The following is a 56,862-nucleotide window of genomic DNA, read 5'->3' on the forward strand; positions in this document are numbered from 1 at the left end:
AACTGATCGTGATGGCAGCGGCCAATCCGGTTTCAGCCACAGGGAGGCGATTGGCAGAGTTAAGGGCAGGTGTTGGGGGAATGTTTCTGGATCACCGCCCAAGGCCTTCGAGGCCAAGGACGGTGAAAATTTCAAAAACCCGGTTTCCGGTGGACCGTAAGGCTGCTCCGCTTAAGTGAACAGCATTACGAACCAACCGGGGCTTCTTCATTCTCAGCCTTGCATCAGACTTCGACACCACAACCGATCATCAAAAGATATTGATCGGGTAATCCACGAACACACGCACTTCGTTGCCGCTGACGTTGTACTCGCTCGATTTCTGCGACACGCGCAGGACCGAGCTGCGCAGTTTCACGCTGAGGTCTTTGGCCGGGCCGCTTTGGACGACGTATTTGATCTGGTTGAAGATCTCGCGCTCGGTGCCGCCTTCGCTGGTGGAAGTGGTGATGTTGTCGCCGCGCACGTAGGCCACGTTGTAGCTCAGGCCCGGTACACCGAAGGTGCTGAAGTCCAGGCCGTAGCCCACCTGCCAGCTGCGTTCGTCTTCGGCGTTGAAGTCGGACCAGTAGGAGTTCGCCAGGTAGATGGTGTTGCCACCGTCGCCGACGCGACCCTGGTCTTTCTGGTAGCCGCCGTAGGCGTAGCCCAGGTTGCTGTCGCCGGTGCTGCGCTGATGCGCGAGGGTGAACGAGTGCGGGCCGGTGATGAAGGTGGCCGCCAGGCTCCAGATCTTGTTGTCGTCGCCGGTGATACCGTTTTCGCGAACGTAGGAATCGTCCAGCTTGGTGCGGTAGCCGTTGAAGTCCAGGGTCAGGGACTGATTCTTGTCGATCGGGAACACGTAGTTGGCGTTCACGTATTGTTTCTTCAGCACGTCTTCGACGTCGGAAGCGTACAGCGCGGCCTTGAATTGCTCGGTGAACTGGTAGCTACCGCCCAATACGTTGATCGACTTCAAGCCACCGCTGTCACGGCCTTCAGCGCTTTTACGCGATTCGGCGGTGAAGCGACCGGCGTCCAGTTGCAGGCCTTTGATCTCTTTGGAGGTGATCAAGGTGCCGGTGTAGCTTTCCGGCAGCAGGCGCGAGTTGTCGTAGTTCAGCACCGGCAGGGCCGGCATCTGGTCGCCGTAGGTCAGGGTGGTGCTGGACAGGCGGAACTTGATCGCTGCGCCGCCCTTGGACAGGTCGTCAGCCGGCTGGCCGCTGTCGCCCTTTTTGAAGAAGTCGATGCCTTGCGCGCCGCTACGGTCTTCGCTGCGTTCCAGGTTCAGTGCGTACAGCCCGAAAGCGTCCACACCCACACCCACGGTGCCTTGGGTGAAGCCGGACGAGAACGTGCCGATAGCCGCCTGGCCCCACTCGGATTTATCCGGGTTGCCGTCTTTGAAGTCACGGTTCATGTAGGCGTTGCGCAGCAGCACTTTGAGGCTGCTGTCTTCAACAAAACCCTTGGATTCGGCCTGGTCGTTCGCCGTGGCTTGTGTAGCGCTCAACATCCCCAGGACGATCAGGCTGATTCGCTTGTTCAACATCGTGTTCTTTTCCTTATTTCCGGTTGATACGCGCTGTGTCGAACTCCCGAAACGGCGCTATCGCGCTCTTTTTTCATGACGAAAACAAAAAGGCCCGCCCACGATTTCTCGCGGCGGGCCTTTTTATAATTTTTGATCGTGGCGGTCGGCCACAGGCGTTGGGCCGAATCGTAGCTGCGCCCTCAACGATGTGTCAATTTCATGAATCTTCTAAAAACAGGTGAAAACCGTCTAATAAATGCCTTTACGCGGCAGGAATATTCAATCACTGCAGCCATCGAGGCCACAGGCTGCTATGGAAATGGATGATCCCTGATCGGGTAGCGACTGACTCAACCACTGCGCAAATGCCTGGGGTTTGCCCAGCCATGGCCCGATATCGATCAGGGTGAATTGGTCATTGTGCTCAAGCGCCAGGGTCGGAAAGCCCTGCCCGCCGACCTTGGCCAAAAGAGCCCGGCTCATCCTGATATGGCCTTCGGTGTCAGCCGCCCTGAAGGTTTTTTCGAAGGCTTCGCGGTCCAGCCCCATGCCGTGGGCAAGTTCAAACAGTACCGACTCATCGGCGATGCGACGCCCCTCCACGTAGTGAGCACTTTGCAAACGCCCCAACAACTCCAGCCCGCGACCTCCCATTTGCTCGGCCGCCAGCACCGCAGCGATGGGTGGAGCCGAGTCGAACACAGCGCTGTGATCACGCAGCAATCCTTCGAAATAGGCTTCACCGAACGGCTGCCCGCTGTATTCGGCGATACGCCGGTCATGGGGTATGACGTAACTGCGCAGTTGTGGCGAAACCTTTTGCCGATTGGCCCCCGTCATCATGCCGCCGCCGTGGGCAATCACGGGCAGCACAGCCTGGGCGGCCTGCACCAGCGGTTTGGCGCCGTAGCACCAACCGCACAACGGGTCGTAGATGTAGTGGAGGATCATGGGAAAGCTCCGACAGAAATTCAGGAAAATTCGATGTCGGCAGGTTAGTGCCGCAGCGGTTCCGGAAAAACGCCGGATTGGCTTTCAGTCTGTTGCTTGAATCGGTCGAATGGTTGCGCCACAAAACCCTGTGGGAGTTCGCGATAGCGGTGGGTCGGTCGACATTTACAGTGACTGGCCGGGCGCCATCGCGAGCAAGCTCGCTCCCACAGGGGATTGTGGTGTTTGCATGAATCTGCGCAAAAAAAAAGCGCTGCCATCCCGGCAGCGCTTTTTCTTGTTCAATCCGTTGTTGTTCTTCTTATCCTTCCATTACATCCCACAACGCATCCAGTTCCGCCTCGCTGAATAAACCAGCAGGGTAACGCTCGATCATCGTCCGGCGCGGATCAGCTTCACTGATCTGACGCATTCCATTGGACTTGAACCAGTGCGCCAGGATCTGGAGCGATTCGCTGTTTACTGCCAGGGGATGCAACGCCTTTTCGCCCATAACATTCACTTCGGCGTTCATTTCAGCGCTCTCTCCCGGTTTGTGAGCGGCTAACTTATCCAAGGTTTATGACAGAACATCGAAGTCCTCCCCACCCCGAGTACAACAGCAGGGATACAAGAGCTGTGCCAAGGTTTCTGAAGTGTGGCCAAGCGGATACAAAAAAGCCCGCAGGCCTGTAGGGCCGCGGGCTCCGTGCAACGCTGGTGGCTAATCGACAGCCTGAGGGATTTCGCAATCAACTCAAGCTGTTACGACCTCACTCACTCCTTGTGCGGTGCGGGTTGTTGCTGGGTAAGGCAGTGAATATTCCCGCCCCCCAGTAACAGTTCGCGACCAGGCACCATCACCACTTCATGCTGTGGGAACAGGTTCTGCAAGATTTCCTTTGCCGGGCCATCCTGCGGGTCGTCAAAGCTCGGCGCGATGATGCCGCCGTTGACGATCAGGAAGTTCACGTAGGAACCGGCCAGACGAACCGTCGGGTTACGCTCCTGAGTACCGTCCACTGGATCGACACCGGCGCACTCTTCCTCGGTCGCAAACAGCGGACCCGGGATCGGCATTTTGTGCACCGTGAACGGGCGACCCTTGGCGTCGGTGCTGCTTTGCAGCACTTTCATCGCCGCCTGGCAGCGCGGGTAGTTAGGGTCCTGTGGATCATCGGTCCAGGCCAACAGCACTTCACCCGGACGCACGTAGCAGCAGAAGTTATCCACATGGCCGTCGGTTTCGTCGTTGAACAAGCCATCCGGTAGCCAGATGATTTTATCCACAGCCAGGTTCGCACTCAGGACCGCTTCGACTTCCGCGCGATTCATGTGCGGGTTGCGATTGCGGTTGAGCAGGCATTCTTCGGTGGTGATCAGCGTGCCTTCACCGTCGACGTGAATCGAGCCGCCTTCCAGCACGAAGCCTTCGGTGCGGTAACGCGGGCTGCGCTCGATCTCGAGGATCTTGCCGCCGACCTGCGAGTCGCGGTTCCACGGCGAATACAAGCCGCCGTCAAAGCCGCCCCAGGCATTGAAGTCCCAGTTCACGCCACGGACTTCGCCACTGTTGTTGATGACGAAGGTCGGACCGGAGTCGCGTACCCAGGCGTCGTCGCTGGACATTTCCACCACACGAATATTCGGCACGTCCAGACGGGCACGGGCGTTTTCGTACTGGCCGGCGGAAACCGCCACGGTCACCGGTTCGAAACGGGCGATGGCCTTGGCCACTGCCACATGCGCGGATTGTGCCGGTTTGCCGCCCAGGCGCCAGTTGTCCGGGCGCTCGGGCCAGATCATCCAGGTCTGGGTTTGGGGTGCCCATTCGGCTGGCATGTAGAAGCCGTCGGCGCGAGGGGTGCTGTTCAACGTGGTCATGGCTCAGGACTCCGGAGTGGCATTGATGCCTGACAGAAATGGAAGCGCATTGGTACACGCCGTGGACTGCGCTACTTTATATCCGATAAATATCGGCTTTTAAAGCAACTTACATCCATAGTTACAAAAACAATCGATAAAAAGCCGATATCAATCGAACTACCACAGCAGTGCCCTGTAGGAGTGAGCCTGCTCGCGATTAGGCCATATCAGTCACCATTTTTTTGACCGGAAGACCGCTATCGCGAGCAGGCTCGCTCCTACAGGGGATGTGTTTACAGGCCTTCTTCGAGCACCTTCGACAGCATGTCCACGAAGAAATCCACGCTCTGGCGCGAAGTGACCATCGGCGGCTTGATCTTGAGGATGTTCAGGTAATCGCCGGTCGGCTGCATGAAGATCCCCAGTTCACGCAAGCGATCGCACAGCGCGGTGGTTTCTTCGGTGGCCGGCTCCAGGGTTTCGCGATTGCGGATCAACTCGACGCCCAGGTAGAAACCGGAACCGTGCACCGCGCCCACTAACGGATGAATATCGATCAACGCTTCGAGGCGCTTCTTGAAGTGCCCGCCGACGACCTGGGCGTTTTCCCAGAGTTTTTCCTCTTCCATTACATCCAGCACCGCCATGCCGACCTGGCAACTGACCGGGCTGCCGCCAGCAGAGGAGAAGAAGTAACCCTCGGCCTCCAGCGCTTCGGCGATTTCCCGACGGGTGATGACCGCGCCCAGTGGCTGACCGTTGCCCATGCCCTTGGCCATGGTGATGATATCCGGCACCACGCCCTGTTCTTCAAAGCCCCAGAAGAAATCGCCCATGCGCCCGTAGCCCACCTGCACTTCGTCGGCGATGCACACGCCGCCCCGCGCCCGGACCATGGCATAGACTTGTTTCAAATAGTCCGGTGGCAGCGAGATGCCGCCGGCATTGCCATACACCGGCTCGCAAATGAAACCGGCCAATTGGCGATTCTGCTCGGCGATTTTCGCCAGGTTGTGTTCGACGCTACGCACATAATCCGGCGCGCTGTCGGGGCCACGGAATTCACCGCGATAGGTGTTTGGCGCGGTCACCGGGTGCACCCAGTCCGGGCGACTGCTCAAGGCCTTGGGGTTGTCGGCGATCGAGGTCGACACCGAGTCGGCCCCCACCGTCCAGCCGTGATAAGCCTCCAGCACGCTGAGCATGTCGCGGCCGCCGCTGTAGGCCCACGCCAGTCGAATCGCCAGGTCGTTGGCCTCGCTACCGCTGTTGACCAGGAACACGCGGTCCATGCCGTCAGGGGACAGCTTCAGCAAACGTTCGGAGAACTCGGCCACGGCCGCGTAGTTGAAGCGCGAGTTGGTGTTGAGCAACGACCACTGGCGACTGGCAACCGCCGCCATGCGCGGGTGACCGTGGCCCAATACCGCAACGTTGTTGAGCATGTCGAGGTAGGAACGACCCTGCATGTCAATCAAATGGTTGCGCCAGCCGCGCTCGATGCGCGGCGGGTCGACGTAATAATGTTTTTGCGTACGGGCGAAACTGGCGTCGCGCCGGGCCAGCAACGTCGCTCCGTCGAGCTCAGCTTCGGCGTCACACGCCAGCCCCAGCAACGCTGCCGGTGATGGACACAACGCTTGCCAGGCTGCCGCGCGCGAAGGCGTACAGAACAGCGGCGCATTGATCGACGCGCCACGGCACAACTGCACGATCAATGGCCCGCTGACCGAGCCCAGTACCTGGCCTTTGACCAGTGCTGCGCCGCTGTGCAGCGACGGCGTGACGCCCCAAAGCCGCACACTCAATTGCGGGCCGTCCAGTTGCAGCACGCCCGCCGATGGGTGATGCACTACCCCGGCAAACGGCGCTTCGACCGCCGTGCCCAGAGGCACACGCAACTCGACGTGCAACGGGCAAGTGTCCGGTTCAGCGGCGCTGTCCGGGCGGGTGTGGGACAAGCGGTATTGTCCGTAGCGACTGGCCGCCAGGCCATGTGCCGCAGCGGCTTCATCCAGCAGGCGCTGATCGACACGCTCCTGCTCCCAGTTCCCGGCCTCGAAATGCGGGCTGAGCACACCCAGGTCGATCAGCGCGAACTCACGCCCCACCAGGCTTGGCAACAGCGGCGCGAAGCCTTCGCTGCCGATGGTGGGCAGGTTCTGGCCGACGGCGGTGAGGATCGCCGCTTCCATCAACGCCAATGGTACCGACGTGGCCACACGGAAGATTTCCCATTCATGGACCAGGTTATCGCGGCTGTAGGCATTGCCCGGATCGATGCTGACCTGCTGTTCGCCGCTGAGCACCAACACCGCCGCGCGGGCGACGATCAGCGGCCACAGCGCCAGCAATTCTTCGTGTTGCAACGGATTGACCGCGTGATAGGCCTGTACCGCCGGCAAAATGCAGAGCGGATCGCCCTCGCCATGATGCAGCAGCGCGGCGCAGGTCACCGACAGATCGGTAATGCGCCAGGTGCGCACCAGGTCGCCGAAATCGATCACGCCCTGCAGCTGCCAATGGCGCTGCGCATCGCGCTGCCACACCACGTTGTCGTCGGTGATATCCATGTGAATGGCCTGCACCGGCAGCTTGTCTTGCAGTGGCTGCAAATGCCGCTCGGCTTGCCCGGACGCTTCGACGATCAGTTTGCGCTGGGCCTCATCCTTGATCACCGGCAGCAAATGCGCGATCAGGGCGTGAGCATGGCGGGCGTCCCATTGCAGGGTTCGCACCAGCCCCGGATGGTCGAAATCCGCCAGGGCCAGGTCCATTTCACCGCACAGGCGACCGAAGCCGGACACCACCGTCGGGTTGAAATGGCCGAGGCTCGTCAGCGGCTGGCCTTCGATGTAATCGAGCAGGCGAACGTGGACCGCCTGGCCACCCATGTCCAGAGACAGAAGTTCTGCACCGTTTTTCGCCGGGATAACACGCGGCACATGCACATCGGGGTGCTCCCCCAAGTGCCCGAGCCCGGCGTGCTGTGCTTGAAGCTCAATTACCGAATAGTCGCCACGGCAGATTTTCAGGACGAAACGTCCCTGCTCGCTGTCGACGCGGTAGTTCAGGTCTTGCTGGCTGCCAAGGGCCTGCAACCTGCCGCTGAACCCGTAATGTTCTTCCAGCAGCGCTCGCGCTTGATCCGCAGACACCTGCGGGCTGGGCAAACTGGCGCGATGAATCAACGTGGCGAGCGGCATACAACGACCCCTGAAATTTTATTAGGCGCCTATATCGCCACTGGTTCGGGCGATACGCAACCCCCCGGAAGCGGCATGGGGGCATTTGTGGGAGCGGGCTTTGTTCTGGTACTCGCCTCGGTCGGCGCTTTGCGCAAGAATGGCGGCCATTCAACACACACTGCTGGAGAGCCACCATGAATGTAGTGACCACTGATCTGCCCGGTGTTCTGATCCTCGAACCCAAGGTCTTTGGCGACGAACGTGGTTTCTTCTACGAGAGTTTCAACGCCCGGGCCTTCAAAGAGGCCACCGGACTGGACACTGAATTCGTTCAAGACAATCACTCCCGTTCGCAGAAGGGCGTGCTGCGCGGTCTGCATTACCAACTGGAAAATACCCAGGGAAAACTGGTTCGCGTCACGGTCGGTGAAGTGCTGGACGTCGCCGTAGACATCCGTCGCAGCTCACCGCACTTCGGCAAATGGGTCGCAGTGCGACTGTCTTCCGACAACCATCGTCAGCTCTGGGTCCCGGAAGGTTTCGCCCACGGGTTCGTCGTATTGAGCGAGTTTGCCGAGTTCCTTTACAAAACCACCGATTACTACACGCCCTCCGCCGAGCGCAGCATTCGCTGGGACGACCCGGACCTGGCCATCGACTGGCAACTGCAAGGCACGCCGCAGTTGTCGGCGAAAGATCTGGCCGGGGTATTTTTCAAGGACGCTGACGTCTTTGCCTGAAAGGCCGGCTGAAGCTCGCCTATCAAGATGCACCTGACCCAAGGCGGGCAAGCCTAGGCATAATGCGCCTGTACCCACAGGCGCATGCTGCTCATGAAACCGACTCTCCCTCCCAGACCCCGTTGGCGCAGCCTGGCCCTGCTGGCACTGTGCCTGGCGCCGTTGCTGTGGCCGCTGGAACATCTCGCCGAGCGTTACTACCGTAGCGAGCTGGCCAGTCAGAATCGTCAGACCCTCGATCTCTACGTCGCCAACCTGCTGGGTACCCTGCATCGCTATGAAGTGTTGCCACAGATCCTCGGCGACCTGCCGGCCTTGCGCGCCGTGCTCGGTGCGCCGGACGATGGCGTCACCCAAGGCAACGCCAACCACCTGCTGAAAAATATTGCCACCCAGACCGGCGCCGAAGTCATGTACCTGATGGACGCCAATGGCAAGACCCTGGCCGCCTCCAACTGGGACAAGCACGACAGTTTCGTCGGGCGCAATTTTTCCTTCCGGCCGTATTTCAGCGAAGCCATGGCCGGGCGGCTCGGGCGCTTTTTCGGCCTGGGCACCACCTCCGCCAAGCGCGGTTACTTCTTCGCCGCTGGCGTGCGTGATGGCGATAAAATCGTCGGCGTGCTGGTGGTCAAGGTCGACCTCGACCACACCGAAAGCCTCTGGGGCAAAACCCCGGAACAACTGCTGCTGACCGACCACAATGGCGTGGTCATTCTCACCTCGCGACCGGAGTGGCGATTCCGCTCGACCCGCCCGTTGAACGAGGAAGAAAGCAAAGCCATCACTGCGATCCAGCCCTATCCAACCCGCGATCCAAAACCGCTGAAGCTCAATCCCAATGCCTGGCTGACCCAGACCCAGCAGATCGCCGAAACCGGCTGGGACGTCAGCATCCTCGCCCCGCGCACCTTGATCGACCGTCCGGTGCGCACGGTGGTGGCCATCGGTGGTGCAACCTTGCTGGTGTTGATGTTGCTGCTCGGCCTGATGATGCAGCGCCGCCGCCATTACCTCGAACGCATCGCTTTCGAAGCCAAGGCCCGGCACGAGCTGGAAGGTCGGGTCGCCGAGCGCACCAGCGATCTCGAAGGCCTGAACCGGCGCCTGAAACAGGAAGTGCTGGAGCGCGAACAGGCCCAGCAGGAGCTGGTACGCGCCCAGGATGATCTGGTACAGGCCGGCAAATTGTCGGCACTGGGCACCATGTCGGCGAGCATCAGCCACGAACTCAATCAGCCGCTGGCAGCGATTCGCAGCTACGCGGAAAACGCCGAAGTATTACTCGATCACCAGCGCACCGACGATGCCCGCGGCAACCTCAAGCTGATCAGTGAATTGACCGGCCGCATGGCCTCGATCATCGCCCACTTGCGCGCCTTTGCCCGGCGCGACCGGCATGCYCCGGAAAGCGTCGCCCTGCAACCGGCGCTGGACGATGCCCTGGCCTTGTTGGCCAAGCGTCGACGCAGCATGGAAGTCGAGCTGATCCGTGACTTGCCGGCCGCCACCCTGTGGGTTGAGGCCGGGGAAACCCGCCTGCGCCAGGTACTCGGCAATCTGCTGGCCAACGCCCTGGATGCCCTGACGGAAAAAGGCCCGCCACGTAAACTCTGGCTAAGTGCCCAATCCACGGCCGATGGCGTCAACCTGTACATTCGCGACAACGGCCCCGGCTTTTGCATGGAAGCCCTTGGGCGCGCCAGCGAGCCGTTCTACACCACCAAGACCCGAACCCAGGGCCTCGGTTTGGGGCTGGCGATTTGCGAAACCCTGATGCGCGCCTTCGGCGGTGAACTGTCGTTCGCCAATCACAAGGAGGGCGGCGCCCTGATTACCCTGAAGCTGCGCGCAGGCGCACCGGGCGTGAGCCTGCAACCGTCCGAGGACCGAAGTGCATGACCATCGACAACCGCATTCAGGTCGTGTTGATCGACGACGATCCCCACTTGCGCCAGGCCCTGAGCCAAACGCTGGATCTGGCGGGCCTGAAAATCCTGCCGCTGGCCGAAGCCAAGGGCCTGGCCGCGCAACTGGAGCGCGACTGGCCGGGTGTGGTGGTCAGTGATATCCGCATGCCCGGCATGGACGGTCTCGAACTGCTGACCGAACTGCACGCCCAGGACCCTGAGCTACCGGTGCTGCTGATCACCGGCCACGGCGATGTGCCGCTGGCCGTGCAGGCCATGCGCGCCGGGGCCTATGACTTTCTGGAAAAGCCCTTCGCCAGCGACGCCCTGCTCGACAGTGTGCGCCGGGCGCTGGCCCTGCGTCGGCTGGTGCTGGACAACCGCAGCCTGCGGCTGGCCTTGAGCGACCGCAACGAGCTGAGCGCCCGCCTGGTTGGCCACTCACCTTCGATGCTGCGCCTGCGCGAGCAGATCGGTGCATTGGCAGCGACCAAGGCCGATGTACTGATCCTCGGCGAAACCGGCGCTGGCAAAGAAGTCGTGGCCCGGGCGCTGCACGATTTATCAAGCCGTCGCAACGGTCCGTTCGTGGCGATCAACGCCGGTGCCCTGGCCGAATCAGTGGTCGAAAGCGAGCTGTTCGGCCACGAGCCCGGTGCCTTCACTGGTGCGCAGAAACGTCGCATCGGCAAGTTCGAGTTCGCCAATGGCGGCACGTTGTTCCTCGATGAAATCGAAAGCATGAGCCTGGATGTGCAGGTCAAATTGCTGCGCTTGCTGCAAGAACGGGTAGTCGAACGCCTGGGCGGCAATCAACTGATCCCGCTGGACATCCGCATCATCGCCGCCACCAAGGAAGACCTGCGCCAGGCGGCGGATCAAGGACGTTTCCGTGCCGACTTGTATTACCGCCTGAATGTCGCACCATTGCGGATTCCACCATTGCGCGAACGGGGCGAAGATGCGCTGATGCTGTTTCAGCATTTCGCCGATGAAGCCAGTGCCCGCCACGGCTTGCCGCCCCATGAACTGCAACCGGGACAACGTGCCTTGCTGCTGCGCCACACCTGGCCCGGCAACGTGCGCGAGCTGCAAAATGCGGCCGAGCGTTTTGCCCTCGGGTTGGAACTGGCCCTCGACAACAACACGCCGCAAGGCGGCGCTGGCAACAGGGTCGAAGCCGTCAGCGGCGGTTTGAGCGAGCAAGTGGAGAACTTCGAAAAAACCCTCATCGCCGCCGAACTGGCACGCTCGCACAGCTCCGTGCGCAGCGTCGCCGAAGCCCTCGGCATTCCGCGCAAGACCCTGCATGACAAACTGCGCAAGCACGGTCTGAGTTTCGCCGACAGTGGTGCCTCGGCCCACCCTGACGACCTCGACTGAGCTACCGTCCAATCATCCACTTCAAGCAAGAGGCCCCCTGAATGAGCCGCGACAGTCGACAACTGGAATCAGTCCTCCATCACGACATTCCCCTCACCCGGGACATGGGCCTCAAAGTGCTCGACTGGCATGACCAGCAACTGCGCCTGCACTTGCCACTGGAAGCCAACGTCAACCACAAGAGCACCATGTTCGGCGGCAGCCTGTATTGCGGCGCGGTCCTGGCCGGTTGGGGCTGGCTGCATCTGCGCCTCAAGGAAGAAGGCATTACCGACGGGCACATCGTGATTCAGGAAGGGCAGATCAGCTATCCGCTGCCAGTGACGGGCGATGCCAACGCCATTTGCCAGGCACCGGATCCGGTGATCTGGAAGAAATTCCTGACCACGTTCCAGCGATATAGCCGAGCGCGGTTGACGCTGCATACGCGGGTCGTCAATGAAGGCCATGATGAGGATGCGGTGAGGTTTGTCGGGCAGTACGTGCTGCACCGCTAAACCAGGACGACCGCAAAACCTGTGGGAGCGAGCTTGCTCGCGATGGGGTCGTMAAAGCCAACATTGTAGTTGCCTGACACACTGCCATCGCGAGCAAGCTCGCTCCCACAAAGATTTGCATCAGCGCGTGGGAACGATCTTATGCGCGAGCCAATTCCAGCAGCTTCTCCCGCCAGGCCGCCTTCGCCGGCAAAGCCAGAAAGTATGCGTTCAACAGCGACTCCCGCGCCGGATAGCTGAACGGCTCACCGCTCAACGCCAGCACCTCACCACCCGCGCCCTCCAGCACGCCTTGCGCTGCCGCCGTGTCCCACTGCGAAGTCGGTGCCAGACGCGGATAGCAATCCGCCGCCCCTTCGGCCAGCAGGCAAAACTTCAGCGAACTGCCGATATTGGCCAGTTGCAGCTCGCCAAGGATCGCGCTCAACCCCGCCAGCAAATGCTCCTGCTCCGGGCTCGAATGACGACGGCTGGCCACCACGGTGAACGACTCGCCTGGCGCTAATGCATCACGCACCTTGATCGCCACCGGCGTGCCACCTTTATCGCCGCGCCAGGCACCGAGGCCGGCGCCACCGACATAGAAACGACCGTTGGTCGGCATCGACACCACGCCGAACACCACTCGACCGTTTTCGATCAGGGCGATGTTGACGGTGAACTCTTCGCTGCCGCTGATGAACTCCTTGGTGCCATCCAGCGGATCGACCAGCCACCAGCGCTGCCATCCGGCCCGCACGCTTTGGGGGATGTTGGCGTCCTCTTCGGAGAGCACCGGGATGCTCGGATCAAGTGCCGTCAGCCCGGCCAGAATCAGGTGGTGTGCGGCCAGGTCAGCAGCGGTCACCGGCGAATCATCAGCCTTCGCCGTGACGGCCGTGCCCGTGCGCCAGAACGGCAGGATCGCCTCACCGGCCTGCAAGGCCAGCTCGATGACAGGTGCCATCAACGGATGCGGGAAGTTCATGGCTGGAACGCTCCGCGCTGAGTCAACAGGTCTCGGGCCAGGTACAGCGCCGCCAAGGCACGGCCTTCAGTAAAGTGGGGGTTTTGCGCCAGCGCCGAGAGTTCACGCAGATTGATCTTGTCCACCCGCATCGGCTCGGGCTCGTCGCCTTCCAGACGCTCTTCGTAGAGGTCGGTGGCCAGCACCACCTGAATCTTCTGGCTCATGTAACCGGGGGACAGCGACAGCTCGGTCAGGTGCTCCAGTTGCCGCGCGCCGAAACCAGCCTCTTCCTTGAGTTCGCGCTCGGCTGCTGCCAACACGTCTTCGCCCGGCTCGATCAAACCCTTGGGCAATGACATTTCATATTCATCCGTGCCGCCGCAATACTCCTCGACCAGTACCGCATGCTCGGCATCGAGCATCGCCACGATCATCACCGCGCCGTACCCGGCACCCTTGCCGACCAGGCGTTCATAGGTGCGCTCCACGCCGTTGGAAAAGCGCAACTTCAGCTCTTCCACGCAGAACAATCGACTGGTGGCGACAATTTCGCGGGCGAGTATGGTGGGTTTCTGGCGCATGCAAAGCTCCTTGGCGTGAACGCGCTACTATAACGCGGCTTTCCCGATTGTTTGCGCCAGAAATCTTTCTACTACCCGAGACGTTGCCATGCCTTCATTACCCTGGTCCGACATCGATACCGTTCTGCTGGACATGGACGGCACGCTGCTGGACCTGCATTTCGACAACCACTTCTGGATGGAGCACCTGCCCCAGCGTTACGCCGAACTGCACGGGGTCAGCCGGGCCATGGCCGAGATGGAATTGCAGCCGTTGTTCGAACGCAATGCCGGCCAGTTGCAGTGGTACTGCCTGGACTTCTGGAGCGCCGAACTGAAGCTGTCGGTGCGCGACCTGAAACTGGAAACCGCGCATCTGATCGCCCTGCGCCCGGATGCCGACACCTTTCTGGCGGCGATCAAACGGGCCGGCAAGCGCGTGGTGCTGATCACCAATGCCCATCGGGATGCGCTGTCGTTGAAGCTGGAAAAAATCGAGCTGGCGCCGTACTTCGAGCGCTTGATCAGCTCCCATGACTACGGCTTCCCCAAGGAAAACCCGCAGTTCTGGGATGCGTTGCAAGCCGATATCGATTTCGATCCGGCGCGCAGCCTGTTCATCGACGACACCTTGCCGATCCTGCGCAGTGCGCGGGACTTTGGCGTGGCGCATTTGCTGGCTGTGCGTGAACCGGATAGCCGCAAGGGGCCGAAGGATACGGCGGAGTTTGCAGCGGTCGGGGATTATCGGGATTTGATTGCGGGGCTTTGATTGACCGTAGGAGCTGCCGCAGGCTGCGATCTTTTGATCCTGGCGGTATGAAACAAACGACAGGCCTCGCATTACTCGGGAATCCGCAACGACTGTCCCGGATAGATCTTGTCCGGGTGCGACAACATCGGCTTATTGGCTTCGAAAATCTTGTTGTACTTGTTGGCATCGCCGTACACGCGCTTGGAAATCGCGCTGAGGGTGTCGCCCTTCACCACCGTGACGAATACCGCGGCAGCAACAACAGGCCCGGTCACAGTAATCTGATCATCCACGCTGCCAACCCCGGCGATATTGCCCACTGCCAGCAGGATCTTTTCCTTCTCTTCCTGACTCGCCACTTCACCGGTCACCGTGACCTTGTCGCCATCGACCGTCGCCTGCACATTCGGGTTGCCCAGGCCGACCTTGCTGATGTGTTCCTTCAACTGCTCACTGGCGTTGGCGTTGCCTGGCGTCAGCAAATCCAGCAGTTTTTCGCCTGCTTCCTTCACAAAGCTCAAAAGACTCATGGTGCACTCTCCTTGGGTTTGGGGTTCCAGACGCCAAAGCCTAGACCACGACCGTCACTTGCGAATCCAGCCCGACCAATGACCATGCTTGCGATAGAATCGGCCTCTTCCCGCGCCCAGGAGCGAAGATGGACATCAAGCAGCTGAAATTCCTCATCGCGCTCGACGAAACCCGCCATTTCGGCCAGGCCGCCGCGCGCTGCCACATTACTCAACCGACACTATCGATGCGCCTGCGCAGCCTCGAAGAAGAACTCGACCTGCCGCTGGTCAATCGTGGTCAGCGCTTCGAAGGTTTTACGGCACCGGGCGAACGAGTGCTGGCCTGGGCGCGCACGGTGCTGGCGGCGTACGACGGCTTGTATGCCGAGGCGGCCGCCTGTCGCGGCAATCTGGTCGGCACCTTGCGTCTGGGCGTGGTGCCACTGTCGAGCTTCGATCCGCTGCCGCTGCTTCAACGCCTGCACGGGGAGCATCCGAACCTGCGCTTCGAGCTTTCGGCGCTGAGTTCGGAGCAAATACTCGAACAACTGGCGAACAATCGCCTGGACCTCGGTGTTTCCTACCTGGAGCGCCTGGACACCGAACATTTCGACTCCCTGGCCTTCAGCGAAACCCGCATGGGTCTGCTCTACGACCAACGCTTTTTCAGCTTTGGCGAGGCGCCGCTAAGCTGGGAATCATTGATCGAACTGCCACTGGGCATGCTCACCAGCGGCATGCACTTTCGCCAATCCATCGACCACAACTTCCACAGCCGCGGCCTCACCCCACAGCCGCTGTTGCAAACGGATGCCGTGCATCAACTTTTACAAACTGTGCACGGTGGCTTGTGCTGCGCCGTGATGCCGTTGGACGGAGGTCTGGAAGAGCTGACCGATCATCTGCGCCTGCAACCGATCGAAAACGCCCAGACCGTGGGCCGGCTGGGGCTGATCATGCGTCGCAGCGCGCCACGCTCGGCCTTGGCGGAGGCCTGTTTCGCGATTTATCGACAATCGTTGCCCAGTGCTTGATCGACAGTATCTATCGGTACATCAGTACTAACGATTAGACGTGACAAGTTGTCACGCCTAGTCTTAAAGCTGATCAAACCGTCGGTGATGCCATGAACACCAAGCGCCCAGTCTGCGCGGCGCCTGCCCTCGAAACGCCCGCGCCCGCCGCCAGCCAGACATACAGTTACAGCAACCTTGCAGACACGGAATCGACCAGCACCGCGCTGGCCGAGGAAGTCGCGTTGGCGATTGCCTACAACGGCATCAGCCAGGCCGTCATGCTGGTGACACCCACGGACCTCGAAGACTTCATTGTCGGTTTCAGCCTGGGCAGCGGGATCATCGAGGACGCCACTGATATTTATGACCTGCAACTGACCGGCTCTGGCTCGGCGCAATACGCGCAAGTGACCATCGCCAACCGCGCCTTCTGGAACCTCAAGCAGCAGCGACGGCAACTGGCCGGCACCAGCGGTTGCGGGCTGTGCGGTGTGGAAGCAGTGGAGCAGGCACTCCCCGAGCTTCAGGTGTTGCCTGGCGCACCCTTGCCGCCTGCCGAATGGCTCGACGGCCTGCGCCAGCGCATCGGCGCGTTCCAGCCCCTTGGCCAGCACAGTGGTGCGGTACATGCCGCGGTGTTCATGAATGATCAGGGCGAGTTGCTGCTGGGTCGCGAAGACATCGGTCGGCACAACGCCCTCGACAAACTGATCGGCGGATTGATCCGCCAGAAGATCCCGACCGCTGGCGGGCTGGCGATCGTCACCAGCCGCTGCAGCCTCGAATTGATCCAGAAAGTCTTGCGCGCCGGCATCCAGACCCTGGTCAGCCTGTCGTCGCCCACGGGCCTTGCCGTGCAATGGGCCCGTCGCCACAACCTCAACCTCATCCATCTGCCACAGAAGAATGCACCGCGGGTCTACAGCCCAACGTTGGAGAAACAAGCGTGAGTCAACACCGTCAAGCCGACCAGACACCTGTCCCTCGCTACAAGCCCTACAAAGGCCCGGCCGGTGGTTGGGGCGCACTGATCAGCGTCGCACAGGCCTGGCTGAGCAGCGACAACGCGCTGAAAAACCTGCGCATGATGCTCAAGACCAACAAGAGCGGCGGCTTCGACTGCCCTGGTTGCGCCTGGGGTGATTCCAAGGAAGGCGGCATGGTGATGTTCTGCGAGAACGGCGCCAAGGCGGTGAACTGGGAAGCGACCAAACGCCGGGTCGACGCCAGATTCTTCGCCAAACACAGCGTCACTTCGCTGCTGGAGCAAAGCGACTACTGGCTCGAATATCAGGGCCGCCTGACCGAGCCGATGAGCTACGACGCCGAAACCGACCGCTACAAGCCGATCAGCTGGGACGACGCGTTCGCGCTGATCGCCAAACACCTGAACGGCTTGTCGAGCCCGGATCAGGCAGAGTTCTACACCTCGGGTCGGGCCAGCAACGAAGCGGCTTTTCTCTATCAGCTTTTCGTGCGCGCCTATGGCACCAACAACTTCCCTGATTGCTCGAACATGTGTCACGAGGCCAGCGGTGTCGCGATGTCGCAAAGCGTCGGTGTCGGCAAAGGCACTGTGACCTTCGACGACTTCGAACACGCCGACGCGATTTTCGTCTGGGGCCAGAACCCTGGCACCAACCACCCACGGATGCTCGAGCCGTTGCGCGAAGCGGTGAAGCGCGGCGCTCAGGTGGTGTGCATCAACCCGCTCAAGGAGCGTGGCCTGGAACGTTTCCAGCACCCGCAGCACGCGATCGAAATGCTCACCAACGGCGACAAGCCAACCAATACCGCATTCTTCCGTCCGGCCCTGGGCGGCGACATGGCGATCATGCGCGGCATGGCGAAATTTCTCTTGCTGTGGGAACGCGATGCGCAGAAAACCGGTGCACCGGCGGTGTTCGACCACGACTTCCTCAATGAACACAGCGCCAATGTGCTGGAGTACCTGGCGACCATCGACGAAACGCCGTGGGAGCAGATCGTCGAGCAGTCGGGCCTGACGCTGGTGGAGATCGAACAAGCGGCGCGCATGTACGCCAAGGGCAAGAACGTCATCATGTGCTGGGCCATGGGCATCACCCAGCACCGGCATTCGGTGGCGACCATCCAGGAAATCGCCAACCTGATGCTGCTGCGCGGCAACGTCGGCCGGCCCGGTGCCGGTCTATGTCCGGTGCGTGGTCACAGCAACGTGCAGGGCGACCGCACCATGGGCATCAACGAGTGTCCGCCAGTGGCGTTCCTCGATGCCTTGGAGCGTCGCTTCCAGTTCAAGGTGCCGCGCCACAACGGCCACAACGTGGTCGAGGCGATTCATGCGATGGCTGAAGGCCGGGCGAAAGTCTTTATCGGTCTGGGCGGCAACTTCGCCCAAGCCACGCCGGACAGCCCACGCACGTTCCAGGCCCTGCAGAACTGCGACCTGACCGTGCAGATCAGCACCAAGCTCAACCGCAGCCATTTGACCCACGGCAAGGATGCGCTGATCCTGCCGTGCCTGGGGCGCACCGACATCGATATCCAGACCGAAGGCCCGCAAGCGGTGACTGTCGAAGATTCGTTCAGCATGGTCCACGCCTCCAATGGTCAACTGCAGCCGCTGTCGAACCAGATGCGTTCGGAACCGGCGATCCTGGCCGGCATCGCCGCCGCGACCCTGGGCAGCCATCCGGTGGACTGGAACTGGCTGGTGGCCGATTACCGGCGTATCCGTGACCTGATCGCCGAGACTATTCCAGGCTTCAAGGACTTCAACGAGAAGGTCAGGAGTCCGGGCGGTTTCTACCTGGGCAACAGTGCCGGTGCGCGCAAGTGGAGCACTGCGTCGGGCCGGGCCAATTTCAAGCCAAACAGCCTGCCCGAGGATCTGGTGCACGAACGCACCCGCGCCACCGGGGTGCTGCCGGATCTGATCATGCAATCGATGCGTTCCCACGATCAGTACAACACCACGATCTATGGTCTCAACGACCGTTATCGCGGCGTGAAGGGACAGCGCGATGTGTTGTTCGTCAACGAAGCCGACATCATCCGCCTGGGCTTCAAGCCGGGGCAGAAGGCGGACATCGTTTCGCTTTGGGACGATGGTGTTGAACGTCGGGTAAAAGGCTTCACGCTGCTGGCGTTTGATATCCCGGCCGGGCAAGCGGCGGCCTACTATCCGGAAGTGAACCCGTTGGTGCCGCTGGAAAGCATCGGCGATGGAAGCCATACGCCAACATCGAAGTTTGTGGCGATCCGGTTGGAAGCGGCGAGTGAGACCGGACTGATCATGGCCAGGTCTGCGTAATGTGTTGTCTGAACTGGCCCCATCGCGAGCAAGCTCGCTCCCACAGGTTTTTTCTGTTGTTCACAAAATCTGCGTTCGACTGAAATCCCTGTGGGAGCGAGCTTGCTCGCGATGAGGCCAGATCACTCAACGAGCCTTCCGGATCCAACACATTTCTTTCGCCCACAAAAAAGGCCGCTTTCTCATGAAGACGGCCTTTGCGAAGTAGTAAAAGACCGGCAAAAAAACGTTAAGTTCCGCCCGAAAAACAGTAACTTGCAATATTGTATACAGGTCGTGTTATTCGTCGGATTTCGATTGTCACGCCCATTCCAGAGCCTCAGGATCGCGCCGTCATCCCCTTGAGGTTCCTCCATGAAGTTCTCCTCGATTCTCTTGTTGTCCCTTGGCCTGGTCAGCGGTATCGCGTCTGCTGGCGGCACCACCGAAGCCGGTGTAGGCGGCGCATTGGGCGGGGTTCTAGGCTCGGTCGTCGGTCAGTCGTTAGGCGGCAGTACAGGTTCCACCATCGGCGCAGCCCTGGGTGGCGCGGGTGGTAGCGCCGTCGGCGCAAACAAACACAGCCGTGGCGAAGCAGCCCTTGGCGGTGCGTTGGGCGCAGCAGGCGGTAACGTGGTCGGTCGCAGCATGGGCGGCACCAGCGGCAGCCTGATCGGTGCCGCAGCAGGCGGCGGTGCCGGTGGTGCGCTGGGTAACTACATGGGCAAAGAGTACGATGATGAAGGCGGCGATCGTCGTTCGTATCGTGACCATGACGATCGTCGTTACTACCGTGACGGCCATCCGGGCCGCGGCCATGCCTATGGCCATCGCAAGCACCACCACAGGTATTACCGCGACTAAGGCCTCGAGCGCCTCGCTGGTGAGTACATCAAAAATCGCAGCCCCAAGGGCTGCGATTTTTTTTGCCTTACTGAACCACCAGACACTCCAGCGCCCCGCGCAACCCTGCAGGAATCGCCACGGGTTGATTCGACGCACGATCGACAAACACATGCACGAAGCGCCCTGCCGCGCAGGCTTCGTCTTCCCCTTGCTTGAACACAGCCAGTTCGTATTGCACCGAGCTGTTGCCCAGCTTGCCCACCCGCAGACCGATCTCGATGCGGTCCGGGAAGGCAATGGAAGCAAAGTAATCACAGGCCGAGCTCACCACGAACCCCACCACCTCACCGCCATGGATATCCAGGCCGCCGACTTCGATCAGGTAAGTGTTCACCGCCGTATCGAAGAAGCTGTAATAGGTAACGTTGTTGACGTGACCGTAGGCGTCATTGTCGTGCCAGCGGGTGGTGATGGGTTGGAAGTGCGGGTAGTCGGTGCGTTGGATTGCCGGGTTGGACATCAGTGTCAGTTCCTGGAGTGGGTTCTGCAGTCTAAGGTGAAACCGCGTCGCGATCATTCGCGAGCAGGCGCCACATGAATCACTTGTCTGCAAAGCCCTTGCCAGCCGCCGCCAGCTCACCAATCACCCGCGCCGGTTGCCAGTGATCGCCCTGACGGGTCTCAAGGTCCATCAAGCGCCGATGAATGTCCGCCAGTCCCTGCTGATCCGCCCAGGCCATCGGCCCGCCCTTGTCCGCCGGGAATCCGTAACCATTGAGGTAGACCAGATCGATGTCGTGAGCCGACCTGGCAATGCCCTCCTGAAGGATCTTCGCGCCTTCATTGACCAGTGCCAGCAAGCAGCGCTCGAGAATTTCTTCCGGGCTGATCTCGCGGCGCTGGAACCCCAACGCCTCACTGACTTGAAGCACCAGTGCGTCGACCTGCGGATCGTGTTCGGCCTGGCGACTGCCCGGCTCGTAGTGGTAATAGCCATTGCCACTCTTCTGGCCAAAACGCTCCATTTCGCACAGTCGGTTATCCACCTGAACCTCTGGAGCGTCCTGCCCGACACCGGACAGTTGCCGGGCGCGCCACTGCAGGTCGACACCCACCACGTCGAACATGCGGAACGGCCCCATGGCGAAACCGAACCCTTGCAGCGCTGCGTCCACCTGGTAGGGATAAGCGCCTTCCAGCAGCATTTTTCGCGCTTCGAGCACGTAGGTATTGAGCATGCGGTTGCCAATGAAGCCGTCGCAATTGCCCGCCACCACACTGACCTTGCCCATGCGCTGGCCGAGCGCCAGTGCCGCGTCGAGAACTGCCGGTGCAGTCTGCGCGCCACGGACGATTTCCAGCAGCTTCATGATGTGCGCCGGACTGAAGAAGTGCAGGCCCAGGACCTGCTGCGGGCGACCCGTAATCGCAGCAATGGCGTCGATGTCCAGCGCCGAAGTATTGCTCGCCAGAATCGCTTCAGGTTTGAGCAGGCCATCGAGCTCGCGGAAGATTTTCTGTTTGAGCTCAAGATTTTCGTACACCGCTTCGATGACCAGGTCGACATCGCGGATGGCCGTATAACCATCTGCCGCCGTAACGCGCGCCACACGGGCATCGGCTTCGCTCTGGTCAATGCGGCCCTGGCGCACGTTGTGGGCATAGGTGTCCGCCACGGTGACCAGCGCCTGCTCCAGCATCTGCGGGTTATTGTCGAGCCACTGCACGGCCACTCCGGCGTTGGCCAGGCACATGACAATGCCACGGCCCATGGTGCCCGCGCCGATGACGGCGGCGCGCTGAATATTCAACGGTGTCTGGCTCATGTTTTGTTCTCTTGTTGGCGATCCGAAGACAGTCATCACCATAGTCAGCCACTGGTTTTTTTTGAAATTTATTCCTGTGATGAGCAACATTCAGCGGATGGATGTAGCCCTTTGAATACACCGCAAATCCCTGTGGGAGCGAGCTTGCCCGCGATGAGGTCGGTACATTCAACAGTGATGGTGACTGACAAATCGCCATCGTCGGAACGCCGCCCGGAGCAAGCTCGCTCCCACAGGGTTTTAGTTCAGCCGGCAAGATGCCGCTCGGCCCAACTGCGCACCCCGGCATACGGATAATCTTCCAGCGCCGCAAACCCCGAAATCGTCCTTGCCTTGAGCTTGGTGAACAACGGCACACTGATCCCGCACAGAAACCGTGTCACGCGTTCAGCCGAGGGCACGTTGCCCGTGTGCTGCTCGTGCCTGTGGATAAAATCGCCACACAGCGTTTCGAAATTTTTATCCACAAGCGCCGGCAACTCCGGTGGTGCCGGTAGCCGCGCCACCTGTCCATGACACACCGAACAGTGTCCACATTGCTGCGGTGCATTGTGGTCACCGAAATATTCGGCCAGGCGATAACCCAGGCATCGGTCGGTAGCGAACAGATCCAGCATCGCGTGAATCCGCGCGACTTCGGTGTGCTCATGCCGAGTGAAATAGCCGTGCAGCTCCTCGCTCAACGCGACGTTGTCGAACCCGCTTTGCAGCACGCTGTAGACCTCGGTCATCTGCTTGCTTTCGAGCTCCACCCAGCCCTTCTCCTGGAAGTAATCCAGCGCCTTGACCACCCGACTGCGCTCGGCCTGGTGCTGCTCGTACAACGCTTCGAAATTCACCGTGGCCCAGGTCCGGGCGCGGCTGGAAGTCTGGATGATCGCAGCGACAAAATCCCTGCGCTCGCCTTCGAAACGCGCCAATAGCGCCTCGGGCTCCAGCAAATACTTGAAACGGTACTCGGCGTAGTACGCATAGCGCGGGGCGATCAACCCGCGCAACTCGAGTTGCACCAGCAAGGTCTTGAGCGGCAACTGGCGAATATTGCTCTGATCGGCCAACGGTCCCAGCAGAAACTCCCACTGGCCTTCGGGTGCTGCGGCATGCATCTCGTCAAGCACGCAACGGATGCCATCCAGCTCGGGCGTGTCGCCGTAAACGAAATTCTCCAGCACGTTGAGGCTGTCGCGGTTGGCCAACACCAGGCAGTCCGACGGCTGCCCGTCGCGCCCGGCGCGGCCGATTTCCTGGCTGTAGTTTTCGATGGATTTTGGCAGGTCGAAATGCACCACGTTGCGGATGTCACTCTTGTCGATGCCCATGCCAAAGGCGATGGTGGCGACGATGCAATTGGACTGCCCGCCCATGAAGCGACGCTGGATCGCTTCCCGTTGCTCATGGGGCAACCCGGCGTGATAAGCCTCGGCATGAATGCCGTTGCGGTTCAGGTGTTCGGCGATGTGCTCGGCGGTTTTTTGCAAGGTGACATAGACGATGCCCGGCTGGTCCGGACGCTGGCTCATCCATTCGACCAGGCGCCTGCGCTTGTCCGCTCCGCGAACAGGCTCCACCAGCAAATTCAGGTTCGGGCGATAGAAACCGGTGGTCACTACATCCTCGGCGGCGATGGCGAATTTCGCCTGCATGTCGGCGATGACCTTGGGCGTCGCCGTTGCGGTCAGCAGCAGCACCTGCGGGATGTTGAACTGGCGTTGATAGTCGGGAAGCTTGAGGTAGTCCGGGCGAAAGTTATGACCCCATTCGGAAATGCAATGCGCCTCGTCCACCACCAGTAGCGAGATCGGCACCTGCTGCAGAAAATGCCGGAAGCGCTCGTTCTTCAGGCGCTCCACTGAGATCATCAGAATCTTCAACTCGCCGGACTTGGCACGGGCCATGACATCACTGGCGTCATCGCGGCTCTGGGCCGAATCGATACTGCCCGCCGAGATGCCGTGGCGCTGCAGGAACGCCAACTGATCCTGCATCAACGCCAGCAACGGCGAGACCACCAGCGTCAGGTGCGGCAGCAACAGCGCCGGCAATTGGTAGCAAAGGGATTTGCCGGAACCGGTGGGGAAAATCGCCGCCGCCGAACGCCCGGCCAGCACGGCACTGACGGCCGCCTCCTGACCGGGTCGAAATTGTGGATAACCGAAAACCTGTTCCAGGGTGTTGTGCATAAGCTGTCACTCCGTTGACCGCTGCAAAGCCAAAAGACTAGTCGGTGATCGCAGCGAATCGAGAAAAGGTCGGGGCATAAACGATACGGGATGATACAGCCTCAACACGCCCTGCTGACGCCACAGATCGAAACACACAGAGCACTTTGCCACCTGACGCCCCGTCTCCCCCCACAGGTATGGTTCACCCCCACACCCGTAACGCTGCGCGAAGTCTTCATGACAACAGGAGGCCTGATGTGCGCGGCCCCTGCCGAAGGACCGATCATGTTTCAACGAACTGTTTTTCCATTTGCTCTGTTGCTGCCAGTGCCGCTGCTGCTCAGTGGATGTCTGACCACGCCCGAAAAGCCCGCAATCAAACCGGGCACATTCGAAACAGCCGAGTATCACGCTCAAAAGGGGTTGGCGGTCATCCAGGCGTCACGCCTGTACGCACGTGGCGGCACCGGCCAAGGCGTACCAGTCGCGTTGATTGACTCAGGCCTGAACGCCGAACTGCCAGAATTTCAAGGCAGGGTCCGCGACCCCGGTTTTGACTATGTCGAGAATCGTCCCGGTACCCATGATCGCGTTGGCCACGGCACTCAAATGGCCGGCATTCTGGCCGCCAACAAAGACGACCGGGGTATGCACGGCGTTGCGTTCAACGCTCAACTGATCCCCTATCGTTTCGGTGACGACAACGAACCCTTCTTCTTCGACAGTGAGATTTCCCGCTCCTGGCAAGCCGGGTTCGATCTAGGTGCGCGCATATTCAACAACTCGTGGGCCAATGCCATTCCAGCAACGGAAATCACCGAAGCACGTTACAAACAGATCATGCCCGACTCGCTGACGAGCGCGCGAAAACTGGTTCAGCAAGGCGCGGTATTTGTGTTTCCGACCGGTAATGAACTCAAACGAGAGCCTCTTGCAGAGCCGGGTTTACCCCTTGCCATCCCTGAGTTGGAAAAGGGCTGGATCGCCGTAGTTGCATTGAAAAACGATGGCAGTGCCATCAATGGCAAATCTAACTATTGTGGTGTCGCAGCGGCCTGGTGCATCGCCGTTCCTGGTGGGGACTCAGGCGCAGACCAGGGATTGCTGACCACTGGCAAGGACGGCAAATACGTCCAGACTACCGGTACGTCCCCCGCCGCCGCGTTGGTCAGTGGCGCGTTGGCGGCAGTCCAGAGCCTGTACCCAGAAATGAGTGCACAGCAAGTGCGCAACCACTTGCTTGAAACCGCAAACCGGACCGGTCTCTACGCCAACAGTGAAGCCTACGGCCGAGGATTGCTCGACCTTGATGCGGCGTCGCGGCGTCCTCCCGCACCGGCAGTCGATTGAGTCCGGCCCATCGAGCACCCTACATATTTTTCTGCGCAGCTTTGTAGGAATCATTTCCTGTAGAAGCATTCTTCGATAAAACCCTGGGGGGTGCGTAGGAGCATTCCTCCCAAGGCAGTAAACGCCCTACAAAACCTGTCCATTGCGGCTGTATTGCTCTGCTTCGCCACACTCTTCATAGTTTTAGCGCGGCTGAAAATACTGTGGCGGCCTGCCGGATCACCTCCGATCTCTTACAGGACTGAGACATCAATGCCCTCGCTAAAGACATCTACCGAACGCTATCAGTCGCTTAAATCCAGCTACAGCGAAACCCCGGTGCTGGTCATCGATACCGAGGCCGACCCCTTCGAGATCCTCGACGCGGCCCGACAACGCATCCGCGCCGCCAGCGACCTGCTCGAAACCCTTTATTGCACGTGTTTCAAACAGGCCGAAGCGAGCGACATCCCCAAGATCGTCAGCGCCCTGTACCTGCTGACCCAGGACGGCAACGACATGCTCGACATCGCCCGGCAACGCTTGCCGAAACTCACCGACTGAAGCACCACCACAATCCCCTGTAGGAGCGAGCTCGCTCGCGATGGTCGTCAACGATAACGCGTGTTTACGGGTTAAACGCAGCGCTCTCGGCTCCATCGTCGGAACGCCGCCCGGAGCAAGTTGTGCCGTCATTCGCACCGCGGACATTTATGCTCTCGCAATGCATTGCCATGGCGACTGTGTGCGGGACGCCTTCGGGCAAGCCGGGCGTTCTACAGCACTAATTACACCACGTAACGAATGAAGTTCCCGCTCCCACCTTTATCCCCTCCCGCCAACCCCATACATTCATCTCCAACGCCTCTCCCATCATCCCGACGGGAAGGTCACTGGAGTTTCCCTCATGCCTTTCGTAACCGTACGCATCACCCGCGATGGCGTTACCACTGAGCAGAAAGCTCAGGTGATTGCCGAAATCACTGAAACACTGGAGCGCGTCCTGAATAAACGCCCTGACCTGACCCACATCGTGATCGAGGAAGTCGACACCGATAACTGGGGTTACGCCGGCATCACCACCACCCAGTACCGCAAGCAACTGGCCGAGGCAGAGGGGAAGTCATGACGTCCTCCGTCACCATCGATTTCATTTCCGATGTGGTGTGCCCCTGGTGCGCATTGGGGGCGACGGCGCTGGAGCAGGCGATCGAGAACGTGGCCGGGGAAGTCTCGGTCGAGCTGACCTACAAGCCGTTCGAGTTGAACCCGAATATGCCGGCCGAAGGTGAGCAAGCGGTCGAGCACTTGATGCGTAAGTACGGGAGAACCGCCGACGACATCGCCGCCGGCAAGGCCATGCAAATCGCTCGCGGTGAGGCCATCGGCTTCAAGTTCGATCTGGAGAAGCGCACGCACTTCTACAACACCTTCGATGCGCACCGTTTGTTGCTGTGGGCGTTGCAGGAAGGGCGGCAAGTCGAGCTGAAGAAGGTTTTGCTTCGGGGCTATTTCAGCGAAGGCCAGAACCCGAGTGATCACCAGGCGCTGGTGCGTCTGGCGGCTGAAGCGGGGCTGGATGGGGCAAGTGCACAAGAGGTGCTGACGTCCGGTGCGTTCGCCGATGAGGTTCGGGAACTTGAAACCTACTACCAGCAGCACGGCATCAACTCGGTCCCAGCCATGGTGCTGAACGGTCATCACCTGGTGTCCGGCTCGCAATCGGTCGAGTACTACGAACAGATGTTGAGACAAATGGCCAAGGCACCGGCCGAAGCCTGATTACAGATTTCTACCCCACTTTTAATTGTCAGAGGTCTTCATCATGAGCATTTCGAAAAAAGTCATCGTAATCACCGGCGCATCCCAAGGTCTCGGCGACGGTATGGTCAAAGCCTTCCGTGAACTCGGTTACCGTATCGTCGCCACATCGCGCTCGATCAAGCCGTCCACCGATCCGGACATTCACACAGTGGCCGGTGACATCGGCGAGCCGGAAACCGCCCAACGCGTCATCCGTGAAGCGATTTCCCGTTTCGGTCGCATCGACACCCTGGTCAACAACGCCGGGATCTTCATCGCCAAGCCGTTCACCGCGTACACCGCGGAGGACTACGCCAATGTGTTGTCGGTGAACGTCAACGGCTTCTTCTACATCACCCAACTCGCCATCGCCGAGATGGAAAAGCAGGGCAGTGGCCACGTCGTCAACATCACCACCAGCCTGGTGGACCACGCCATCGACGGCGTGCCATCGGTGCTGGCATCGCTGACCAAGGGCGGCCTCAACGCGGCAACCAAATCCCTGGCCATCGAATACGCCAAGCGCGGGATTCGGGTGAACGCCGTCAGCCCAGGCATCATCAAGACCCCGATGCACGGCGAAGAAACCCACGCCGCACTGGGCAATCTGCACCCGGTCGGGCACATGGGCGAGATCGATGATATTGCACAAGCAGTCGTGTATCTGGACGGCGCCAAGTTCGTTACCGGCGAAATCCTGCACGTGGACGGTGGTCAGAGCGCGGGACACTGAAAGCGCTTTTTTAAACCCCGGAAACAACAAAGCCCCTGCATTTCTGCAGGGGCTTTGTTTTGTATGGTGCCGGCACCAGACGAACGGTAGCTTTCTGCGGGGCTAGGTTTTCTGCGGGTCTGGAACTCGGTGGAAAATTTGGCGTACCCCAACTAGTAACTATAAATAAATCAGCTAGTTATAGCTTTCTGTGGAATCGAACTGGGGCTTTACTGGCGAGTAGCAATTCATTCAACTTCAGTCGGGCCTAGATCCTGAGCCCGCTAGCGTGTCCTAGGGTGGCCAACCATTTTCCCAAGAGTTGAACGGGGCCCTCCATGGCCCCATGCTGCTTGGTTTGTATAAGACTCTATGGCCAATAGTTATCCAAGAAATGGATCGTGAAACCGGTAAGCGCGACCGCGCTCGTTGACAGGCGCCAGATGAGCCAAGGCCGCTTGGTCGCTAATACCTTGATTACGTAGGGCTCCGTATAATTGGTAGAACTCACCGTTCAAATCTCCGGCGAAAATTCCGGGGTCATCCGAGCCTAGCGATACCATGATTTCAGGGTCGCCTTTTTCCACAAACCCAGGCACGCGCATCCATCGAAGTGCATGGTGTTCGCTGAAATTATGGTACTGACTGATGCGCACATTACTGGACGGGAGGGTTTCGACCACGACGTTACGGTGAGCAACTTCGCGCATCAGAGCTTGTTGGAGCTGCAGGTAAGTGATTTCGTCAAAATAAGCAGCGTCCACGCTTTCCAGCGACTCGCTACGCTGGCAAAGATTCTCGTCGCTGAGCCATTCCCACAGCAGATTCAAATGGTGTGGGTTGCTGTGCTTTGCTGCGCGGATGCGCAGTGCTTCGGCTTGCCAGATGTCATTGAGCGGCGTTATGTCCACTGACCAGTCCGTTTCAAAGGCCGCCTGCAGATAGCGGACATTCAGGTGTCGCAGACCCATTGCGGCTTCAAGCTCTGCACAGCTGATGTCACGGCGGAACACCTCGCCCGCACACTTGGCCAAATCGTCCGCTACTCTGGAAGCCGCGGCGGTTGCTTCGGGCAGGGTACGTAACAAGCGCCAAGCGGCTAACAAGTCCAGCATCCATTCGCCTTTTTTTACCACCAATTGCCCTGGCATGCGCTCCAGCCAAAGTCTGGGAGCAATGCCCATGGCTGTGCCGTGGCCTATGCGGTCCCCATCGCGCAGGTCAAGAAGTTCTAGTGCGTCATACATGGCACGCAGACCACTCAACAGATGGGCAAAATCCTCCCCTACATGGTAGCTACGATGGGTTAGGCCGGCGTGCTGACAAGCTCGATAGCAACTGGCAAATACCTCGGGAGGGGCGTGCAGTTCATTTGATGCCGCATCTATTCCGCGTACCCAAGTACGTAACCTGGGCCATCGTTTGAGGGTTTCGAGCAGTACGTTAGTGCTATGTTCCAGCTCTGCACGCTGAGCGTAAAAACGGTTAGGTCCAGCCTTTTTGCCGGGAGCCCATGGCTTTTTTATGAAATGCACCACTAGGGCAAGGCGGTGATGTGAACGGTCAAGGGGTGATTTATTTAGGAAGATAGTTTCCAGTTGCGCAAGCATGTCGCCCAAGTTGCGGGGGGCTGGTTTTGAATTGAGGTCGTGCGGGGAGTGGCTCTGAAGGTAATGCCAATAACCCCCCAGTATTGCTTTCAACAGTTGATGGTTCTTGCGTAGCGTGCTCTTGGGCGCAAAACGCCCTTCCAGGTAGGTGGTACGGCTGGCACCTGTTTGTCTGCCATGCATAGCCCAGAAGCGAGGAAGGTAGTCTGCTTCTGCAGGTTCGCGCAGCTCGGTGTAAGTCAACTTTTGGAACTGGTCGAAACCGAATTGCTCCTCGCTTTGAACCAGTAGGCGATAATACTGGTTCTGTAATAGCAGATAGGCGTGGAACATGCGCTCGATTATCACACTGGGTTCTATTGTGAGCTTTTGCAGGAGCTGTTGCATCCAGCTTAACTCGTCGTCGGCGCAGCTTTGAGCGGACAACTCTAGATGTCTTTCGCCGGGGGCAGGAGCCAGCTCTTGCTGGTTCTCCTCATCGGCTAACTCCGAGTAGTCGTAGGGCAGGCAGACATTTGCGCTTAGGGTATTGGTTGCTGCTGCAATCAGCCATAGCCGCAAGCGGCTTGCAACCACAAGCTGGCTGTGCAGTTCAACTGGTGACAGTTCTGGATTGATGGAGTGTGCCAGCTCGCGGATGCTGGCCGCATCGGTTCGACTGCGGTTATGCCATTTGATGCCGAAATCTCTTGTCTCCTGCTTTGGCGTGCGCAGAGCACGCAGCCAGCAGTTTTCCGCGTGGGTGCTGCCGTTGAGATGTAGATGTGTCTCGTGTAAGCCTTCGCGGGCAAGATAGTCCTCAACCACCGGATCGTATGGGCTGACGATAGGTAAATGTCTTTCTGCCCAGTTTGGCTGCTCTCCCCTCGACCAGTGAGTAGCCCTCTGATCTAGTAGCCCGTCGCGGGGCAGCGCTAGCAGATGAGCAGCCGCCTGCAGGGGGAGGCCGGATATGCGACTCACTACGCTTTGCTGCCAGGCACCAAACTTCTGTTGCCTCACATACAACTTCCCGTGTTGGAACTTGAGAAATTCGTCTGCCATGGCCTGAAGGGTGGCGAGCAATAGAGAAGGCTTCTCTTTGCCAGTCGGATGACTAGTAAGCCGCTGGAAACTATGCTCAAAGACGTGGTCCGGCAGACGGGAGGACCAAGGGAGATAACCAAGATAAACTGCCTCTCGCAGGTCTTGTGAGCCCAAAGGTGTATGAAAAGGTGTATGCCTCACGAGGGACAGCACCTTGTGGCTGGCGAGCAGACTGGTACCGATTTGGGCAATAACTGAAGCGGCTTGTTCGCGCATGCTATTACTCAAGACTTGGTCGACCCTTCTTGATCGAGCTGCGCTTCAGACTCTTTTTTCCATTTCGTGCCAGCAATGTATGTTTTATTAATTTTTTTCCAGATGGCGTCATCACAAAGTAAGTCTGCGGCTTCTATTCTTGAGTTGGCGGGACTCTCACTTCCTGGATCAGGTTTAAAGGAGGCGTCATTGCAGGAAAGAAGTCCGTGAACCAGGTTTTTTGTATTGGCTGTTGCCTGTAATAGCCCCAAAAGTAAAGGACATGTCGCTACTAGATAGGTAAGGGGAAGTTCTGTGTGAGCTTCCTTAATGGATTTGAATTTATCAATAAATACTTTGGCAGAGGTGAGTGGATTGGTGCGGTCCAGCGCGGAACCGCCTGCAGAGCTGTTGGAGCCGCTACTCAAGTGGTAGTCCTGTTCCTCTATGTAGAACGCATTGATTACACACAGGGCGAACAACTCCATGAGGCTGGCGGCACCTACCCCGTCTTGGGCAACCTTGGGCCTGTTGGCATCACACACTTTCTCCAAGCTGAAGTAGAGGCGCGTCCAGACCTTGCCGATTAGCACAGCAGACGGATTGAGCTTTGTGCGAAGACTCGCTGTGTCGTGAAGCCATTGCTCGACAGCGCGTTCGAGCGTGGCGAGTTTTGCCGCATCGTCGGTTGCATCCTGCTCGCTGTCTTCCTCTTCGACAGTGTCATTTTCCCATTGTGGACGGGAAACACTCAGCGGTGGATAGGGCTTAGGTAAGACGCTGAGCACGGGATATTGTTTGGTATGGTCTGGTTCAAGTGCGAGCAAGCGGGCCATCAGACCTAAGATGTTGTAGATCGAGGCATACGTCCGTGAGGCAGTGCCTGATACGTCGACAAGACTCAGTGCAAAAGCGGGGAGATCTTTACTGCTTTTGAGGACGCTGAGGGCTGTCTTATAGTTAGACTCGCTTTCCTTGGGGGCCTGATCTGGTTTGCCCTTGTTGAGCCCGATAATGCCGGAATAGACCACTGCGCGGTTTGGGTTAGCACCGTATGGTGCGGAGAAAATTGTTACAGCATGACGCGCCCAGTTGAGAGCATCTTCTTTACGCCCAATACCCATGTATTGCTCGAATTGCTGACGAAGTGTCTGGGCGTCATCCCCGGTTCGGAGATCTTTACCCTTACGTCGTAGTACTTGGCCATACAGGGCTACGCTGCCGGGAGCGGCTAGCATGTAGTCGATGAGAGCTGCAGGCTTTTCCGCGCAAAGCCGAGTGACATCTGCGGAAAGGGCTGCAAAGCTGTTTTTGAGGTCTGCATTGCTGGGTTGGGGACGCAGGTATGCGGCGGTGTCAAAGTCACCGTCACGCACTGCAAGGTCGAATACGGCTTTGGTCAGTGCAGGTAGTTCGTGAGCAGCGATTGCGTCTACATCCACGCCGAATTTGTATAGGCTGCCCAATGCAAGAGCCCGAAGGCTTTCGCTTAGAGCTTCGGATAGTTCTTTATTCCATGCATAGGATTGTTGCTCATTTGAGTTGTTCTTTGCGAGGAAGGGCACGCACCGGCACAGTACCTGAAGTATTGAGCGCAACGGCTGTTTTAGCAGGAATTCGCGATACAGTTCTAGGTCGCGGGGCGTTTTGATTCGAAGTCCTTGCCGGACTAACTCATCCACCACTGTTGCGGGTTTTCTTTGGGCTTGCTCGCCCCATTTGTTGTAACTCAGTTTGTAAAGTTCTGAGTCGCTTTTCAGCAGGTTCCATAATGGGCGCAACTGAAGGCGCCGTTGCATGGGAAAGAGTTTGAGCAGGTATTGGTCTTCCAAATGGTCGACCATTTTATTGCGTTGATCTTTGCGTTCCGGCGTCTGATCATGCTTAGCCTCTCCGAGGCTGTCATAGAAATGATCGCGGACCATCAGGGAGTACAGCTCGATATCACCGGTAACTAAAATCACGAGGCGCGGGGTATCAAGGTATTTGCGAATGCATTCCAGTACATTACGCGCGTGCTGGGCATTGGTGTCTGCATCGTCAAAGGCGAGAATCAACGCATCGACACCTAGCGATTCGCAAGTAATATCGAACAGCGCATGCAAGTTTTTACGAAGGTCTGCACTGTGTCCGGCGCGCTCCAGACCCCATTCAAAAAACAACTCAGCATCTAGGTCTTGGAGCTGATCGTGACTCTTTGTGAAGAGACTCAAACCACCAGCAAGCTTCTTGAAACCCTCCCGGAAACTCTTGCTTACTCGCTCCCCTTCTAGCGTGGAGGCCTTTCTTGAGAGTGCGAGCATCTGTGTTTTGAGAGCTTTGAGTATGCTCAGGAGGATGATTTCACTACGCTCGATGCGACTGGGGTCGATGTACGCTAGAGACTCAACCGTGTGCGCCTTAAGGTCCTTTGGCAGGGCATGATAAGCGCTTTGGAGGAAGGTGGATTTGCCGGCGCCGCGAGTGCCATCAATGAAGTAGACCAAACCGCTGCCATAGGGGTAGTTCTTGGTGGGCCCAGTTCGCTCCACTCGCTTGGAATCTTGCTCAGCCTTGGCGAGGTCAGCGGTAATATTGTTTTTTAGATTCACATAACATGCATGCTGAACAAGCTGCTGCACATCGACGGTTGCGTTGTTGTCGCTGCAATCGAGATCGATGATGATGGTCTTACGGCTTTCTGTTTGTTCAGTCATGAGAGTCTCAAGGAAAGAATGGTGCCTTCACATTGATATCAGACCATATGACTGATACAAACTCCATATGATAAGGTCCTCCAAGACGCTCTCCCCACTGAATCGCCCCGAATTCCCTAGACACCCTGCAAGCTCATTGCATGACGCTTTTCAAACTCTACCGGTGACAACTGATTATTGAAACCATGACGGCGTTTCGGGTTATAGAACATCTCGATGTAATCGAACACATCACCCCCGTGCATCCTGTCGCGTGGTGTAAATTTTTCGTTTGAGCATTTGGTGTTCGCAGAGCACGTCGACGATCCGCTTTACGTGTTCGCGGTCTTGGCGTTGTGGCACCGAATGACGAACACTGGTGCGCCGCATTCCCAAGGCCTTGCTCGGATTCGGTAATTTCACATATTGATCACCGCGAAGCGCAGCCAGGGGCCGGTTCACGCTGGACAATCGGTTTTGCGCGGTGGCGATGTCGATAGCGCCTTGTTCAACTTGCTGACGCAGATGTCCGGCGTAGTCCAGCAAGGTCTGCCGATCAATCCGCCGCGCATCGTTAAACTCTGGTCCATCCTCCGAACGACACCAGCGTACAAACGCTTGCCACCGATCACTGTGAGCTTTGACCGTGCCGTAGTGCCCGTCGCCAAATAGGTCGCGCAACGCCTGCGGTCCGACATAGCTCAGCTGCCGGCCATAACCAAAATTGCGCCCATCCCGCCTACCGACCAATGCCATGACCGAGCTCCTCTCGAAGCCAAACCGTTGAAACCTTCCCTCACGTCATCCCGCCAAGAATGTTGAGTGTTATCAGGGATCAAGGCCCCTGCGGCCTGTGAGGGTTGTCCACTGACGCGGGACTGACGGCTCTTTACGACCGGGAGCTTGGGCATCTCATGATCTGGTCTCCTGAACACTTCCAAGGAAGTGGGCGGGTGGAGGCTGCATTGGCTGACGAGACCAACGCCGCGAGATCGTGAGTCGGGTGAAGGCAGTGACGCGATGACCGGGGCACGCCTGACTGTCAGTCAGGTGCAGTCCATTCCTTGGGCTGCGGCACCATCATCTGCATCGCTGTTGCTGGTGACTTCGGTGTTTGTCACGCTGATTGTCACGAGGGGGAATGCCACAAAGCCTTGTACGAGTTGGGCTGCAGCAGCGGTAGGAGCGCCCGTCTCTTTCCGGGAGAAAGAGACGGGCGCAGGTTGGCGCAAGGAAATGGCCAAGCAGATAGGTTGCTGCAAGGCAGCTATGAAAGGGGGAAGTTGCCGCAGTGGGCACACTGGTAAAAGTAGGCATCCATCACATCGCTGTGAGCGTGCGAGCCGCCGGACGCTAATCGCACTTTGGGAGAACCACCACGGTGTGGCGTAGCCTTAAAGGTTCTGGCTACCTGGGTTGCTGTCAACGACAGCGCTTGCCCGATCTTTTCTACGCCTGTGGATAATTTGGGTCAAGGCTCGAATTTTCGGGAACTCTGCAGCTGTGGATGAAATTATCCACCGGTGGAAATCAGTGGTTTTCCACAGACAGTTGCGTGGGCTTTAGATTTTTTAAATGAGGTCCATCCAAGCAGGGCGGCTTTGCAGCCCCGCTTGGATGGACCCGCGTGGAAGGGCGGACTGCGGTGATCTCATTGGCTTACCCACGTTTGGATGCGCCACGGCTATTTTGTAGGGCGGTAATGTTGTCACCGACCGGGTGAGCGAATTCGTGGGGCGTCACATGCCCATGGCGGTTGGCGTCGATGTAGTTGCTCCACCACGCCATGATCAGCCGGCGCTGCTCCAGAAATTCAGCTTTGTGGATATACGCGGCGCGCACACGGTTGCGTTCCTTGTGGCTCATTTGTCTTTCGATGGCTGCGTCGGTCCATAACCCGGACTCAAGCAGGGCGCTACAGGCCATGGTCCTGAAGCCGTGGCCGCACACGTCCTTGCTGGTGTCATAGCCGACGTTGCGGAGCATGGTGTTCACCGTGTTCTCGGACATGGGCTTCCAGTACTTGTGGTCGCCCGGTAGCACCAACTCTGAAAAGCGACTGAGGCTGCGCAGGCGCTCCAGTATTTCGATGACCTGCGGCGATAGCGGAACCATTTGAATGTCGCCGTTCATTTTGGTCCCGCGTGTGGAGTTGCGTACCCCTTCAATCGGTGCGCGCGTATCTGGGATTTCCCACATGGCGCGTTGAAGGTCGAACTCACTCCATCTAGCGAAGCGTAGTTCGCTGGAGCGGACGAATACATGCAACGTCAACAGGACGGCAAGGCGCGTCAGCTCGCGACCGTTGTAGTTGTCGATGTGTTGTAGCAGTTCGGGTAGGCGGTTGAGGGATAGGGCCGGGCGATGGACTGTGCGCGGCGCGTGAATCGAGCCTGCCAAATCCAGTGCAGGATTCATGGTGATCTGCCGAGCTCTTTTGGCCCCGCGCATGATGGTGGATAAGTAGTTCTGTACCCTTAACGCCACATCCATGGTGCCGCGTTCCTTGATGCGCTGGGTGATTTCTAGCAGGTCGTGGGTATCGAGTTCGGCGATGGGTCGTTGGCCGATCAGCGGGAAGACGTGGGTACGCAGTCGGCTCATCACGGTTTTTGCGTGTCCTTCGGTCCAGCGACGGGACATGTCGGCGTGCCACTCCAGAGCAACGGTTTCGAAAAGCAGTGCCGCCCGTTGGGCTACGATCTTGGCCTTCTTCTTTTCTTCCATTGGGTCGAGGTTGTCGAGCAGCAACGCCTTGGCTTCGTCTCGCTTACGTCGTGCGACGGAAAGGGTAACGATGGGGTAATTGCCGATGATGAGCGTGCCTTCCTTGCCGCTGGGCTTGGTGTACTTCAAGCGCCAGGTCTTCACGCCATTGGGTTTGACGAAAAGGTACATGCCTCCGCCGTCGAACAGTTTGTAGGCGCGTTCGCGGGTTTTGGCCGTGCGGCATTGCAGGTCGCTGAGGGGGATCGCAAGACGTGGCATAGGGGTACGCGCTCCTGACCGGGAAATCGCAGTACCCCTAACATACCCTCGGGGAAGGGGGATTTTGTTGGATCCCGACGGAGGGTCCTGGAACGAAAAAACCCGCCAAAGGGCGGGTTTTCGGGGCTTCCAGAGCATTCAGTGGAATGCAATGGAGCCTAATGTGGTGCCGGCACCAGGAATCGAACCCGGGACCTACTGATTACAAGTCAGTTGCTCTACCATCTGAGCTATACCGGCGTGTCAGGGCGACGATTATAGCGATTGGTTGGCTTCTGTAAACCCCTGAATTCTGACTATTTTTGTTCGGGCTTCAGGTCAGGCGCGCAGCAGGGTTTTCTTGAGTTTCTGAATGGCTTTCCAGGTTCGACTGTTTTGCATTGCGCGCAGCTGTGCTTCGGCCTGTTCGGCGCGTTGCAGGGCGGCGGCGAGCTGGTGTTCGGCGTCGCCGATGGGGTGGCTGAAGTTGTGGCCTTTGCAGAACTGGAATTCGTCCAGGTTGCACGGCGGGATGTCGAAGGCGGGTTTGAGGTTCAGGTGTTCTTCGGCGAGGTAGTAGGTGTTGATGCCATCGAACAGGATGGATTGGTAGCCGGCGTCAATGACGAGGTTTTCCCAGGTCTGGTCGCGGTCCCAAGGGGTTTCGATGAGGATTACCCATGGTCGCCATTGGGTGAAGTCCATGCCACGCAGGACGGTTTCTTCGTGGCCTTCGACATCGATTTTGAGGAAGTGGATGGCGCGGCCCTGGGCGTGTTCTTCGCAGATGGAGGTCAGGGTGCGGGACTTGATCGTTTGGCTGCGCACGTCCATGCCGGCGTCTTTGTGCATTTTGGCCATGGCCGGGTCGAGGGTCGAGAGGCCGGTGCCGGCGATGCCGTAGAAGGTCAGGTCGTCAGCACTTTCCCCGGCCGCGCACTGCAGGTTGGTGTCTTTGGGGCGTTGCTGGCAAAGGGCTTGGTAGTAGTTGGGCATCGGTTCGATGTTGATGCCGGTCCAGCCGTGGTCGTAGAACGCCTTGGTGACCGAGTCATGGGTGGGATGGTTTGCCCCGACGTCGATGTAGAAGCCGTTCTCGACGGTTTTGAGGGCGCGCCACAGGCGTATGTCTTCGAAATTCTGTGCGTAGGAAATGAAAGTCACTGGCGCATCCTGTCGGAAGAATGTTCTTGTTCGTGGCCGCGTATGCTGGCGCCCTGGCGTTTGTGTATATCAAGAGAAGTGCAGCGGTGCAATTTCCCCTGTCTGCGGTCCGGGATTAGGCATTTATGTCGTTTTGATTAAATGCTTATGCACAATGCCATCGGCAGCGCACTGGGTTTAGGTCGAATTTGTGGATCCGTTCTCATTTGTCCGCAAATGCCTGTTTTTTCGATTTTTTATCCAAGTGTACAAAAAATAAACAATATGGTTTTAGCCCTGAAACTGGCATGAATATTGGATCCACGATAATTCCATCAACAGAGTTATCCACAGGTCGAATGTGTTTAAGCGCGTTCGGCCAGGAGCAGGAAATTACGTGGTGTGAGCGGGGTGTCGCAGAAGGTGCCGACGCGGACGCTGTAACCCTGTTCGGCGAGGAAAAGTGCCCGGTCAAGGACCAGCCAAAGTTCCAGCGGACGTCGGAACAGTCCACGCAGTAGCTCAAGGTTGCGGACTTCGGCCAGTCGCTGCCAACCGGCGGCTTCGAGAGCTGGCCAATCTTGCGGGCCGATTGTGGATAACTCTTTTAGCGCGGCCAGGTGATGGCAGTAATCGGCGAAAGGTTTGTCCAGCCAGGCGCTGGGCAGGGAAGGGGTTGGCAGGTACTCGTCCATGCTGCGCAGTTGCCGTTGCAGCAAGTCGAAGCCCAGACGCCGGGCCATGGAGGTGTCGCGTTGACGTCGCACGCGGGCACCGGCGGTAACGGTTTCACTCATGGGCAGCGCGAGGTCGTCGAGGGAAAGCTGTAAGCCGGAGCCTTTGGCGGCTGAGGAAATCGGCGAGTATTGGGCAAGACCGATCCGGTTGTAGCAGCACGGCGCAATGGCGATTTGTTTGCAGCCTGTTGCGCTGGCGAGTTGAATCAATCGCACATGCAAATCACCGCAGGCGTGAAGCGCGACGGGCGTGTGATACGCACTCAGTAAAGCAGCTGCGTCTGCCGCGAGCACATCCTGTTCGATATGCAGTGCGTGCAGGTGATGACGTTGGCTGAGTGCCTGGCCGCTGGTGACCAGTGCCGGGTCGTATTCCAGGCATGTCAGTTGTTGCCCCGCTTGCAGCAGGCGGCGCCCCAGATGTCCCTTGCCCGAGCACCAGTCCAGCCAATGCCGCGGTGCCTCGGAAAACTGTAATCGACTGGCGAAGGCTTCGATCTGTTGCCATTTGCGCCCCGGCACATCGACGTTCAACCGATGGCCGGCCGCTTCAAGCGCGCGTGCGGGCAATTCATCCACGGCACTCAAGGCAACGGACATCGTTGCCAAGCAAGCAAAGGGTTCCGGTGCATTCAGGAGGGCAGGTTGGTTGTGAGCGTTTTCCGCGTCTTCCAGCGTTCGCTCGCGTAGCCATGCGGCTAACTCCGGGTAGGACGCTTCCCAGGGAAGTTGCCGATGAGTGAACGGCCGAGGTTTCCACAGTGCCTGATGCTCTGTCAGAAAAGCATCCAGCGCGGTGAAACGGGCGAGCAGGGCCTCGCCCGTCAACACGCAATCCTCAACGCCCTTGGCAGGCATCGACGCGCAGCCAGCGCTCCAGCAGCTTGAAGCCGCGCACCAGCACATAGGCCATCACCAGGTAGAACATGCCGGCGGCGAAGAAGATCTCCACCGGCAGGTAGGTCCGGGCAATGATGGTGCGGGCCATGCCAGTCAGTTCCAGCAAGGTCACGGTGCTGGCCAGGGCGCTGGCCTTGAGCATCAGGATCACTTCGTTGCTGTAGGCCGGCAGGCCGATGCGCGCGGCGCGCGGCAGGATGATATAGAGCAGCGCTTTGGGTTTGGACATGCCCAGTGCCCGTGCCGCTTCGATCTCGCCCGGTGGAATCGCCTGGATGGCGCCGCGCAGGATCTCGGCGATGTAGGCCGCTGTGTGCAGGGTCATGGTCGCCGTGGCGCACCAGAACGGATCGCGCAGGTACGGCCACATCGAGCTGTTTCGAATCGCGTCGAACTGCGCCAGGCCGTAGTAGACCAGGAACAGCTGAACCAGCAACGGCGTACCACGGAAAAAGAAGATGTAGCCGTAGGGAAATGCCCGCACCCACCACAGGCGCGACGAACGGGCGATGCCCAGTGGAATGGCCAGTAGCAAACCGGCGATCACGGCGATGGCCACCAGTTCCAGGGTCAGGGTCGCGCCCTGGGCCAGTCTCGGCAGCCACTTGATGATGACTTCCCAGTTCATTGGGTGCTCCTCGCGAAGCCGCGAGCGGCGCGTTTTTCCAGGAAGTGCATGCCGGTCATCGCCAGCACCGTCAGGCCCAGGTACATGAACGCGGCCACCATAAAGAAGGTGAACGGCTGTTTGGAGACGGTCACGCCGATTTGCGCATGACGCATGATTTCTTCCAGGCCGATCACCGACACCAGCGCGGTGTCTTTCATCAGGATCATGAACAGGTTGCCCAGGCCGGGCAGGGCGATGCGCCACATCTGCGGCATGATCAACTTGGTGAAGATGCGCCACTTCGACAGGCCCAGGGCCACGCCGGCTTCACGATGGCCTTTGGGGATGGCGAGGATCGCGCCGCGAAACACTTCCGTGGCGTAGGCGCCGAAGCACAGGCCCAGTGCAATCACGCCGGCGGCGAAGGCGTTGAGTTCGAGGTCGGGGTTGCCGAAGAACTCGCCCAGGGCACGCATCAGGTTGACGGTGCCGAAGTAGATCAACAGCACCCAGAGCAATTCAGGGATGCCGCGAACCAGGGTCGAATAAGTGCCGCCAAGCCATTGCAGCGGCTTGTACGGGGAAGTCTTGGCCAAGGCGCCGAGCAGACCGAGCACCAGCCCCAGGCACAGGGCCGAGAGTGCCAGTTTCACAGTCATCAGCGCGCCAGCGGCGAGCGCCGGGCCGAATCCGTAGAGGTCGATAATCATGGATTTCTTTTCAAATCGCGGCAGGCAGGCCGAGAACCGGCGCCATCAGGCGCCGGTCAGGCAGGTCAGTATCAATAGATGCTGAACGGGAAGTACTTGTCGTTGATCTTCTTGTAGGTGCCATCAGCGACGATTTCTTTCAGGGCGGCGTTCAGCTTCTCGCGGATCGGGTCCTTTTTACGGACAGCGATACCGATCTTGTCGCTTTCTTCCACTGGGTCGCCCTTGAACTCGTAGCCACGGCCAGCGTCGCTTTTCAGCCACTCGTAGTTGACGTACTTGTCGGCCAGGATGCCGTCCAGACGACCGGAAGTCAGGTCGAGATAGGCGTTTTCCTGGGTGTCGTAGAGTTTGACTTCAACGCCCGGCATGTTGTCTTCCATGAAGGTGCCTGCCAGGGTCGAGCGCTGGGCGCCGATCACCTTGCCTTTCAAGGAGTCCTTGTCGGTTTTGAAGTCGACGTCTTTCTTGGCGATGAATTGCAGCTTGTTGGAGTAGTACGGGTCGGTGAAGTCCACCGCGCCCTTGCGCTCGTCGGTGATCGACATCGAGGAAATCAGGAAGTCGAACTTCTTGGCGTTCAGGGCCGGGATGATGCCGTCCCAGTCGGAGGTCACGACGGTGCACTCGACTTTCATCTTGGCGCACAGGGCGTCGCCGATCTCTTTGTCGAAGCCGACGACATTGCCACTGGCATCTTTATTGTTGAACGGCGGGTAAGCCGCTTCGATGCCCATCTTCAGGGATTCGGCCATGGCACCGGCGCTGAACGCCAGGGTGACGGCGGCAGCCAGGAAGACCTTTTTGTAGTTCTGCATGTGGGTAGCTCCGTTAGCGGTTGCTGGACATGAATTGTTTGCAGCGCGCCGAAAGCGGGTTTTCAAACACCTGCTGTGGCGATCCTTGCTCTTCTACCAAGCCCTGGTGGAGGAACACCACTTCACTGGAGACCTGACGTGCGAAGCCCATTTCGTGGGTCACGAGCAGCATGGTGCGGCCTTCTTCGGCCAGCGCGCGGATGACATTAAGTACTTCCTGGACCATTTCCGGGTCAAGCGCCGAGGTGGGCTCGTCGAACAGGATGACCTTGGGCTGCATGGCCAGGGTGCGGGCGATGGCCGCCCGTTGTTGCTGGCCACCGGACAGTTGCGCGGGATAGGCATGGCGCTTGTCGGCGATGCCAACCTTGGCCAGCAGGGCTTCGGCCACTTCGATGGCTTCGGCCTTGCTCTGGCCGAGCACGCGGCGCGGGGCTTCGATGATGTTGTCGAGCACGCTCATGTGCGGCCACAGGTTAAAGTTTTGAAACACAAAACCGATTTCGCTGCGCAGGCGGTTGATCTGCTTGCCGTCGGCGGCCACCAGTTCGCCGTTCTTCGCGGCCTTGAGCTTGAGTTCTTCGCCGGCGACCAGGATCTGGCCCTGGTGCGGGTTTTCCAGCAGGTTGATGCACCGCAGGAACGTGGACTTGCCAGAGCCGGAGGAACCCAGGATCGAGATCACATCGCCGTCGCGGGCGGTCAGCGAGATGCCTTTGAGCACCTCCAGCGAACCGTAGCGTTTGTGCAAGTTGCGGATTTCAAGCGCGGGCGTGGCCTCAGCCATGTGCGTTCCTCATATATGTTGCGCTCCTGCTGTTGGCGGCCTTCCTGGCGAGGCGGCCAACCTAGCATAGCGTTTCAATGGCAGCCAACAGCGCTACGGACGGTAAACGGCTGGCGTGTGGCAGGTTGTCGCATCGGTGCAGCAGACTGTCGCCCCATCAACAACCGAACAGCCGTTTGAACCTTGCCTGTCGATAAAAAGCGCGGCGGCTGCCGCAAAAAAAGGCGCGATGTTGCCAGCTTTGACAGGGTGTTGGAAGCGCTATCCGGCCAAATGCACCGGTTGCGCACTTTTAATGTGCACAGAGCCAATTTCAGGTGTGTTTCCGGTGCACTGACTCGCCCCACAAAGTGGGTTGCAGGGTAACGCTCTGGCAAAGTGCCATTAAATTCAATGGGTTGCGATGACCGTCCGATCAGAGCGAGATCTCCGGGCTAGAGGGTTTTGAAATATTTTGGCGCAATTATTGCGTGCAGAATCCAGAACGCCCCGTTGGCTTCTTTTTACGAGAAGGATCGCCGAACGGGATGCACGCATTCGCTTCTCCTTACAAAGGTAGTTTTAATGAGCAGTACCCAAAGCTCTAATGGCCTCGAACAGGGGCTCAAACCGCGCCACGTGACCATGCTGTCGATTGCCGGGGTTATCGGCGCCGGCTTGTTCGTTGGCTCGGGTCACGCCATCGCCGCTGCAGGTCCGGCTGTTCTGTTGGCTTACGCCGCCGCCGGCATGTTGGTGGTGCTGGTGATGCGCATGCTCGGCGAAATGGCCGTTGCCTCGCCGGACACCGGTTCGTTTTCGACTTACGCCGACCGCGCGATCGGTCATTGGGCCGGTTTCACCATCGGCTGGTTGTACTGGTGGTTCTGGGTGCTGGTGATTCCACTGGAAGCCAACGCCGCCGCGACCATCCTGCATGCCTGGTTCCCTGGTGTGGACATCTGGGCCTTCGCCCTGGTCATCACGATGCTGTTGACCGTGACCAACCTCTTCAGCGTAAAAAACTACGGTGAATTCGAGTTCTGGTTTGCCCTGATCAAAGTGTTGGCCATCATCGGTTTCATTGTTCTGGGCCTCATGGCGATCTTCGGCTTCCTGCCGGGCAGCCAGGTCAGCGGCGTTTCCCATCTGTTCGACACCCAGGGCTTCCTGCCAAACGGCATGGGCGCGGTGTTGGGTGCCATCCTGACCACCATGTTCTCCTTCATGGGCACCGAGATCGTGACCATCGCGGCCGCGGAGTCGAAAAACCCTGGCAAGCAAATCTCCAAGGCCACCAACTCGGTGATCTGGCGGATCGGCTTGTTCTATCTCGTGTCGATCTTCATCGTCGTGGCCCTGGTGCCTTGGAACGACCCGGTACTGGCCAGCCTCGGTTCCTACCAGACTGTGCTTGAACGCATGGGCATCCCGAACGCCAAGATCATCGTCGACATTGTGGTGTTGGTCGCCGTGACCAGCTGCCTGAACTCGGCGCTCTACACTTCGTCGCGGATGTTGTTCTCCCTGGGCAAGCGCGGCGATGCGCCGGCCATGTCCACCCGCACCAACAAAAGTGGTACGCCTTACTGGGCGGTGATGCTGTCCACTGGTGCCGCGTTCCTGGCAACTTTCGCCAACTACGTGGCCCCGGCGGCGGTGTTCGAATTCCTGCTGGCCAGCTCCGGCGCTATTGCTCTGCTGGTGTACCTGGTGATTGCGATCTCGCAACTGCGCATGCGCAAACAGCGTGTGGCTCGCGGTGAGAAAATCGTCTTCAGCATGTGGCTGTTCCCGGGCCTGACCTACGCGGTGATCGTGTTCATCGTCGCGGCCCTGACCATCATGCTGTTCCAGGAAGCCCATCGTGTGGAAATTCTCGCGACCGGCTTGCTCAGTGCTCTGGTGGTAGCGGCCGGCTTGCTGGTGGCTCGCCGCCGCAACCTGGAAAAACGCGGCGCGGTGGTGCTGAACTGATCCATACCGAGTAATGCAAAACGGCCGCTGTCAGTGATGACAAGCGGCCGTTTTTGTTTCTGTCGATTGTTCTGTGTTCAGTCGACATGAACCCAGTCTTCTACGCGTAACCCTGGAACGCGCTCGAACTCCCGCAGGTTGTTGGTGACCACGATTAACCCGCGTGAGCGTGCGTGCCCGGCAATCATCTGGTCGTACGGGCCTATGGGTGTGCCGGCCTTTGCCAGTTCGGATCGAATCATTCCGGTGTGCGCTGCTGCTTCGTTGTCGAAGGGCAGGACTTCAAGTCGGGCGGCGAAGCCCTCGATGACCGCCAGGTTTTTTTCGGGCGCTGCTGATTTTTCCGCGCTGTAGATCAGTTCCATCAGCGCGACCGCACTGATGCACAGTTGGCCGTGATGACGGTTGAGCGCCTCCCGTACCACCTGTGGTTTGTTCTTGATGGTGAAGATGCAGATGTTGGTATCGAGCATGTACTTGATCATCAGAACGACTCACGCTCCTGCTCGGCGGGTTGCTCGCGATCGGTCATGAAGTCTGCCGTGATGCTTTCGCCATCGAACCAACTGTCCCAGGTTTCACCGGCGGGAGTGATGATTCGGCTTCGACCTACGGCGACGACGTCGACTCGTTTCACGTCGCTTGGCATGGCTACAGCTTTCGGCAGGCGAACGGCCTGGCTTCGATTGCTCATGAAAAGGGTTGTCTGTTCCATTTGGACCTCCTGCGCTTTTGCTGGCGCGATGTGTCCAAAGGATAGGTTTTGCGCTGGATATGTCAATGGGATATACGCGGTGCCTGACGGAAGGAAAGCACTCGATTCAGAGCTAAAAAGGCCGCTGTCAGTGATGACAAGCGGCCGTTTTTGTTTGAGTCGTAACCCTTACTCGGCTTTTTCTTCCGGTACTTCCAGCGACTCGCGGTAGACATCCAGAGCAGCGCTGAAATCGGCGATGAACTGCGGCTCGCTCAGCCATGCCTGGGCGGCGTCGCGGTCCATGCCGTCGGCCCACATGCGGTAGTCGATCAGCATGTCGGCGGCCAGGTGGGTGGCGGCCATGCCTTCGTCATCGGCGTTTTCCATGTCCAGCAGTTCTGGATGGTCGATGATGATAAAGGCGAGGTTCGTCAGCAGCACCGAGAGCATTTCGCTGCGGTTGACGGCTTCCGCGTCGCGCATTTTGCTGAACATCGCCAGGGTGTATTCCGGGATCGGTTCGGCGAGGTGGCCAAGGTCATCGTCCAGCGCGGCGGGTTTGCGGCCGTGGATATTGATCTGCTTGGCTTTGGCTTTTGCACGCTTGGCGCGTTTCTGTTGCTTGTTCAGGGAGGCCATGGGAACTCAGTTCGGTTTCTGTTGGGTTTGCGCGGCAATGGCGTCGGACGCCGCCACGTAGTCAGCCTGGAAGGCCGGTGATTCGATCCACGCCAGGGCGCTGGCTTCGTCGGTTTCGGTCGACCATTGGCGATATTCGATCAGAGCAGCGAGGATGAAGTCTGTCGCTGTTTCCTCACCTTCCTGCTCCAGTACCAGTGCGATAAGCGGATGTTCCAGAAAGGCCGCGCACATGGCCTGCTGGCTGATCTTTTGTGCGTCGATCATCTCCTTGAACATGTCGGTCAGGTCCACCGATTCGAAGTCGATGCGATCATCGTTCGGGTCCAGTTCCACCGGTGCGGCAGCCCGCTGGGTGCGGTTCTGCTTGGCCTTGGCCTTGGCGCGGGAGGCGCGTTTTTGCTGCTTGTTGGCGGAGGCCATGGGCGTCGTTCCGTATTCGTTGAAAGGGCAATTGACTTAGCTGCGCGGTACTCGCCGCCCGGGGGTATCGGGGGCCAGTTCGCCGTTTTGCAGCCAGGTCAATGCAATGGGCCATAGTGTGGCTTGGTATGCGCTGCGAAAAAAGGCGAAATGTCCGACTTCTTCTTCGCCGATGTCTTCGGGATGGATACGCAGGTGAGAGTTTGTGCTGCCGGTGAAGTAGCCGAGCAGGCGTTCGATGGCCGGAATTGTGCCGTAGGGATCGTCGCTGATGCTGATGGCCAGGGTTTGCGCGGTGACACCGACAAAGGGCAGCTGCCCGGCGGTTTTGCTGATTGTGCGGGCGCTGGAGCGTTTCTCGAAACGGGCAGTGGAGAAGCTCCAGTCACGGACCACGCCGGCGGGTGTGTCTTCCAGCCAGCCAAGGCGTTTGCCCGGAAAGTAGCCGTAGATCATCGTTACCAGTGGCATCAGCACATGCCACTTGCCGAACATGCGCCAGCGATGGGCCGGCGCATAGTCGCGCCAGTAGGCGAATTGCGCACCGACCGTCACCAGACGCCGGATCAGGTGCCCGGACGCCCCCAGGCCCGCTGCACAGCCGCCAAAGCTGTGGCCGACCACATCGATAGGCTGCCTTGGGAACTCACGCTGTGCGCGCTTGAGCATCGCCTCGAAATCCAGCGCTCCCCAATCGGTCCACGAGGCTTGAAGCCCCTTGAGCGATGCCGGCCGCGACTCGCCGATGCCGCGGTAGTCATAGGTGATGACATCGAAGCCGTGGGCGAACAGGTAGTCGGCAAAACGCGAGTAATGGCGGCAACGGACCGAGGTGGCGGCATTGATGATCACGACCGGACGAGCGGCGTCCTGAGAGGCGTGTCGCCAAGTGAAGCCACCGAGGATGAAACCGTCCGAAGCGGTTTCCTTGAACGGTTTGCCGGGCGTGGTAATCGGCAGCGGCAACTCGATTTGAGTGGGGGCCGGTGGAGGCGTGTCCTGCAAATTCATCGGCGTCAGTCCTTTGCGGGTAGCTGCCAACGATAGTCTTGATGCCGTTGATGAACAATCCGTTCGCCTCAACGCGGTTGTTGATCGAGCAGTCGTTCTTCAAGTGCCGCCCATTGCCGATCCAGTTCGTTACGCAGTTCCTCTTCACTCGGCAGGACAAGCTTGTACTTGCTGGCGAGCAGTTGCTCGTTGCCTTCCAGCACTGAGTAACGCACCACGGATTCATCCTTTTGCGCGCAGAGAATGATGCCGACGGTGGGGCTGTCTTGCGCGCCACGTTTGAGGTCGTCGTACATGCTCAAGTACATGTCCATCTGCCCCAGATCCTGATGGGTCAGTTCACCGCGCTTGATATCGAAGATGACGAAGCACTTGAGCAAGTAGTTGTAGAACACCAGATCGATGCAGAAGTCTTTGCTGCCGATACTGATGCGTTGCTGGCGGGCAATGAATGCGAAGCCCTTTCCCGGTTCCAGCAAGAAGCCCTGCAATTGTTCGATCAGCGCTTGTTCGATCTCACTTTCCTGAAGCTTGCCGGCATTGGGTAAACCAAGAAACTCCAGTACCACCGGATCACGGATGAAATCCCGAGGGCTGGCCTTCATGTTCTGAATGTGGGTGGCGGCCTCCTGCTTGAGACTGCCGCGATCGCGGCTCGCCAGCAGGCGTTCGTAGTACAGCGTATTGATCTGGCGCTCCAGCGCTCGGCTTGACCAGTTTTGGGTGACTGATTCGTTCATGTACCAGAGGCGCGCGCTGTCGTTGTCGACCCGAAGCAGGCGGCGGTAGTGGGTCCAGCTCAATTCGGAACGCACTGCGTTCCAAATTGGAAAAGTTTGATAAAAATCCCGCATGTAACGCAGATTGCGTTCGTCAAAGCCTTTGCCGAAGTCGGCACTGAGCACTTTCGCCAAAGTGGCCAGTAAGCGTTTGCCATATCTCGCACGCCGAGCCCCTTCCTGCTCGAACTCGACAATATGTCGCCCGATCTGCCAACAGGTTTGTACTTGCACGGTATCGACCGCCCGAAGCGCCTTCTGACGTGCCTGATGGATCAATTTGCCAAGGCTGCCAAGCAGTGATGCGAGATGTGGGTCGTGAGTGTCGTTGGGTGTGAGGGCCGTCATGAAGTCTTCCGCAGCAGGTTGAACAGCGAAAGAGAATGACAAGTGAGCACCCTTCGAAGATGCCGGGAGTTACTGAAACACAGGCAGGAAATGCCGGGTTCGCTGGCAGGACGTGTCGGAGGGCAGGCGAGGGCTGCGGAACAAATGGCGTAGTACGTTTCGTACTCAGGCCAAATCAATCTGAACCCTTCCCTCCGACTGGAAATCCAAAGGATGTAACGATTGGGTTCTGCAGAGCCCGGGAGTCGTCATCATGAAATACCTCCATACACTCCTGTTGCCCCTCACCGCTGTAGGCGTGCTGATGTTTCCAGCGATGTCACCTGCCGCCAGCCTTGAGCCCATCGACAGCTCGGGGGTGCAGGTGCAAAGCCATGAGCAAAACGGCATCGCCTACCTGTCCGGCGGTATCGGCGAGGATGAGTCCAAGGCCATCCAGCAGACCACCGGCTATAACCTGCACATGACGTTCTCTGTCGGGACGGAAAATAAATACATTCCTGACGTGAAGGTAGTTATTCAGAAAGCCCCGGGGCAGACCGTACTGACGCTCAATGACGCCGGTCCGCTGGTTTACGTGAATCTGCCTGCCGGTAAATACACGGTCATTGCGACGCGCAACGGCGAAACACGGCAGGACGTTGTCGATGTTGGCAGTGGTGCAGCCCGTAACCTGGTTTTCCACTGGAATGATGCGAGTTAACGAGAGCTCTAAACCCTGGGTCCTGCGACTCAGGGTTTTTCGTTATTAACACCCGCGTACGCTTGGATGAGTGCAACGCGTAAAGGGTTGGTTTCTACGCTCAGCAGCTTGATGGCCAAGGCGCAGCAGACCACGATCAACATGGGTTTGATCAACCGTGGTCCGACCCGGACAGCGGCCCGTGCACCCAATTGAGCGCCGACGAAGGCTGCCAAAGCCATGGCAATGGCTACCGGCCAGATAATCACACCTTTGGTGATAAAGACCGACAGAGAACCGAGATTGCATGAGGCGTTGGCAAGTTTGGTAAAGCTCATGGCCCGCATCATGCCCAAGCCGCAGAGCAGTACGAATCCGACGATAAAGAAAGAGCCCACACCGGGGCCAAATATACCGTCGTAGAAGCCAAGAATCGGCGCAACGCTAAACGAAAAAAGCAGAATGCCGATTCTCTTGCGTCGATCTTCATTGGCCAGCTTTGGAGAGAGCGCAAAATAGATGGCTACCAGAATCAGCATGATAGGTACGCAAACTTCCAGATAGCGCTTATCAATAGAGCTGACCAGCAAGGCACCACTGGCGCCGCCAATAAACCCGCAGACAACCAGGAAACGACCTTCGCGCCACTCGATCATCCCTTTGCGAGCAAAGGTTACAGTTGCCGATACAGTTGCCGAAGCGGCCTGGAACTTGTTCGTGGCAATCGCACTGATGGGGTCCATCCCAGCCAGAAAAAGTGCAGGCAATGTTATCAGCCCGCCCCCACCTGCAATGGCATCAAAAAAACCGGCGCAGAACGCCACGAGCGCCAATAGGCTAATTACATCCCAAGACATCCCAATCCCTCTTTTACAATTATTGGCCGGTCATCTACTTGACTGGTCATTCAATAGTCTGAAGCTGTGACAGACCTCAGCCCTGAAGTCGCAACGGGTCGTCTGTGATAACAATGGGGGAAGAAAACTTCGATAGTCCGAAAATGCGGACCAGAACACGTCTGTTGTCTTTGATCAGATCACGACAATGCAGTGCTCGAACGTTATTGATGACCATTGCCGACTCTTGCGTCAGCGTGTACTCGACTGGAGCTGCTTCGCCTACGCTCTGGCAAAGAGCGGCGTAGGCCGTTTTGACAAAGCGAGGGGCGTTATCGCTGACCGAAAATCGGTATGAGTTGAAACGGGCCGCGAATCCGACCTTGTCATCGAACTCCAGTATCGAAACATTGCGCCCGTCCCCTCCCTTGCCACTGACGAAGGAGTCACTGCGGGTGAACTGAAAATTCCCTGTAGTCAGGGCGAGGCAGTTGGTTACACCGATTTTTTCCAGCACGGGTGGCAGCGGAATTACCGAAGTCGGTTCCAGGCTCGGGTTCCAAAGGGCGGAGAGTATGAGCGACGACGGCGATGGGGAGTGCCCGTCTTTCGCGTTTATCGCGCACCAGTAAGGCGCCTCGGTGTGTGGGCCGAGCGCCAGGCCTGAGTGGGAACTCAGTTCTTTGATGTCCGGCTCGGCAGGGATTTTGGTCAGTCCGCCGCCCTTGAAGTTGGCCACCAATCGAACCAGTTTTCCTTCATTGTCCATGTCGTAGGCAAAGGCACTGTTATCCACCAGTTTCAACAAGATCTGATTACGGGCGGCCAGGCAAAGAACGTCGTATCGGTTTTCCAGGGATGTCAGGTCGGGCAGTTCATTGGGAGGGCTGACATCGGTGATTTTTTGCAGCCCTTCAAAGATCAATACGGAAACAAGGCCATCGGAGTAGGCACCCAGCAGTTCGCATTGGTCTTTCGAAAACGAGAACTTCAATTCAATGGCTGCCAAAGCGGCTTTGGACTTGGCTCCTGGTGCCTGCGGCCCGCCGATGGCGGCCAGCTCTTCGGCGAACATGTGCAGCAATGCTGACTGCTGGATATCAAAGCTGAACGTTCTGATTTCTTGTTCGGTAAAAAACTCAGCGGTTTCGACGTCTGGTTGAATAGCCTCAGTCATTGTCTTCCCTGTTGTGTATCTGCTCCCGCCTGTGCGGCAGCTTATCCTCCAATTCTGCACGAGCCGATGATCAGCGTATGTCATCCAATTCCGTTAAAGCATACGGAACGTTCCGACAAACCAAGAGACTGCCAGGAAGGGCCGATTTCCAATGTCTGAAGCTTTTGGGGGCTCAGCCCCGGCAACCATTACGGGCACTTGCTGGCGTGGCGAGAGGAGGTGGGAATTGTCGCTTCGATGGTGACTGGACCGGTGCCTCGTCAAATCGCAGGCATAAAAAAACCCTGAATCTTGCGATTCAGGGTTTTCGGTATTTGGTGCCCAGAGACGGAATCGAACCGCCGACACGGGGATTTTCAATCCCCTGCTCTACCGACTGAGCTATCTGGGCAACGGGGCGCATTAAACGGGTTTTTCAGGGGGTCGTCAAGCAAGTTTTCAAAAAAAATTTAATTATTACCGTCGCTTACGTTCCGACCCCCGATAAATCGGGGTTATTCCGACGGCGGCACGTAGCCTTCGGCCTTGGCGTATTCCTCGCCGGAGAAGTACTTGTCCATTTCGCCCTGCAGATATTTACGATCTTCGGCGTTCATCATGTTCAGGCGTTTTTCGTTGATCAGCAGGGTCTGGTGCTTCTGCCAGTCGGCCCAGGCCTTTTGCGAGACGTGGTCAAAAATGTCCTGGCCTTTGGCGCCCGGGAAGGGAGCGCGCTCCAGGCCTGGCAATTCTTCTTTGTACTTGCGGCACATGATGGTGCGGGTCATGACGACTCTCCTGCGTTCAATACGGCGGCCGCGCGTTCGAGCAAGGTTTTGACCGGGGCGGCAAGGCCCAGGCGCGGCGGGGTGGCGAGGTTATACCAGAGCCAGTCAGCCTCGGCCACGTGATGGCCGGACTCCTGGACCTGAACCAGCCAGGGTTCGATGGATAACTGAAAATGGCTGAAGGTGTGCACCAGGCTCGGCAATGCCTGTTGGGTGCCCAGTTCCAGCGAGTGCTGCGATGCCAGATGCGGCAGGTCGTCAAGGTCGTCGAGTTCCGGCAGGCTCCACAAACCGCCCCACAGGCCCGTGGACGGGCGACGGTAAAGCAGGATTGCGCCCTCGCCGTTGGCGAGCATCGGCATCAATGTGCGTTTCTGCGGGATAGCCTTGCGCGGCTTGGGGATCGGGTAGCGGGTTTCCAGGCCGAGCATGTGCGCCTCACAGCCATTTTTTAGCGGGCACAGCAGGCAGCTCGGTTTGCTGCGGGTGCAGAGCGTGGCGCCCAGGTCCATCATCGCCTGGGTGTAGGCGTTGACGCGGGTCTGCGGCGTAAAGCGCTCAGCGTTGGCCCAGAGCTGTTTGGCGACCTTCGGCTCGCCGGGGTAGCCCTCTTGTGCGGTAAATCGCGCCAGCACGCGTTTGACGTTGCCGTCGAGGATCGGCGCGCGCAGGCCCATGCTGATGCTGGCAATGGCGCCAGCGGTGGACAGGCCGATCCCCGGCAGATCCGTGAGTTTTTCCACATCCCGGGGAAATTCGCCGCCGAACTGCTCGACGACGATCTTCGCGGTCTTCTGCAAATTGCGTGCGCGGGTGTAGTAACCCAGGCCCGTCCACAGGTGCAGCACTTCGTCTTCCGGTGCCGCCGCCAGAGCTTCGACCGTTGGCAACGAGGCCATGAAACGGTCGAAGTAGTTCAGCACGGTGCTGACCTGGGTCTGCTGCAACATGATTTCCGAGACCCATACCCGATACGGGTTGATGTCCTGCTGCCAGGGCAAATCGTGACGGCCGTGGCGGTCGAACCAGTCCAGCACCGCCGTTGAAAACTGCTCGGCTCTCATCGCTTGAACAGCTCCTTGAGCGCGTCTTTGAGTTTCGGGTTGACCTTGTCGCCCCATTTCTCGTCGATTTTTTCGCTGATCCTGTCGCCAGCCAGTTTGGCCGCGACCTGGCTCATGCGGTCGTTATCCAAACGGCAAGCCTTGGCGCCCAGCTCCAGCGGGCCGCGGCAGCGCAGTGGCCACTCGATGCCGACAAACTTGTCGCCGACCTGGCAGGCCGGGTCCGGCATGGCGCTGGTATCGCCTTCGACGATGATGCCGACGCGGTAGTCCATGCCCAGCACTCGCAGATCGATGTCACCGTCACCGTTGACGGTCATGCCCGGGATGCGCACTTTCAGGTCGGGGTTGCTGGCCACGCCGTTACGCAAGGTCAGGTTGCCCTTGAGCTCCTGGAACGGTGTGTCCTTGCCCCGCGGCTCGCCGCTGAGGGATTTGCGGTTGAGCGTGGCAATGCCTTTGCACAGCTGTTGCTCAAGGTTGGCGTTGAGCAGCACGCCATTGTTGATGAGGAAACTGGCGTTGCCGTTGAGGGTTTCGATCAACGCTTTCTGGCTGTTGCCGCTACCGGTCAGGCTGCTGTTGAGCGTGACCAGGCCTTTGACCGGCGGGTTCTTGCCCTGGCTTTCGAGGATTTTTTCTGCCGGTACCCGGCTGATTTTCGTCTGCAGGTTCAGCGCCGGCACTGGCTGGCGTACATCGAGCGTGCCGGTGGTTTCGAAGTTGCCCTCGTACAGGTCGCCGCGCAGGTTGGCCAGTGTCAGCAGGCCGCCCTGGCCGGTGGCCTTGAGCGCAGCGTTATTGATCGGCAGTTTTTGCAGGGTCAACTGGCCGAAGGTCAGGTCGGCGTCCACATCGAGCTTGCTCAAGCGTTCCACGGGCAACAGGCGTTCGTTGCTCCACGCGTCCTTGGTCGGCGCGGGTGGCAATGGAGTGCTGCCGGCGCCGGCCATGGCATTGGCTTCGGTGCTGGCGACTTCGGCTTGACGCACTTGTGTCGCGCTATTGGCCTCGGCGGATTTCGGTGGCAGGTAACGGTCGACGTTGAAGGTGTCGGCCTTGAGTGCTGCGCGCAACGATTGCTTGGCGAAGTCTTCGACGGCGATACGGCCGCTGAAGGTGCTGTCGTCGACTTTCAGGTTGAGGTCGTCGAGCGCCAGGCTGGTCGGTGTCGCTGCCAATCGGCTGACCAGCTCGACTTTGCTCAGGCTGCCTTCGGCCATGGCCGGGAGCTTCTGGCCGACGCTGTCGACGAATTTCGCCAGGTCGAACTGGGCAATCGAGATGCCGCCGCTGACTTGTGGGGTCTTGTCGAGGTCGTTGACCTTCAGTTCACCCAGTGCCCGCAGTTGGTTGGCGGAGATCTTGATACCAGTCCATTCGGCAACGTTGGCGGCCTTGTCCAGCACCAGCTGGCCCTGGGCGGAGAACGTCATGGTCTTGCCCTGCAATGGGTCGCCGGTCACTTCACCGGACAACTTCATGTCTTCGAGTTGATAGCGCTGCAGTGCGCGTGCGATGCGCACCTCACCATTGAGCTCGGTACGCACACGCAATGCCGGCTGGTTGGCTGACAGGAAAGCCGTGAGCTTGAGCGGAATGTTGACGGAGTCGTGAACCGCACCGGTGCTCAACTGAATGCTTTCGGCGCTGAAGCTCTTGCCGGTTCGTTCGTCGGTGTATTCAACCCGTGCGTTGTTCACGGTCAGGCTGTCGATGTCCAGGCGAATCGGTTGCGGCGGTTTTTCCGCCGCGACGCTGGCTTCGGGCGCAGGTTCGCCAGCGGCCGGCGGGGTGCTGGTCGCGTCGGTATTGGCCGGTGCCGGCAGCTTGCCGACGTCTTGCCAATTACCGTGACCGTCCTTGTCGCGGTTCAGGCGCAGGTTCAGGCCCTCGACGCGCACGTCGCTCATCTGCACTTCACGGCGCAGCAGCGGCAGTACGCGCACCGACAGTCCGAGCATCTGCAAGTCGGCAAACGGCTCGGCAGGCTTGATCAGGGTCGCCACACTGGCGTCGTGCAGCTCCAGGCCCAGCCACGGGAACAGGCTCCAGCCGATATCGCCATTGAGCGTCAGCTCGATGTGGGCCTTGTCGCGGGCAATCTGGCGAATCTCGTCTTTGTAGTCGTTGGGATCGAAGAGGTGGGTCAGGGCAAAGCCCAGCGCCACAATGATCAGCAACAGCCCCAGAAGTACCAGACCCAGGATTTTGCCGAACGCTTTCATGGGCGAGTCCTTGTAATTAGTCGAATTCAAAATTTAGCCGAGGAGTATAGCGCCCCCGAACAGACGACCGGTCAGCGATCACGCCGGCAATATGTCCAGCGGCAGTTTCAGCTTGGCGGCCAGTGCCTGTGCCTCCAGATGCCCGGCAGGCGCGAGCAAGCGCAGGGTCATGCCCGATTGCGCGGCCATTTTCTGGGCTTCGGCGACCAGTCGCTCGGCAACACCACGGCGACGGGTAATTTTTCGCACACATATTTGGGACAAGTGCCAGGCGTCTTGGTGCCTTTGCAGGCGGGCCGCGCCCAGCAGGCGATCGTTGAAGCGTCCGGCGATCAGTGTGCCGTCGCGCAAACAGTCTTCGATCAACTGCGCGGCCCCGGAAAAAGGGGCGAACAGCCAGTCCGGGGCGTCGCAGTAGATCTTCTGCAGATCCTGCCGATCCTGGGCAGTGGCTTGGTTCAGCGGCTCGACAATGATCGGCATGGTGATTCCTGTGAGGTCATGAAGCGATAGAGATCAGATGACGTACAAAAGGTGATGTCAGTTTGGTTTTTCTGTCACTTGCAGATGGTAACCTTTGCCCGTTCGTCCGTCCTTCTGCGACCTGTTGTCGCACAACAAGGTGCTCCACCAAAAAAACGGTCATGCCTGCGTGCATCAAGGCCGGGAGTGAACCGTGGCTGGCGAACCCTACTGATAATTGGGGGATACACAATGACCACGAGCATCACGGCGGACGGCTTCAGCGCCGACCAGCCTGCGTTCCTGTCCAAGGAGCGGATCATCGCCAAGCCCGGTTTCAACCGTTGGCTGGTGCCACCGGCCGCGCTGGCCATCCACCTTTGCATCGGCATGGCCTACGGCTTTTCGGTGTTCTGGTTGCCGCTGTCCAAGGCGCTGGGCATCACCGCTCCAGTGGCCTGCGCACCCGACATGAGTTTTATCGCACAAGTCTTTTCGTCCCAGTGTGACTGGCCGATCTCGATGCTCGGCTGGATCTACACCCTGTTCTTCATCTTCCTGGGATGCTCGGCCGCCATCTGGGGTGGCTGGCTGGAACACGCCGGACCGCGCAAGGCCGGTGTCGTATCGGCACTGTGCTGGTGTGGCGGCCTGCTGATTTCGGCGCTGGGGGTATACACCCACCAGATCTGGCTGATGTGGATCGGCTCCGGGGTCATTGGCGGTATCGGCCTGGGCCTGGGCTACATTTCGCCGGTGTCGACCCTGATCAAATGGTTCCCGGACAAGCGCGGCATGGCGACCGGCATGGCGATCATGGGCTTCGGCGGCGGCGCAATGGTCGGTGCTCCACTGGCGGCGGCGTTGATGGGGCATTTCGCTTCGCCAACCAGCGTCGGCGTGTGGCAGAGCTTCCTGGTGATGGCCGCGATCTACTTCGTGTTCATGATCGGTGGCGCATTGTCCTACCGCGTCCCACCAACCGGCTGGAAGCCTGAAGGCTGGACTGCCCCGGCGAAAAAAGCCTCGAACGCAATGATCACTCATCGTCATGTTCACGTGAATGTGGCCTGGAAGACGCCGCAGTTCCGTCTGGTGTGGCTGGTGCTGTGCCTGAACGTATCGGCCGGTATCGGCATCCTCGGCATGGCATCGCCGCTGTTGCAGGAAGTGTTCGGTGGCAAGTTGCTGGGCAATGACCTGGCATTCGGTCAACTCGATGCTTCACAACTGGCTTCGATTGCCGCCATTGCTGCCGGTTTCACCGGTTTGCTGAGTCTGTTCAACATCGGCGGGCGTTTCTTCTGGGCTTCGTTCTCGGATTACCTGGGCCGCAAAAACACCTACTTCGTGTTCTTTGCCCTGGGTTTTGCCCTGTACGCACTGATTCCGAACCTCGGCCACCTGGGCAACGTCGCGCTGTTCGTGGCGGCGTTCTGCATCATCCTGTCGATGTATGGCGGTGGTTTCGCGACGGTTCCGGCGTATCTGGCGGACCTGTTCGGTACGCAAATGGTCGGTGCGATCCACGGTCGCCTGTTGACCGCATGGGCGGCGGCGGGCGTGTTGGGTCCGGTGCTGGTGAACTACCTGCGTGAGTATCAGCTGAGCATCGGCGTCGAGCGCGCCGCCGCTTACGACATCACCCTGTACATCCTCGCCGGCCTGCTGGTGCTGGGTTTCCTGTGCAACCTGCTGGTGCGTCCGGTGGCGGACAAGTACTTCATGACCGACGCCGAACTGGCCGCCGAACAGGCGCTGGGCCATGACAAAGGTGCC

At 58.9% G+C, this 56,862-nt stretch carries 49 protein-coding genes, 2 tRNA genes and 3 pseudogenes (1 of these 54 only partly in view); 18 read left to right on the forward strand and 36 right to left on the reverse strand.

Going from position 1 to position 56,862, the window contains the following annotated elements; all coding sequences use genetic code 11:
* Window positions 1–179 (forward strand): annotated as a pseudogene (locus AC1DXW_RS00005) (IS4 family transposase); the annotation flags it as partial.
* Between the two features lie 71 nt (window positions 180–250).
* Here the strand turns inward: AC1DXW_RS00005 and AC1DXW_RS00010 are convergent.
* The 5 genes from AC1DXW_RS00010 to AC1DXW_RS00030 form a co-directional block, all read right to left on the reverse strand.
* Entirely contained in the window at window positions 251–1,537 is a 1,287-nt protein-coding gene (locus tag AC1DXW_RS00010; RefSeq protein WP_477753834.1) for an OprD family porin, read from the reverse strand.
* 261 nt (window positions 1,538–1,798) lie between these two features.
* Window positions 1,799–2,470, reverse strand: coding sequence for a DsbA family protein (locus AC1DXW_RS00015; protein WP_477753835.1), 672 nt, complete (start codon window positions 2,468–2,470; stop codon window positions 1,799–1,801).
* A 301-nt stretch (window positions 2,471–2,771) separates the two neighbouring features.
* Window positions 2,772–2,984 carry a hypothetical protein gene (locus AC1DXW_RS00020; protein WP_477753836.1) on the reverse strand — a complete coding sequence of 71 codons (213 nt, stop codon included), beginning with the start codon at window positions 2,982–2,984 and terminating at the stop codon, window positions 2,772–2,774.
* A gap of 242 nt (window positions 2,985–3,226) precedes the next feature.
* Entirely contained in the window at window positions 3,227–4,333 is a 1,107-nt protein-coding gene (gene aguA / locus AC1DXW_RS00025) for an agmatine deiminase (RefSeq protein ID WP_477753837.1), read from the reverse strand.
* Window positions 4,334–4,608: 275 nt separating this feature from the next.
* Window positions 4,609–7,521: an aminotransferase gene (locus tag AC1DXW_RS00030; RefSeq protein ID WP_477753838.1), complete on the reverse strand. Its 2,913-nt coding sequence runs from the start codon at window positions 7,519–7,521 to the stop codon at window positions 4,609–4,611.
* Window positions 7,522–7,697: 176 nt separating this feature from the next.
* On the opposite strand from AC1DXW_RS00030, the gene rfbC reads away from it, so the two are divergent.
* The 4 genes from rfbC (at window position 7,698) to AC1DXW_RS00050 (ending at window position 12,033) form a co-directional block, all read left to right on the forward strand.
* Window positions 7,698–8,243, forward strand: a complete 546-nt coding sequence (rfbC, locus tag AC1DXW_RS00035) for a dTDP-4-dehydrorhamnose 3,5-epimerase (protein WP_477753839.1) — start codon at window positions 7,698–7,700, stop codon at window positions 8,241–8,243.
* A gap of 93 nt (window positions 8,244–8,336) precedes the next feature.
* Window positions 8,337–10,145, forward strand: coding sequence for a sensor histidine kinase (locus tag AC1DXW_RS00040; RefSeq protein WP_477753840.1), 1,809 nt, complete (start codon window positions 8,337–8,339; stop codon window positions 10,143–10,145).
* Window positions 10,142–11,536, forward strand: a complete 1,395-nt coding sequence (locus AC1DXW_RS00045; protein ID WP_477759702.1) for a sigma-54-dependent transcriptional regulator — start codon at window positions 10,142–10,144, stop codon at window positions 11,534–11,536. The genes AC1DXW_RS00040 and AC1DXW_RS00045 overlap by 4 nt, the downstream gene beginning before the upstream one ends.
* A 41-nt stretch (window positions 11,537–11,577) precedes the next feature.
* Complete coding sequence (locus AC1DXW_RS00050; RefSeq protein ID WP_477753842.1) at window positions 11,578–12,033, forward strand: YiiD C-terminal domain-containing protein; 456 nt, start codon at window positions 11,578–11,580, stop codon at window positions 12,031–12,033.
* Between the two features lie 139 nt (window positions 12,034–12,172).
* Here AC1DXW_RS00050 and cysQ read toward each other — a convergent pair whose 3' ends face one another.
* Both cysQ and nudE read right to left on the reverse strand, forming a co-directional pair.
* Complete coding sequence (gene cysQ / locus AC1DXW_RS00055) at window positions 12,173–13,000, reverse strand: 3'(2'),5'-bisphosphate nucleotidase CysQ (protein WP_477753843.1); 828 nt, start codon at window positions 12,998–13,000, stop codon at window positions 12,173–12,175.
* Complete coding sequence (gene nudE / locus AC1DXW_RS00060; protein WP_477753844.1) at window positions 12,997–13,563, reverse strand: ADP compounds hydrolase NudE; 567 nt, start codon at window positions 13,561–13,563, stop codon at window positions 12,997–12,999. The genes cysQ and nudE overlap by 4 nt, the downstream gene beginning before the upstream one ends.
* An 88-nt stretch (window positions 13,564–13,651) precedes the next feature.
* Here nudE and yrfG point away from each other — a divergent pair, with 88 nt between their 5' ends.
* Complete coding sequence (yrfG, locus tag AC1DXW_RS00065; protein ID WP_150755608.1) at window positions 13,652–14,314, forward strand: GMP/IMP nucleotidase; 663 nt, start codon at window positions 13,652–13,654, stop codon at window positions 14,312–14,314.
* Window positions 14,315–14,385: 71 nt separating this feature from the next.
* On the opposite strand, the gene lysM is transcribed toward yrfG, so the two are convergent.
* Entirely contained in the window at window positions 14,386–14,826 is a 441-nt protein-coding gene (gene lysM / locus AC1DXW_RS00070; RefSeq protein WP_046040810.1) for a peptidoglycan-binding protein LysM, read from the reverse strand.
* 128 nt (window positions 14,827–14,954) lie between these two features.
* Between lysM and AC1DXW_RS00075 the strand changes: the two genes are divergently transcribed.
* From AC1DXW_RS00075 to AC1DXW_RS00090, 4 genes are all read left to right on the forward strand, one after another.
* Complete coding sequence (locus tag AC1DXW_RS00075; protein ID WP_477753845.1) at window positions 14,955–15,842, forward strand: LysR family transcriptional regulator; 888 nt, start codon at window positions 14,955–14,957, stop codon at window positions 15,840–15,842.
* A gap of 92 nt (window positions 15,843–15,934) precedes the next feature.
* Window positions 15,935–16,774 (forward strand): formate dehydrogenase accessory sulfurtransferase FdhD, encoded by an 840-nt coding sequence (fdhD, locus tag AC1DXW_RS00080; RefSeq protein WP_108216149.1) that lies wholly within the window; start codon window positions 15,935–15,937, stop codon window positions 16,772–16,774.
* Window positions 16,771–19,119, forward strand: a complete 2,349-nt coding sequence (locus AC1DXW_RS00085) for an FdhF/YdeP family oxidoreductase (RefSeq protein ID WP_477753846.1) — start codon at window positions 16,771–16,773, stop codon at window positions 19,117–19,119. Before fdhD ends, AC1DXW_RS00085 begins: the two co-directional genes overlap by 4 nt.
* 354 nt (window positions 19,120–19,473) lie before the next feature.
* Window positions 19,474–19,962 carry a glycine zipper domain-containing protein gene (locus tag AC1DXW_RS00090; protein WP_477753847.1) on the forward strand — a complete coding sequence of 163 codons (489 nt, stop codon included), beginning with the start codon at window positions 19,474–19,476 and terminating at the stop codon, window positions 19,960–19,962.
* A gap of 67 nt (window positions 19,963–20,029) precedes the next feature.
* Here the strand turns inward: AC1DXW_RS00090 and AC1DXW_RS00095 are convergent, their stop codons facing one another.
* From AC1DXW_RS00095 to AC1DXW_RS00105, 3 genes are all read right to left on the reverse strand, one after another.
* A complete protein-coding gene (locus tag AC1DXW_RS00095) occupies window positions 20,030–20,464 on the reverse strand; it encodes an acyl-CoA thioesterase (protein ID WP_477753848.1) in 435 nt (144 codons plus the stop codon).
* A gap of 79 nt (window positions 20,465–20,543) precedes the next feature.
* Window positions 20,544–21,770, reverse strand: a complete 1,227-nt coding sequence (locus AC1DXW_RS00100; RefSeq protein WP_477753849.1) for a 3-hydroxyacyl-CoA dehydrogenase — start codon at window positions 21,768–21,770, stop codon at window positions 20,544–20,546.
* A 245-nt stretch (window positions 21,771–22,015) separates the two neighbouring features.
* Window positions 22,016–23,950 (reverse strand): RecQ family ATP-dependent DNA helicase, encoded by a 1,935-nt coding sequence (locus tag AC1DXW_RS00105; protein WP_477759703.1) that lies wholly within the window; start codon window positions 23,948–23,950, stop codon window positions 22,016–22,018.
* Window positions 23,951–24,217: 267 nt separating this feature from the next.
* Here AC1DXW_RS00105 and AC1DXW_RS00110 point away from each other — a divergent pair, with 267 nt between their 5' ends.
* The 5 genes from AC1DXW_RS00110 (at window position 24,218) to AC1DXW_RS00130 (ending at window position 27,797) form a co-directional block, all read left to right on the forward strand.
* Entirely contained in the window at window positions 24,218–25,282 is a 1,065-nt protein-coding gene (locus AC1DXW_RS00110) for a S8 family peptidase (RefSeq protein ID WP_477759726.1), read from the forward strand.
* 252 nt (window positions 25,283–25,534) lie between these two features.
* On the forward strand, window positions 25,535–25,825 hold the full coding sequence (locus AC1DXW_RS00115; RefSeq protein WP_477753851.1) for a hypothetical protein: 291 nt from the start codon (window positions 25,535–25,537) through the stop codon (window positions 25,823–25,825).
* 343 nt (window positions 25,826–26,168) lie between these two features.
* On the forward strand, window positions 26,169–26,390 hold the full coding sequence (locus AC1DXW_RS00120; protein ID WP_007972813.1) for a tautomerase family protein: 222 nt from the start codon (window positions 26,169–26,171) through the stop codon (window positions 26,388–26,390).
* On the forward strand, window positions 26,387–27,043 hold the full coding sequence (locus tag AC1DXW_RS00125) for a DsbA family oxidoreductase (protein ID WP_477753852.1): 657 nt from the start codon (window positions 26,387–26,389) through the stop codon (window positions 27,041–27,043). Before AC1DXW_RS00120 ends, AC1DXW_RS00125 begins: the two co-directional genes overlap by 4 nt.
* A gap of 43 nt (window positions 27,044–27,086) precedes the next feature.
* Window positions 27,087–27,797, forward strand: a complete 711-nt coding sequence (locus AC1DXW_RS00130) for an SDR family NAD(P)-dependent oxidoreductase (RefSeq protein WP_223511786.1) — start codon at window positions 27,087–27,089, stop codon at window positions 27,795–27,797.
* A gap of 362 nt (window positions 27,798–28,159) precedes the next feature.
* On the opposite strand, the gene AC1DXW_RS00135 is transcribed toward AC1DXW_RS00130, so the two are convergent.
* The 12 genes and pseudogenes from AC1DXW_RS00135 to AC1DXW_RS00190 all read right to left on the reverse strand — a co-directional run bounded on the left by AC1DXW_RS00135 (window position 28,160) and on the right by AC1DXW_RS00190 (window position 42,014).
* Window positions 28,160–30,688 carry an amidohydrolase family protein gene (locus tag AC1DXW_RS00135; protein ID WP_217836909.1) on the reverse strand — a complete coding sequence of 843 codons (2,529 nt, stop codon included), beginning with the start codon at window positions 30,686–30,688 and terminating at the stop codon, window positions 28,160–28,162.
* Window positions 30,689–30,696: 8 nt separating this feature from the next.
* On the reverse strand, window positions 30,697–33,363 hold the full coding sequence (locus AC1DXW_RS00140; protein ID WP_169876445.1) for a hypothetical protein: 2,667 nt from the start codon (window positions 33,361–33,363) through the stop codon (window positions 30,697–30,699).
* Between the two features lie 116 nt (window positions 33,364–33,479).
* Window positions 33,480–33,639 (reverse strand): annotated as a pseudogene (locus tag AC1DXW_RS00145) (IS3 family transposase); the annotation flags it as partial.
* Window positions 33,640–34,098: pseudogene (locus AC1DXW_RS00150) on the reverse strand (integrase domain-containing protein); the annotation flags it as partial. It lies immediately after the preceding pseudogene.
* A 903-nt stretch (window positions 34,099–35,001) separates the two neighbouring features.
* Entirely contained in the window at window positions 35,002–36,330 is a 1,329-nt protein-coding gene (locus AC1DXW_RS00155) for a tyrosine-type recombinase/integrase (protein ID WP_477756033.1), read from the reverse strand.
* A gap of 164 nt (window positions 36,331–36,494) precedes the next feature.
* Window positions 36,495–36,570: transfer RNA gene (locus tag AC1DXW_RS00160), tRNA-Thr, on the reverse strand.
* Window positions 36,571–36,648: 78 nt separating this feature from the next.
* Entirely contained in the window at window positions 36,649–37,473 is an 825-nt protein-coding gene (locus AC1DXW_RS00165; protein WP_477756032.1) for an FkbM family methyltransferase, read from the reverse strand.
* Between the two features lie 344 nt (window positions 37,474–37,817).
* A complete protein-coding gene (locus AC1DXW_RS00170; RefSeq protein ID WP_477756031.1) occupies window positions 37,818–39,047 on the reverse strand; it encodes a methyltransferase in 1,230 nt (409 codons plus the stop codon).
* Window positions 39,028–39,717, reverse strand: coding sequence for an ABC transporter permease (locus AC1DXW_RS00175; protein ID WP_223457877.1), 690 nt, complete (start codon window positions 39,715–39,717; stop codon window positions 39,028–39,030). Before AC1DXW_RS00175 ends, AC1DXW_RS00170 begins: the two co-directional genes overlap by 20 nt.
* The gene (locus AC1DXW_RS00180; protein WP_008046524.1) at window positions 39,714–40,409 is read right to left on the reverse strand and encodes an ABC transporter permease; all 696 of its coding nucleotides are present in this window, start codon (window positions 40,407–40,409) and stop codon (window positions 39,714–39,716) included. The genes AC1DXW_RS00175 and AC1DXW_RS00180 overlap by 4 nt, the downstream gene beginning before the upstream one ends.
* A gap of 71 nt (window positions 40,410–40,480) precedes the next feature.
* Entirely contained in the window at window positions 40,481–41,227 is a 747-nt protein-coding gene (locus AC1DXW_RS00185) for an ABC transporter substrate-binding protein (RefSeq protein ID WP_477752659.1), read from the reverse strand.
* 13 nt (window positions 41,228–41,240) lie between these two features.
* Entirely contained in the window at window positions 41,241–42,014 is a 774-nt protein-coding gene (locus tag AC1DXW_RS00190) for an ABC transporter ATP-binding protein (protein ID WP_007972784.1), read from the reverse strand.
* 564 nt (window positions 42,015–42,578) lie between these two features.
* Here AC1DXW_RS00190 and gabP point away from each other — a divergent pair.
* Window positions 42,579–43,970, forward strand: a complete 1,392-nt coding sequence (gene gabP, locus AC1DXW_RS00195; RefSeq protein WP_477752658.1) for a GABA permease — start codon at window positions 42,579–42,581, stop codon at window positions 43,968–43,970.
* Window positions 43,971–44,047: 77 nt separating this feature from the next.
* Here gabP and vapC read toward each other — a convergent pair whose 3' ends face one another.
* The 6 genes from vapC to AC1DXW_RS00225 all read right to left on the reverse strand — a co-directional run bounded on the left by vapC (window position 44,048) and on the right by AC1DXW_RS00225 (window position 47,867).
* The gene (gene vapC / locus AC1DXW_RS00200; RefSeq protein ID WP_477752657.1) at window positions 44,048–44,455 is read right to left on the reverse strand and encodes a type II toxin-antitoxin system tRNA(fMet)-specific endonuclease VapC; all 408 of its coding nucleotides are present in this window, start codon (window positions 44,453–44,455) and stop codon (window positions 44,048–44,050) included.
* Window positions 44,455–44,685 (reverse strand): type II toxin-antitoxin system VapB family antitoxin, encoded by a 231-nt coding sequence (gene vapB, locus AC1DXW_RS00205; RefSeq protein WP_223544571.1) that lies wholly within the window; start codon window positions 44,683–44,685, stop codon window positions 44,455–44,457. Before vapB ends, vapC begins: the two co-directional genes overlap by 1 nt.
* Before the next feature lie 168 nt (window positions 44,686–44,853).
* Window positions 44,854–45,306 (reverse strand): hypothetical protein, encoded by a 453-nt coding sequence (locus AC1DXW_RS00210; RefSeq protein ID WP_477752656.1) that lies wholly within the window; start codon window positions 45,304–45,306, stop codon window positions 44,854–44,856.
* 6 nt (window positions 45,307–45,312) lie between these two features.
* Window positions 45,313–45,729 carry a hypothetical protein gene (locus AC1DXW_RS00215; RefSeq protein ID WP_477752655.1) on the reverse strand — a complete coding sequence of 139 codons (417 nt, stop codon included), beginning with the start codon at window positions 45,727–45,729 and terminating at the stop codon, window positions 45,313–45,315.
* Between the two features lie 36 nt (window positions 45,730–45,765).
* Window positions 45,766–46,740, reverse strand: a complete 975-nt coding sequence (locus AC1DXW_RS00220; protein ID WP_477752654.1) for an alpha/beta hydrolase family protein — start codon at window positions 46,738–46,740, stop codon at window positions 45,766–45,768.
* Window positions 46,741–46,808: 68 nt separating this feature from the next.
* The gene (locus AC1DXW_RS00225; protein WP_477752653.1) at window positions 46,809–47,867 is read right to left on the reverse strand and encodes a PDDEXK nuclease domain-containing protein; all 1,059 of its coding nucleotides are present in this window, start codon (window positions 47,865–47,867) and stop codon (window positions 46,809–46,811) included.
* A gap of 253 nt (window positions 47,868–48,120) precedes the next feature.
* Here AC1DXW_RS00225 and AC1DXW_RS00230 point away from each other — a divergent pair, with 253 nt between their 5' ends.
* A complete protein-coding gene (locus tag AC1DXW_RS00230) occupies window positions 48,121–48,570 on the forward strand; it encodes a carboxypeptidase regulatory-like domain-containing protein (RefSeq protein ID WP_477752652.1) in 450 nt (149 codons plus the stop codon).
* Window positions 48,571–48,599: 29 nt separating this feature from the next.
* Here the strand turns inward: AC1DXW_RS00230 and AC1DXW_RS00235 are convergent, their stop codons facing one another.
* The 7 genes from AC1DXW_RS00235 to panM form a co-directional block, all read right to left on the reverse strand.
* Window positions 48,600–49,406: a TSUP family transporter gene (locus tag AC1DXW_RS00235; protein ID WP_477752651.1), complete on the reverse strand. Its 807-nt coding sequence runs from the start codon at window positions 49,404–49,406 to the stop codon at window positions 48,600–48,602.
* A gap of 76 nt (window positions 49,407–49,482) precedes the next feature.
* Window positions 49,483–50,562, reverse strand: a complete 1,080-nt coding sequence (locus AC1DXW_RS00240) for a hypothetical protein (RefSeq protein ID WP_477752650.1) — start codon at window positions 50,560–50,562, stop codon at window positions 49,483–49,485.
* Window positions 50,563–50,877: 315 nt separating this feature from the next.
* Window positions 50,878–50,953 (reverse strand) — tRNA-Phe (locus tag AC1DXW_RS00245).
* 103 nt (window positions 50,954–51,056) lie between these two features.
* Window positions 51,057–51,329 (reverse strand): oxidative damage protection protein, encoded by a 273-nt coding sequence (locus AC1DXW_RS00250; protein WP_477752649.1) that lies wholly within the window; start codon window positions 51,327–51,329, stop codon window positions 51,057–51,059.
* Entirely contained in the window at window positions 51,326–52,393 is a 1,068-nt protein-coding gene (gene mutY, locus AC1DXW_RS00255) for an A/G-specific adenine glycosylase (protein WP_477752648.1), read from the reverse strand. The genes AC1DXW_RS00250 and mutY overlap by 4 nt, the downstream gene beginning before the upstream one ends.
* Window positions 52,390–54,621, reverse strand: coding sequence for an AsmA family protein (locus AC1DXW_RS00260; protein ID WP_477752647.1), 2,232 nt, complete (start codon window positions 54,619–54,621; stop codon window positions 52,390–52,392). The genes mutY and AC1DXW_RS00260 overlap by 4 nt, the downstream gene beginning before the upstream one ends.
* A 78-nt stretch (window positions 54,622–54,699) precedes the next feature.
* On the reverse strand, window positions 54,700–55,104 hold the full coding sequence (gene panM, locus AC1DXW_RS00265; RefSeq protein ID WP_477752646.1) for an aspartate 1-decarboxylase autocleavage activator PanM: 405 nt from the start codon (window positions 55,102–55,104) through the stop codon (window positions 54,700–54,702).
* Between the two features lie 231 nt (window positions 55,105–55,335).
* Here panM and AC1DXW_RS00270 point away from each other — a divergent pair, with 231 nt between their 5' ends.
* On the forward strand, window positions 55,336–56,862 hold the 5' portion of the coding sequence (locus tag AC1DXW_RS00270) for an OFA family MFS transporter (protein WP_477752645.1). 138 nt of this gene lie beyond the right edge of the window; the window shows 1,527 of its 1,665 coding nt (coding positions 1–1,527); it begins with the start codon at window positions 55,336–55,338; its stop codon lies beyond the right edge, outside the window.

Source organism: Pseudomonas sp. P4_C4, assembly GCF_056402055.1.

Excerpts from the sequence above, each read along its gene's own strand:
- AC1DXW_RS00115 (WP_477753851.1), top strand. The coding sequence starts at position 25,535 with ATGCCCTCGCTAAAGACATCTACCGAACGCTATCAGTCGCTTAAATCC.
- AC1DXW_RS00095 (WP_477753848.1), bottom strand. The coding sequence starts at position 20,464 with ATGTCCAACCCGGCAATCCAACGCACCGACTACCCGCACTTCCAACCC.
- AC1DXW_RS00030 (WP_477753838.1), bottom strand. The coding sequence starts at position 7,521 with ATGCCGCTCGCCACGTTGATTCATCGCGCCAGTTTGCCCAGCCCGCAG.
- mutY (WP_477752648.1), bottom strand. The coding sequence starts at position 52,393 with ATGAGAGCCGAGCAGTTTTCAACGGCGGTGCTGGACTGGTTCGACCGC.
- AC1DXW_RS00210 (WP_477752656.1), bottom strand. The coding sequence starts at position 45,306 with ATGGCCTCCCTGAACAAGCAACAGAAACGCGCCAAGCGTGCAAAAGCC.
- rfbC (WP_477753839.1), top strand. The coding sequence starts at position 7,698 with ATGAATGTAGTGACCACTGATCTGCCCGGTGTTCTGATCCTCGAACCC.
- AC1DXW_RS00180 (WP_008046524.1), bottom strand. The coding sequence starts at position 40,409 with ATGATTATCGACCTCTACGGATTCGGCCCGGCGCTCGCCGCTGGCGCG.
- cysQ (WP_477753843.1), bottom strand. The coding sequence starts at position 13,000 with ATGAACTTCCCGCATCCGTTGATGGCACCTGTCATCGAGCTGGCCTTG.
- AC1DXW_RS00050 (WP_477753842.1), top strand. The coding sequence starts at position 11,578 with ATGAGCCGCGACAGTCGACAACTGGAATCAGTCCTCCATCACGACATT.
- AC1DXW_RS00130 (WP_223511786.1), top strand. The coding sequence starts at position 27,087 with ATGAGCATTTCGAAAAAAGTCATCGTAATCACCGGCGCATCCCAAGGT.
- AC1DXW_RS00235 (WP_477752651.1), bottom strand. The coding sequence starts at position 49,406 with ATGTCTTGGGATGTAATTAGCCTATTGGCGCTCGTGGCGTTCTGCGCC.
- AC1DXW_RS00020 (WP_477753836.1), bottom strand. The coding sequence starts at position 2,984 with ATGAACGCCGAAGTGAATGTTATGGGCGAAAAGGCGTTGCATCCCCTG.
- AC1DXW_RS00220 (WP_477752654.1), bottom strand. The coding sequence starts at position 46,740 with ATGAATTTGCAGGACACGCCTCCACCGGCCCCCACTCAAATCGAGTTG.
- lysM (WP_046040810.1), bottom strand. The coding sequence starts at position 14,826 with ATGAGTCTTTTGAGCTTTGTGAAGGAAGCAGGCGAAAAACTGCTGGAT.
- AC1DXW_RS00100 (WP_477753849.1), bottom strand. The coding sequence starts at position 21,770 with ATGAGCCAGACACCGTTGAATATTCAGCGCGCCGCCGTCATCGGCGCG.
- AC1DXW_RS00225 (WP_477752653.1), bottom strand. The coding sequence starts at position 47,867 with ATGACGGCCCTCACACCCAACGACACTCACGACCCACATCTCGCATCA.
- aguA (WP_477753837.1), bottom strand. The coding sequence starts at position 4,333 with ATGACCACGTTGAACAGCACCCCTCGCGCCGACGGCTTCTACATGCCA.
- AC1DXW_RS00110 (WP_477759726.1), top strand. The coding sequence starts at position 24,218 with ATGTTTCAACGAACTGTTTTTCCATTTGCTCTGTTGCTGCCAGTGCCG.
- AC1DXW_RS00250 (WP_477752649.1), bottom strand. The coding sequence starts at position 51,329 with ATGACCCGCACCATCATGTGCCGCAAGTACAAAGAAGAATTGCCAGGC.
- AC1DXW_RS00155 (WP_477756033.1), bottom strand. The coding sequence starts at position 36,330 with ATGCCACGTCTTGCGATCCCCCTCAGCGACCTGCAATGCCGCACGGCC.
- AC1DXW_RS00140 (WP_169876445.1), bottom strand. The coding sequence starts at position 33,363 with ATGACTGAACAAACAGAAAGCCGTAAGACCATCATCATCGATCTCGAT.
- AC1DXW_RS00015 (WP_477753835.1), bottom strand. The coding sequence starts at position 2,470 with ATGATCCTCCACTACATCTACGACCCGTTGTGCGGTTGGTGCTACGGC.
- AC1DXW_RS00170 (WP_477756031.1), bottom strand. The coding sequence starts at position 39,047 with ATGCCTGCCAAGGGCGTTGAGGATTGCGTGTTGACGGGCGAGGCCCTG.
- AC1DXW_RS00230 (WP_477752652.1), top strand. The coding sequence starts at position 48,121 with ATGAAATACCTCCATACACTCCTGTTGCCCCTCACCGCTGTAGGCGTG.
- AC1DXW_RS00215 (WP_477752655.1), bottom strand. The coding sequence starts at position 45,729 with ATGGCCTCCGCCAACAAGCAGCAAAAACGCGCCTCCCGCGCCAAGGCC.
- AC1DXW_RS00105 (WP_477759703.1), bottom strand. The coding sequence starts at position 23,950 with ATGCACAACACCCTGGAACAGGTTTTCGGTTATCCACAATTTCGACCC.
- AC1DXW_RS00260 (WP_477752647.1), bottom strand. The coding sequence starts at position 54,621 with ATGAAAGCGTTCGGCAAAATCCTGGGTCTGGTACTTCTGGGGCTGTTG.
- AC1DXW_RS00075 (WP_477753845.1), top strand. The coding sequence starts at position 14,955 with ATGGACATCAAGCAGCTGAAATTCCTCATCGCGCTCGACGAAACCCGC.
- AC1DXW_RS00240 (WP_477752650.1), bottom strand. The coding sequence starts at position 50,562 with ATGACTGAGGCTATTCAACCAGACGTCGAAACCGCTGAGTTTTTTACC.
- AC1DXW_RS00045 (WP_477759702.1), top strand. The coding sequence starts at position 10,142 with ATGACCATCGACAACCGCATTCAGGTCGTGTTGATCGACGACGATCCC.
- AC1DXW_RS00090 (WP_477753847.1), top strand. The coding sequence starts at position 19,474 with ATGAAGTTCTCCTCGATTCTCTTGTTGTCCCTTGGCCTGGTCAGCGGT.
- vapB (WP_223544571.1), bottom strand. The coding sequence starts at position 44,685 with ATGGAACAGACAACCCTTTTCATGAGCAATCGAAGCCAGGCCGTTCGC.
- AC1DXW_RS00125 (WP_477753852.1), top strand. The coding sequence starts at position 26,387 with ATGACGTCCTCCGTCACCATCGATTTCATTTCCGATGTGGTGTGCCCC.
- AC1DXW_RS00185 (WP_477752659.1), bottom strand. The coding sequence starts at position 41,227 with ATGCAGAACTACAAAAAGGTCTTCCTGGCTGCCGCCGTCACCCTGGCG.
- AC1DXW_RS00135 (WP_217836909.1), bottom strand. The coding sequence starts at position 30,688 with ATGCGCGAACAAGCCGCTTCAGTTATTGCCCAAATCGGTACCAGTCTG.
- nudE (WP_477753844.1), bottom strand. The coding sequence starts at position 13,563 with ATGCGCCAGAAACCCACCATACTCGCCCGCGAAATTGTCGCCACCAGT.
- gabP (WP_477752658.1), top strand. The coding sequence starts at position 42,579 with ATGAGCAGTACCCAAAGCTCTAATGGCCTCGAACAGGGGCTCAAACCG.
- fdhD (WP_108216149.1), top strand. The coding sequence starts at position 15,935 with ATGAACACCAAGCGCCCAGTCTGCGCGGCGCCTGCCCTCGAAACGCCC.
- AC1DXW_RS00190 (WP_007972784.1), bottom strand. The coding sequence starts at position 42,014 with ATGGCTGAGGCCACGCCCGCGCTTGAAATCCGCAACTTGCACAAACGC.
- yrfG (WP_150755608.1), top strand. The coding sequence starts at position 13,652 with ATGCCTTCATTACCCTGGTCCGACATCGATACCGTTCTGCTGGACATG.
- AC1DXW_RS00010 (WP_477753834.1), bottom strand. The coding sequence starts at position 1,537 with ATGTTGAACAAGCGAATCAGCCTGATCGTCCTGGGGATGTTGAGCGCT.
- AC1DXW_RS00175 (WP_223457877.1), bottom strand. The coding sequence starts at position 39,717 with ATGAACTGGGAAGTCATCATCAAGTGGCTGCCGAGACTGGCCCAGGGC.
- vapC (WP_477752657.1), bottom strand. The coding sequence starts at position 44,455 with ATGATCAAGTACATGCTCGATACCAACATCTGCATCTTCACCATCAAG.
- AC1DXW_RS00120 (WP_007972813.1), top strand. The coding sequence starts at position 26,169 with ATGCCTTTCGTAACCGTACGCATCACCCGCGATGGCGTTACCACTGAG.
- panM (WP_477752646.1), bottom strand. The coding sequence starts at position 55,104 with ATGCCGATCATTGTCGAGCCGCTGAACCAAGCCACTGCCCAGGATCGG.